This is a genomic window from Erwinia sp. GW821-FHT03D09 (assembly GCF_059420805.1).
The window spans coordinates 1-57,227 of the sequence record NZ_JBWKUK010000023.1; the positions used below are offsets into that span (position 1 = coordinate 1).

Annotated in this window: 50 protein-coding genes, 1 tRNA gene, 3 pseudogenes and 1 other annotated feature (1 of these 55 running past the window's edge); of the genes and pseudogenes, 29 read left to right on the forward strand and 25 right to left on the reverse strand. The window is 56.2% G+C overall.

The genetic code is table 11. The features are described from left to right. Window positions 1-100: 100 nt before the first annotated feature. The 3 genes and pseudogenes from AC07U6_RS19540 to AC07U6_RS19550 all read left to right on the forward strand — a co-directional run bounded on the left by AC07U6_RS19540 (window position 101) and on the right by AC07U6_RS19550 (window position 2,189). Window positions 101-670, forward strand: coding sequence for a hypothetical protein (locus AC07U6_RS19540; protein ID WP_494761838.1), 570 nt, complete (start codon window positions 101-103; stop codon window positions 668-670). A 128-nt stretch (window positions 671-798) separates the two neighbouring features. Continuing rightward, window positions 799-894, forward strand: a pseudogene (locus AC07U6_RS19545) (helix-turn-helix domain-containing protein); the annotation flags it as partial. 131 nt (window positions 895-1,025) lie between these two features. Further along, window positions 1,026-2,189, forward strand: coding sequence for a site-specific integrase (locus tag AC07U6_RS19550; RefSeq protein WP_494761837.1), 1,164 nt, complete (start codon window positions 1,026-1,028; stop codon window positions 2,187-2,189). Window positions 2,190-2,204: 15 nt separating this feature from the next. On the opposite strand, the gene AC07U6_RS19555 is transcribed toward AC07U6_RS19550, so the two are convergent. After that, window positions 2,205-2,281, reverse strand: a tRNA-Arg gene (locus AC07U6_RS19555). Between the two features lie 181 nt (window positions 2,282-2,462). On the opposite strand from AC07U6_RS19555, the gene folD reads away from it, so the two are divergent. The 3 genes from folD (at window position 2,463) to adhP (ending at window position 4,805) form a co-directional block, all read left to right on the forward strand. Next, a complete protein-coding gene (folD, locus tag AC07U6_RS19560; protein WP_494761836.1) occupies window positions 2,463-3,329 on the forward strand; it encodes a bifunctional methylenetetrahydrofolate dehydrogenase/methenyltetrahydrofolate cyclohydrolase FolD in 867 nt (288 codons plus the stop codon). Then, the gene (ybcJ, locus tag AC07U6_RS19565) at window positions 3,329-3,541 is read left to right on the forward strand and encodes a ribosome-associated protein YbcJ (RefSeq protein WP_494761835.1); all 213 of its coding nucleotides are present in this window, start codon (window positions 3,329-3,331) and stop codon (window positions 3,539-3,541) included. The genes folD and ybcJ overlap by 1 nt, the downstream gene beginning before the upstream one ends. 247 nt (window positions 3,542-3,788) lie before the next feature. Beyond that, on the forward strand, window positions 3,789-4,805 hold the full coding sequence (gene adhP, locus AC07U6_RS19570; RefSeq protein ID WP_494761834.1) for an alcohol dehydrogenase AdhP: 1,017 nt from the start codon (window positions 3,789-3,791) through the stop codon (window positions 4,803-4,805). A 38-nt stretch (window positions 4,806-4,843) separates the two neighbouring features. Here adhP and AC07U6_RS19575 read toward each other — a convergent pair whose 3' ends face one another. Beyond that, window positions 4,844-5,500 (reverse strand): helix-turn-helix transcriptional regulator, encoded by a 657-nt coding sequence (locus tag AC07U6_RS19575; RefSeq protein ID WP_494761833.1) that lies wholly within the window; start codon window positions 5,498-5,500, stop codon window positions 4,844-4,846. Window positions 5,501-5,613: 113 nt separating this feature from the next. Between AC07U6_RS19575 and AC07U6_RS19580 the strand changes: the two genes are divergently transcribed. Next, entirely contained in the window at window positions 5,614-7,014 is a 1,401-nt protein-coding gene (locus tag AC07U6_RS19580; protein WP_494761832.1) for an MFS transporter, read from the forward strand. Window positions 7,015-7,029: 15 nt separating this feature from the next. Here the strand turns inward: AC07U6_RS19580 and AC07U6_RS19585 are convergent, their stop codons facing one another. Beyond that, window positions 7,030-8,127, reverse strand: a complete 1,098-nt coding sequence (locus AC07U6_RS19585; RefSeq protein WP_494761831.1) for an AAA family ATPase — start codon at window positions 8,125-8,127, stop codon at window positions 7,030-7,032. 54 nt (window positions 8,128-8,181) lie between these two features. Next, the gene (gene cysS, locus AC07U6_RS19590) at window positions 8,182-9,567 is read right to left on the reverse strand and encodes a cysteine--tRNA ligase (protein ID WP_494761830.1); all 1,386 of its coding nucleotides are present in this window, start codon (window positions 9,565-9,567) and stop codon (window positions 8,182-8,184) included. A gap of 236 nt (window positions 9,568-9,803) precedes the next feature. On the opposite strand from cysS, the gene ppiB reads away from it, so the two are divergent. From ppiB to purK, 4 genes are all read left to right on the forward strand, one after another. Beyond that, complete coding sequence (gene ppiB, locus AC07U6_RS19595) at window positions 9,804-10,298, forward strand: peptidylprolyl isomerase B (RefSeq protein ID WP_105590887.1); 495 nt, start codon at window positions 9,804-9,806, stop codon at window positions 10,296-10,298. Window positions 10,299-10,300: 2 nt separating this feature from the next. Continuing rightward, entirely contained in the window at window positions 10,301-11,017 is a 717-nt protein-coding gene (lpxH, locus tag AC07U6_RS19600; protein ID WP_494761829.1) for a UDP-2,3-diacylglucosamine diphosphatase, read from the forward strand. A gap of 146 nt (window positions 11,018-11,163) precedes the next feature. After that, a complete protein-coding gene (gene purE / locus AC07U6_RS19605) occupies window positions 11,164-11,673 on the forward strand; it encodes a 5-(carboxyamino)imidazole ribonucleotide mutase (RefSeq protein WP_494761828.1) in 510 nt (169 codons plus the stop codon). Next, the gene (gene purK / locus AC07U6_RS19610; protein ID WP_494761827.1) at window positions 11,670-12,737 is read left to right on the forward strand and encodes a 5-(carboxyamino)imidazole ribonucleotide synthase; all 1,068 of its coding nucleotides are present in this window, start codon (window positions 11,670-11,672) and stop codon (window positions 12,735-12,737) included. The genes purE and purK overlap by 4 nt, the downstream gene beginning before the upstream one ends. A gap of 846 nt (window positions 12,738-13,583) precedes the next feature. Here the strand turns inward: purK and ybbP are convergent. Further along, a complete protein-coding gene (gene ybbP, locus AC07U6_RS19615) occupies window positions 13,584-16,001 on the reverse strand; it encodes a putative ABC transporter permease subunit YbbP (RefSeq protein ID WP_494761826.1) in 2,418 nt (805 codons plus the stop codon). After that, complete coding sequence (gene ybbA / locus AC07U6_RS19620; RefSeq protein WP_494761825.1) at window positions 15,998-16,684, reverse strand: putative ABC transporter ATP-binding protein YbbA; 687 nt, start codon at window positions 16,682-16,684, stop codon at window positions 15,998-16,000. Before ybbA ends, ybbP begins: the two co-directional genes overlap by 4 nt. On the opposite strand from ybbA, the gene tesA reads away from it, so the two are divergent. The 3 genes from tesA (at window position 16,655) to AC07U6_RS19635 (ending at window position 19,010) form a co-directional block, all read left to right on the forward strand. Beyond that, window positions 16,655-17,278: a multifunctional acyl-CoA thioesterase I/protease I/lysophospholipase L1 gene (gene tesA / locus AC07U6_RS19625; protein ID WP_494761824.1), complete on the forward strand. Its 624-nt coding sequence runs from the start codon at window positions 16,655-16,657 to the stop codon at window positions 17,276-17,278. The two genes, ybbA and tesA, sit on opposite strands and share 30 nt — an antisense overlap. 31 nt (window positions 17,279-17,309) lie before the next feature. Continuing rightward, a complete protein-coding gene (locus AC07U6_RS19630; protein WP_494761823.1) occupies window positions 17,310-18,083 on the forward strand; it encodes an SDR family oxidoreductase in 774 nt (257 codons plus the stop codon). A 69-nt stretch (window positions 18,084-18,152) separates the two neighbouring features. Next, window positions 18,153-19,010, forward strand: a complete 858-nt coding sequence (locus tag AC07U6_RS19635) for a co-chaperone YbbN (protein ID WP_494761822.1) — start codon at window positions 18,153-18,155, stop codon at window positions 19,008-19,010. 131 nt (window positions 19,011-19,141) lie between these two features. Here AC07U6_RS19635 and AC07U6_RS19640 read toward each other — a convergent pair whose 3' ends face one another. The 5 genes from AC07U6_RS19640 to AC07U6_RS19660 form a co-directional block, all read right to left on the reverse strand. Continuing rightward, a complete protein-coding gene (locus tag AC07U6_RS19640) occupies window positions 19,142-20,359 on the reverse strand; it encodes an MFS transporter (protein WP_494761821.1) in 1,218 nt (405 codons plus the stop codon). Window positions 20,360-20,417: 58 nt separating this feature from the next. Continuing rightward, a complete protein-coding gene (locus AC07U6_RS19645) occupies window positions 20,418-21,320 on the reverse strand; it encodes a carbamate kinase (RefSeq protein WP_494761820.1) in 903 nt (300 codons plus the stop codon). A gap of 78 nt (window positions 21,321-21,398) precedes the next feature. Next, window positions 21,399-22,217: an oxamate carbamoyltransferase subunit AllH family protein gene (locus tag AC07U6_RS19650; RefSeq protein ID WP_494761819.1), complete on the reverse strand. Its 819-nt coding sequence runs from the start codon at window positions 22,215-22,217 to the stop codon at window positions 21,399-21,401. Window positions 22,218-22,250: 33 nt separating this feature from the next. Further along, window positions 22,251-23,516: a YlbE family protein gene (locus AC07U6_RS19655; protein WP_494761818.1), complete on the reverse strand. Its 1,266-nt coding sequence runs from the start codon at window positions 23,514-23,516 to the stop codon at window positions 22,251-22,253. 9 nt (window positions 23,517-23,525) lie between these two features. After that, window positions 23,526-25,193: an acyl-CoA synthetase FdrA gene (locus AC07U6_RS19660; protein WP_494761817.1), complete on the reverse strand. Its 1,668-nt coding sequence runs from the start codon at window positions 25,191-25,193 to the stop codon at window positions 23,526-23,528. Window positions 25,194-25,558: 365 nt separating this feature from the next. On the opposite strand from AC07U6_RS19660, the gene allD reads away from it, so the two are divergent. The 7 genes from allD (at window position 25,559) to AC07U6_RS19695 (ending at window position 32,729) form a co-directional block, all read left to right on the forward strand. Then, entirely contained in the window at window positions 25,559-26,608 is a 1,050-nt protein-coding gene (allD, locus tag AC07U6_RS19665; RefSeq protein ID WP_494761816.1) for an ureidoglycolate dehydrogenase, read from the forward strand. Between the two features lie 156 nt (window positions 26,609-26,764). Continuing rightward, entirely contained in the window at window positions 26,765-28,012 is a 1,248-nt protein-coding gene (allC, locus tag AC07U6_RS19670; RefSeq protein WP_494761815.1) for an allantoate deiminase, read from the forward strand. Then, window positions 28,009-29,289 (forward strand): MFS transporter, encoded by a 1,281-nt coding sequence (locus AC07U6_RS19675; protein ID WP_494761814.1) that lies wholly within the window; start codon window positions 28,009-28,011, stop codon window positions 29,287-29,289. The genes allC and AC07U6_RS19675 overlap by 4 nt, the downstream gene beginning before the upstream one ends. Window positions 29,290-29,342: 53 nt before the next feature. Beyond that, a complete protein-coding gene (allE, locus tag AC07U6_RS19680; protein WP_494761813.1) occupies window positions 29,343-30,128 on the forward strand; it encodes a (S)-ureidoglycine aminohydrolase in 786 nt (261 codons plus the stop codon). A 182-nt stretch (window positions 30,129-30,310) separates the two neighbouring features. After that, window positions 30,311-31,231 (forward strand): HTH-type transcriptional activator AllS, encoded by a 921-nt coding sequence (gene allS / locus AC07U6_RS19685; RefSeq protein WP_494761812.1) that lies wholly within the window; start codon window positions 30,311-30,313, stop codon window positions 31,229-31,231. A 131-nt stretch (window positions 31,232-31,362) separates the two neighbouring features. Next, the gene (locus AC07U6_RS19690) at window positions 31,363-32,277 is read left to right on the forward strand and encodes an SPFH domain-containing protein (RefSeq protein WP_494761811.1); all 915 of its coding nucleotides are present in this window, start codon (window positions 31,363-31,365) and stop codon (window positions 32,275-32,277) included. Continuing rightward, window positions 32,277-32,729, forward strand: a complete 453-nt coding sequence (locus AC07U6_RS19695; RefSeq protein ID WP_494761810.1) for an NfeD family protein — start codon at window positions 32,277-32,279, stop codon at window positions 32,727-32,729. The genes AC07U6_RS19690 and AC07U6_RS19695 overlap by 1 nt, the downstream gene beginning before the upstream one ends. On the opposite strand, the gene cueR is transcribed toward AC07U6_RS19695, so the two are convergent. Continuing rightward, window positions 32,726-33,136 carry a Cu(I)-responsive transcriptional regulator gene (gene cueR, locus AC07U6_RS19700; protein WP_494761809.1) on the reverse strand — a complete coding sequence of 137 codons (411 nt, stop codon included), beginning with the start codon at window positions 33,134-33,136 and terminating at the stop codon, window positions 32,726-32,728. The two genes, AC07U6_RS19695 and cueR, sit on opposite strands and share 4 nt — an antisense overlap. A 94-nt stretch (window positions 33,137-33,230) precedes the next feature. On the opposite strand from cueR, the gene copA reads away from it, so the two are divergent. From copA to ybaK, 3 genes are all read left to right on the forward strand, one after another. Next, the gene (gene copA / locus AC07U6_RS19705; protein WP_494761808.1) at window positions 33,231-35,744 is read left to right on the forward strand and encodes a copper-exporting P-type ATPase CopA; all 2,514 of its coding nucleotides are present in this window, start codon (window positions 33,231-33,233) and stop codon (window positions 35,742-35,744) included. Between the two features lie 98 nt (window positions 35,745-35,842). Beyond that, window positions 35,843-36,643 carry a TraB/GumN family protein gene (locus tag AC07U6_RS19710; RefSeq protein ID WP_494761807.1) on the forward strand — a complete coding sequence of 267 codons (801 nt, stop codon included), beginning with the start codon at window positions 35,843-35,845 and terminating at the stop codon, window positions 36,641-36,643. A 179-nt stretch (window positions 36,644-36,822) separates the two neighbouring features. Next, window positions 36,823-37,302, forward strand: a complete 480-nt coding sequence (gene ybaK, locus AC07U6_RS19715) for a Cys-tRNA(Pro)/Cys-tRNA(Cys) deacylase YbaK (RefSeq protein WP_494761806.1) — start codon at window positions 36,823-36,825, stop codon at window positions 37,300-37,302. Here the strand turns inward: ybaK and AC07U6_RS19720 are convergent. Further along, on the reverse strand, window positions 37,299-38,165 hold the full coding sequence (locus AC07U6_RS19720) for a LysR family transcriptional regulator (RefSeq protein ID WP_494761805.1): 867 nt from the start codon (window positions 38,163-38,165) through the stop codon (window positions 37,299-37,301). The two genes, ybaK and AC07U6_RS19720, sit on opposite strands and share 4 nt — an antisense overlap. A 91-nt stretch (window positions 38,166-38,256) precedes the next feature. Here AC07U6_RS19720 and AC07U6_RS19725 point away from each other — a divergent pair, with 91 nt between their 5' ends. After that, window positions 38,257-38,709: a multidrug/biocide efflux PACE transporter gene (locus AC07U6_RS19725; protein ID WP_494761804.1), complete on the forward strand. Its 453-nt coding sequence runs from the start codon at window positions 38,257-38,259 to the stop codon at window positions 38,707-38,709. A 52-nt stretch (window positions 38,710-38,761) separates the two neighbouring features. On the opposite strand, the gene ushA is transcribed toward AC07U6_RS19725, so the two are convergent. Then, on the reverse strand, window positions 38,762-40,402 hold the full coding sequence (gene ushA, locus AC07U6_RS19730) for a bifunctional UDP-sugar hydrolase/5'-nucleotidase UshA (protein WP_494764445.1): 1,641 nt from the start codon (window positions 40,400-40,402) through the stop codon (window positions 38,762-38,764). A gap of 247 nt (window positions 40,403-40,649) precedes the next feature. On the opposite strand from ushA, the pseudogene AC07U6_RS19735 reads away from it, so the two are divergent. Together AC07U6_RS19735 and ybaL are read left to right on the forward strand one after the other, a co-directional pair. Beyond that, a pseudogene (locus tag AC07U6_RS19735) lies at window positions 40,650-41,742 on the forward strand (MFS transporter). A gap of 334 nt (window positions 41,743-42,076) precedes the next feature. Next, window positions 42,077-43,759: a YbaL family putative K(+) efflux transporter gene (ybaL, locus tag AC07U6_RS19740; protein ID WP_494761803.1), complete on the forward strand. Its 1,683-nt coding sequence runs from the start codon at window positions 42,077-42,079 to the stop codon at window positions 43,757-43,759. 113 nt (window positions 43,760-43,872) lie between these two features. Here ybaL and AC07U6_RS19745 read toward each other — a convergent pair whose 3' ends face one another. The 7 genes from AC07U6_RS19745 to AC07U6_RS19775 all read right to left on the reverse strand — a co-directional run bounded on the left by AC07U6_RS19745 (window position 43,873) and on the right by AC07U6_RS19775 (window position 50,016). Beyond that, a complete protein-coding gene (locus AC07U6_RS19745) occupies window positions 43,873-45,177 on the reverse strand; it encodes an inosine/guanosine kinase (protein ID WP_494761802.1) in 1,305 nt (434 codons plus the stop codon). Window positions 45,178-45,270: 93 nt separating this feature from the next. Beyond that, complete coding sequence (hemH, locus tag AC07U6_RS19750) at window positions 45,271-46,230, reverse strand: ferrochelatase (RefSeq protein ID WP_494761801.1); 960 nt, start codon at window positions 46,228-46,230, stop codon at window positions 45,271-45,273. A gap of 116 nt (window positions 46,231-46,346) precedes the next feature. Next, the gene (gene adk, locus AC07U6_RS19755; RefSeq protein WP_494761800.1) at window positions 46,347-46,991 is read right to left on the reverse strand and encodes an adenylate kinase; all 645 of its coding nucleotides are present in this window, start codon (window positions 46,989-46,991) and stop codon (window positions 46,347-46,349) included. Window positions 46,992-47,085: 94 nt separating this feature from the next. Then, window positions 47,086-47,988 carry a DMT family transporter gene (locus tag AC07U6_RS19760; RefSeq protein ID WP_494761799.1) on the reverse strand — a complete coding sequence of 301 codons (903 nt, stop codon included), beginning with the start codon at window positions 47,986-47,988 and terminating at the stop codon, window positions 47,086-47,088. Next, complete coding sequence (locus AC07U6_RS19765; RefSeq protein WP_494764444.1) at window positions 47,985-48,860, reverse strand: DUF6024 family protein; 876 nt, start codon at window positions 48,858-48,860, stop codon at window positions 47,985-47,987. Before AC07U6_RS19765 ends, AC07U6_RS19760 begins: the two co-directional genes overlap by 4 nt. Further along, a complete protein-coding gene (locus AC07U6_RS19770; RefSeq protein ID WP_494761798.1) occupies window positions 48,860-49,258 on the reverse strand; it encodes an NUDIX hydrolase in 399 nt (132 codons plus the stop codon). The genes AC07U6_RS19765 and AC07U6_RS19770 overlap by 1 nt, the downstream gene beginning before the upstream one ends. Before the next feature lie 53 nt (window positions 49,259-49,311). Further along, on the reverse strand, window positions 49,312-50,016 hold the full coding sequence (locus AC07U6_RS19775; RefSeq protein WP_494761797.1) for a hypothetical protein: 705 nt from the start codon (window positions 50,014-50,016) through the stop codon (window positions 49,312-49,314). A 205-nt stretch (window positions 50,017-50,221) separates the two neighbouring features. Here AC07U6_RS19775 and AC07U6_RS19780 point away from each other — a divergent pair, with 205 nt between their 5' ends. Continuing rightward, window positions 50,222-51,097 carry a LysR substrate-binding domain-containing protein gene (locus tag AC07U6_RS19780; RefSeq protein ID WP_494761796.1) on the forward strand — a complete coding sequence of 292 codons (876 nt, stop codon included), beginning with the start codon at window positions 50,222-50,224 and terminating at the stop codon, window positions 51,095-51,097. A 71-nt stretch (window positions 51,098-51,168) separates the two neighbouring features. Here AC07U6_RS19780 and htpG read toward each other — a convergent pair whose 3' ends face one another. From htpG to dnaX, 4 genes are all read right to left on the reverse strand, one after another. Next, on the reverse strand, window positions 51,169-53,037 hold the full coding sequence (gene htpG / locus AC07U6_RS19785; RefSeq protein ID WP_494761795.1) for a molecular chaperone HtpG: 1,869 nt from the start codon (window positions 53,035-53,037) through the stop codon (window positions 51,169-51,171). Between the two features lie 106 nt (window positions 53,038-53,143). Continuing rightward, on the reverse strand, window positions 53,144-53,749 hold the full coding sequence (gene recR / locus AC07U6_RS19790; protein ID WP_105590836.1) for a recombination mediator RecR: 606 nt from the start codon (window positions 53,747-53,749) through the stop codon (window positions 53,144-53,146). Continuing rightward, window positions 53,749-54,078, reverse strand: coding sequence for a YbaB/EbfC family nucleoid-associated protein (locus AC07U6_RS19795; protein WP_105590835.1), 330 nt, complete (start codon window positions 54,076-54,078; stop codon window positions 53,749-53,751). Before AC07U6_RS19795 ends, recR begins: the two co-directional genes overlap by 1 nt. Before the next feature lie 52 nt (window positions 54,079-54,130). Further along, entirely contained in the window at window positions 54,131-56,071 is a 1,941-nt protein-coding gene (dnaX, locus tag AC07U6_RS19800; protein ID WP_494761794.1) for a DNA polymerase III subunit gamma/tau, read from the reverse strand. Beyond that, window positions 54,734-54,795 (reverse strand) — a sequence feature (DnaX frameshifting element). It overlaps the preceding gene by 62 nt. A 427-nt stretch (window positions 56,072-56,498) precedes the next feature. Here dnaX and bamA point away from each other — a divergent pair. Then, window positions 56,499-57,227: pseudogene (gene bamA / locus AC07U6_RS19805) on the forward strand (outer membrane protein assembly factor BamA); it runs 1,349 nt beyond the window's last position.

The following is a 57,227-nucleotide window of genomic DNA, read 5'->3' on the forward strand; positions in this document are numbered from 1 at the left end:
CATTGTTATGCCCCTGGAGAATTTCCGAAGCGGGTATTCAGGATTGTGAGAAGCAGTTTTCTGAACTGCTCCACCCCAATAAATCCGATGGCCGGAAGGCATGAGCCAGGTGGCGCAGGATTTCAATGGCGAAATCTGTTTTTACTCGCCAGGTAAAATTAGGCTCAATGATCATGGGGTTTGGGTTATCCCCACCGAAAGCGAAGCTCACGTTTGTGAGGTTAGATTTACATCAGAGCTTTCAGGCGATTGGAGAAATGGGCCTTTTTATGTTGTCGAATACGAAGCCGCACTCGCAGCATCGAAGGTGCCAGTGTGGGATGGCGAGGGATTACCTCCGGTTGGTTGTGAATGTGAGCGAGAAGTCCCTGGTGGATGGGCGAAATGCAAAATTAATTATGCCTCAAGCGCGCTAATTGTTTATCAGATGCTTGATTCAGGAAATGAATACGCTTCGACAATTACGGCATTTAAGTTCCGCCCCATCCGCACCGAAGCAGAGCGCAAGCGTGAATTGGTAGTCGATGATTTGGTAGAGACCATTATTTATTTCTATGGCAATCCCAAGGGCGCTGAATCATATAAATCATTGGCTGAGCGTATTTTTGATGCTGTTGCTATCGGAAAAATCCCCGGCATAAGGCTGACCGATGACCCCGGAAGCCAGTAACGCAATAACCAGCACAGCACGTGCAGCACTAACCGAATATCTCAACAAATCAAACACCCTCACCAACATTCTTATCGTAATCGCCGTTGCTCTGATAGTGACAGCGCTGTTTAAACTATGAGGTCAATATGGAAGCGTACTCACTCACGCTGGCTGAGGCCTGCGCGTTCCTCGGAATCTCCCGGCCTACCGCCAGTGAATGGATACGGTCGGGCAGGCTGACAGCAACACGCAAAGACCCACGCAAGACAAAATCCCCCTACCTCGTTACCCGTCAGGCATGTATTGCCGCACTGAATAATCCGTTGCACACTGTCGCCGTGAGCGCGGATGAAGCACATGATAAGGAGAGCACATGTCATTATTCCGCAGAGGTGAAACCTGGTACGCCAGTTACACGACGCCGGGCGGCAAGCGAATTAAAGAGTCTCCTGGGACAAAGGGCAGAAAGCAGGCTCAGGAGCTCCACGACCAGCGAAAGGCTGAATTGTGGAGAATAGAGAAGCTGGGAGATTTTCCGAGTGTGTCTTTTGCTGAGGTCTGCATGCGCTGGCTTGAAGAGAAAGCACATAAGAAATCTCTCGATGCAGACAAAGGCCGGATGGGATTCTGGCTCATTCATTTTGAAGGAGTGTTGCTGAAAGATATTACTGAGGCAAAGATTTACTCAGCGGTAAGCAGGATGAGCAACAGGAAGGCAGAAGAGCGCTGGAAACAGCGTGCAGCAGGAATGCTAAGGAAAGGGATCGACATTGGGCCCTATAAAGCCGAACCAGTTTCGACATCCACAAAGGCTAAGCACCTGGCATTAATGAAGGCAATGATGAGGGCAGCAGAGCGTGACTGGAAGTGGATCGAAAAATCTCCGGTCATAAAAGTGCCGCAGGAAAGGAATCGACGGGTTCGTTGGCTTGAACCCCACGAAGCTCAGCGACTGGTTGAGGAATGCCCGGAACCGCTTCGGTCATCTGTAGAGTTTGCCCTCGCTACCGGCCTTCGCCGGTCGAACATTGTCGATTTAACCTGGCAGCAAATCGACATGCAGAGGAAGGTTGCCTGGATTTATCCGGAGGACAGCAAATCAGGCAGGGCTATTGGCGTAGCTCTGAACGATACAGCTTGCGCTGTCCTGCGCAGACAAATCGGCAACCACCAAATTAATGTTTTTGTTCACACCACCGCTTCAAAGCGAAACGATGGAACCTCAACCGCAGCGGTCAGGAAGATGCGGGTCGATTCTAACACTGCATGGCGAGCAGCGTTAAAAAGAGCCGGCATCGAGAACTTTCGTTTTCATGACCTGCGGCATACATGGGCAAGCTGGCTTGTTCAGGCCGGAGTTCCTTTGTCGGCATTGCAGGAAATGGGTGGATGGGAAAGCATAGAAATGGTACAGCGATATGCACACCTGGCACCGAACCACTTGACCGAGCATGCTCGTCATATTGATGCGATTTTCAGGGTTGATGTCCCAAATTTGTCCCAGTCGGAAAAAATTAAAGCGGGAGAATTGAAGTAAGTCATTGATATTTAATGGCACGCCCTACAGGATTCGAACCTGTGACCTACGGCTTAGAAGGCCGGTGCTCTATCCAGCTGAGCTAAGGGCGCACGGTGAGTGGGTCGGATTATACGGTCCACACCCGCTTAGTCAACGATTTTACCGCCTTTCGCCACCCGATGACGAAGTTATGAACGATATCCTGCCAATCTCCGCCTGACAGCAGCGCCCGCTTCTGACAAAATAGAGCCAATCCCCGATTTAACTCAACACAGATGGATCACCTCTCTGATGGTAGCAAAAATTATTGACGGTAAAACGATTGCGCAGCAGGTGCGGCAAGAGGTTGCGGAAAAAGTACAGCAGCGTCTGGCAGCCGGTAAACGTGCGCCTGGCCTGGCCGTAGTTCTGGTGGGTGAGAACCCGGCGTCGCAAATCTATGTCGGCAGCAAACGTCGTGCCTGTGAAGAGGTGGGTTTCCTGTCTCGCTCTTACGATCTGCCCGCCACCACCAGCGAAGCCGAGCTGCTGGATCTGATTACCGAGCTGAATAACGATCCGGCGATTGACGGTATTCTGGTGCAGCTGCCGCTGCCGGCCGGCATTGACAACGTGAAGGTGCTGGAGCATATCTCTCCGGCAAAAGATGTGGACGGTTTCCACCCTTACAACGTCGGTCGCCTTTGCCAGCGCGCGCCGAAGCTGCGTCCGTGCACACCGCGCGGCATCGTCACGCTGCTGGAGCGTTACAATATCGACACCTTCGGCCTGAACGCCGTGGTGGTCGGTGCCTCAAATATCGTGGGCCGCCCGATGAGCATGGAGCTGCTGCTGGCCGGCTGCACCACCACAGTGACCCACCGCTTCACCAAAAATCTGCGTCACCACGTGGAGCACGCCGACCTGCTGGTGGTTGCGGTGGGCAAACCCGGCTTTATTCCCGGCGAGTGGATTAAGCCAGGCGCGATTGTGATCGATGTCGGCATCAACCGCCTGGAAAGTGGCAAAGTGGTCGGCGACGTGGAGTTTGAAGCGGCGTCCGAGCGCGCTTCCTATATCACCCCGGTTCCGGGCGGTGTGGGTCCGATGACCGTGGCGACCCTGATTCAGAATACCCTGCAGGCCTGTGAAGGCAGCGATGATGGAGCAGCAGAATAATGGCAACTTTTTCCCTTGGCGATCATCCACATGTGGATCTCTGCGACCTGTTGAAGCTGGAAGGCTGGGTTGAAAGCGGCGCAATGGCTAAGTCCCTGATTGCCGACGGTTACGTTACCGTCAACGGCGTGGTGGAAACCCGCAAGCGCTGCAAAATCGTGGCCGGCCAGACCGTCGAATTCGATGGCAATCAGGTTACCGTTACCGCCTGACGTTCAATAAACGGATCAAACCGGCGAGAAGGTCGCCTGTTTAAAACGTTAAGCCGCTGCCCTTTGGGGTAGCGGCTTTTTTATGCCGATGTAAACAGCCACTGCTTTTTTTTACCGCAACCCGTTCAAGATTCCTCCATGCCCCTACCCACAAATGATTACTCCGTTGATAGTTGATTCATATCAATAAATTACCGACAGCAGGCGTTACCCTGCCTTATCCCCTGTTAAACGGAAGAGGTAAAGCATGAAAGCTGCTGTAGTCACTCACGATCACAAAGTGAACGTTGTTGAAAAAACCCTCCGCCCACTCAAGCACGGCGAAGCTCTGTTAAAAATGGATTGCTGTGGCGTGTGCCATACCGATCTGCATGTTAAAAATGGTGATTTCGGTGATAAAACCGGGGTGATTCTTGGCCACGAAGGCGTAGGCGTCGTCAAGGAAATCGGCCCGGGCGTCACCTCCCTGAAGCCGGGCGATCGCGCCAGCGTGGCCTGGTTCTTCAAGGGCTGCGGCCACTGTGAGTACTGCAACAGCGGTAATGAAACCCTGTGCCGTGACGTGGTCAACGCCGGCTACACCGCCGACGGCGGCATGGCGGAAGAGTGCATCGTGGTGGCGGACTACGCGGTTAAAGTGCCGGATGGCCTGGACTCCGCGGCGGCAAGCAGCGTGACCTGCGCCGGGGTCACCACCTATAAAGCAGTGAAAGTCTCCGGTATTGCACCGGGTAAATGGCTGGTGATCTACGGCCTTGGCGGCCTGGGCAACCTGGCGCTGCAGTACGCTAAAAATGTCTTTAACGCGAAGGTGATTGCGGTTGACGTCAACGACTCGCAGCTGCAATTCGCGAAAGAGATGGGCGCAGATATGGTGATCAACTCGCGCAACGAAGACGCAGCAAAACTGATTCAGGAACGTGTTGGCGGTGCTCACGCGGCAGTGGTCACTGCCGTTGCCAAAGCGGCATTCAATTCTGCGGTAGACGCCATGCGCGCCGGTGGCCGCATCGTGGCCGTTGGCCTGCCGCCGGAGTCCATGAGCCTGAATATCCCGCGCCTGGTGCTGGACGGTATTCAGGTGGTGGGATCGCTGGTTGGCACGCGTGAAGACCTCGCCGAAGCCTTCCAGTTTGCTGCCGAAGGCAAAGTTTTACCGAAAGTCACTCGCCGACCGCTGGAAGATATCAACACCATCTTCCATGAAATGGAAAGCGGCACTATCGTTGGCCGTATGGTGATTGATTTTACCGGGGCGAAATAATTCCCCTCCTCTGGCCTGCACTATGCAGGCCAGTTTTCTCAACGCGATTTATTCCAGGACTGTACCCAATAGGCGCAGCGACGCGCCTGGCTGAGAATATGCTCAACGCGTACCACGTCGGCTTCCAGCACCTCGCTGAATATAGTCTGTTCCGCCCGGCAAAACCCCTGACAGACCGTTGCCGCCGCGCAGATGGGGCAATGATTTTCAATCAGCAGCAGGCTGCCATCATCCAGCACCTTATACTCCGCCATGTAGCCCTCGGCGGAACGGATCTCCGCCAGCCGCGCAACGCGCTCGGTTAAACCGCCAAGCGCAGCCAGTTCGTGCCGATAAAACTCGCGGGTTTTCTTCTCGCGCTTTTCAATCAGCAGATCGATTCCCTGCTCGCCAAACGTTTCTCTGACGATCTCCAGCAGCTGGACGGTCAGTTCGGGGTGAGTATCCGGAAACTGCTTCTGCCCTTCCCGCGTCAGCTGCCAGAACTGTGAGGGCCGGCCCACGCCACGCGATTTAGAGAAGGCGGCAACCAGCCCCTCCGCCGCCAGCTTGTTGAACTGCTGGCGCGCGGCTTCTGCGGTCATTCCCAACACCTTTCCCGCCTCCGCAGCCTGCTGTGGACCACGGGTTTTCAGCAGATGAAGTAGCCGCAGTGATGTCGATAAGTGCTCTTCATGTGAAGGTTCCGTTGACAAGATTTTTATCCCCCCACTAATATTCCAAGTGTTTTCTTGTTTTATTAATTTACCTCAGAGCTGTGCGGCCGACAACGTCTGAGCGAATAACCATTATGCCTCACGGAGTCACTATGTCATCGCATGAAGGGAACTGGGGAGATCTGCTCTCCGGTCAGAATGCCGCACGCTCGGCTGCACTTTCCGGCGGCGTTGCGCTGCACGCCATCAATATCTTTATCGCCACCACCGTGCTGCCCTCGGTGGTGCAGGAGATCGGCGGGCTGAATCTGTATGCGTGGAACACCACGCTGTTTGTGGTTGCCTCAATACTCGGTTCAGCACTGACCAGCCGTACGCTAAACCGCACCGGTGCGTGCGGTGCCTACATGATTGCCATCACACTGTTCCTGACCGGCAGCCTGCTGTGCGCCCTGGCTCCCTCGATGCTGCTGATGCTGCTGGGCCGAACCGTGCAGGGGCTGGGCGGCGGTTTCCTGTTCGCGCTGGGCTACGCGATGATCTACGAAGTATTTGAGAAATCGCTTTGGCCGCGCGCCTTTGCCCTGGTGTCGGGCATGTGGGGCGTTGCCACGCTGGTTGGTCCGGCAATTGGCGGTATCTTTGCCGATATCAACGCCTGGCGAATGGCGTTTGGCTTCCTGGTGCCGGTATCGCTGCTGTACGCCTGGCTTATCTGGCGTGCGCTGCCCGCCGACGCTCAGGATCGCGGGCCTGCCGCGCCGCTGCCGGGCATACAGCTGCTGCTATTGACGGCGGCAGTGCTGGCCATCAGCCTCGGCAGTACCGAAGCGGAACTGAGCTATAATCTGCTGGGGGTTGGCGTGGCGGTGATTCTGGTGGCGATACTGGTACGCCGTGAGCTGAAAGGCGACGCTGGCCTGCTGCCGCGTAATGCGCTGCGCCTTCACTCGCCGCTGCTGATGCTGTACCTGACCATTGGCCTGCTGGTGGTCGGCATGACCAGTGAAACCTTCGTGCCCTACTTCCTGCAGCACCTGCACGGCCAGTCTCCACTGATGTCGGGCTACCTTGCGGCGCTGATGGCAGCGGGCTGGACGCTGGCCGAGGTGTGGAGCTCCGGCTGGCAGGGCAAGCGTATTACGCTGGCGATTGTTATCGGCCCGGTGCTGGTGCTGGCCGGGATGGTAATGCTGGCGCTGGCGATTCCGGTACAGAGTGCCGAGGGCATAATGCTGCTGGTGGCGATTTCGCTGGCGCTGCTGCTGGTGGGCTTCGGGGTTGGTATCGGCTGGCCGCACCTGCTGACCCGGGTGCTGGAGGTAACGCCTGCAGAAGATCAGGATGCCGCCGCCACCTCGATTTCTACCGTACAGTTATTCGCTACCGCGCTGGGCGCAGCGCTCTCCGGCATGCTGGCGAATATGGGCGGGCTGAACGTGCCGGGCGGCACCGAGGGGGCAATCAGCGCCTCGCAGGTGCTGTTTGGCGTACTGGCGCTGGCACCGCTGCTGGCGATTTACAGCGCCAGTCGGGCGGCAAAAGCAAAATAACGGGAACGATGCCGCTCAGATAGCGGCATCGCTAATCACCGTTGCGCCATCCACCTGCCCCAGCTGGTAGTGCCGCACCTCGGCGTGTTCGGCAATCCGCTGCGCCAGCAGCGGCGAATGGCTGGTGACCCACAGCTGGCTGTAGCGGCTGGCTTCGGCAATCAGTTCGGCCAGCGCGGGCAGCAGATCGGGATGCAGGCTGTTTTCCGGTTCGTTAAGCGCCATAAATGCGGGCGGACGCGGGCTGAGCAGCGCCACCACCAGACAGAGAAAGCGCAGTGTGCCGTCGGACAGCTCAGCGGACTCCAGCGGCCGCAGAATGCCACGGCGATGCATCAGCATCTGAAAACGCCCGCCCTGCGCGTCCACTTCAAAACGGCTGTCGGGAAACGCCCGCTCCAGGATCGAGAACAGCAGCTCGCTGTGCCCGCGTTCACGAATGGTTTCAAAGGCAGCGGCCAGGTTGCTGCCGTCGTGGGCCAGCACCGGCGAGCGAATGCCCACCTGCGGCGCACGCAGCGCACTACCCGGCCACACGGCAAATTCGTGGTAGAAACGCCAGCCGCGCAGGCTCTCACGCACCTGTGATACTTCCGGGTAAAGATGCGGCTCCGCCAGCTGAGCAAACACCGACTCCTCCGCATGCAGCGCGGCCGGATAAGCCACTCTTTCCCCCTCAATATTCTGCAGAAAAGCAGTCTGGTTATTGCGTTCCAGCAGCTGCGCCGATCGGCGGCGTCGCTGGCCGCTCAGCCACAGCTGCTCTTTTTTAACCAGCGGGTCGAGGTTAAACAGGCTGATCAGCGGCTCAGGAAAGCCGATTTCCAGCTGATAGTCGAAGTCGCTCATTTCAACCGCCAGCACCATCCGCTTCAGCTCGCTGTTACGTTCGCCGGGCCGCTTCCCGCCAGCCCACATCGCCTTCTGGATGCCGCCATCCTGCGCCAGCCCCTGCGACAGGCGTTCGCACGCCGCTTCGTGTAGCAAACGCACCGCTTTATACAGATTGGATTTGCCGCAGCCGTTGGGGCCGCTGATGACATTCAGTTGGCCGAGTTCAAACTCTAAATGGCGGATGGAACGATAGTTAGTGAGGGCAAACTGACGGAGCATATTCACACATCCCTAAATGAAACGGGCCAGCGATTGCCGGCCCGGGGTGAGGGGTTACTTACGGCGCCAGCTGGTACCGGCAGGGCCATCCTCGAGGATAATGCCCAGTTCGTTCAACTTGTCGCGGGCCACATCGGCCTGCGCCCAGTTCTTCTCTTTGCGCGCGTCGTTGCGCATTTTGATTAGCGCTTCGATCTCCGCCACTTTATCATCGCTGCTCTGCGCACCGCTTTGCAGGAACAGTTCCGGGTCCTGCTCCAGCAGGCCAAGCACGCCGGCAAGCTGGCGCAGACGGGCAGCCAGAGCATCGGCGGCGGTTTTATCTTCTGACTTCAGGCGGTTAACTTCACGCGCCAGGTCAAACAGCGCCGAGTAAGCTTCCGGGGTATTGAAGTCGTCATCCATCGCCTCGCGGAAGCGGGCTTCAAACGCTTCACCACCGGCAGGTGCTGCCGAAGCATCGGTATTACGCAGCGCAGTGTAGAGCCGCTCCAGTGCGGCGCGTGCCTGATTCAGGTTATCTTCACCGTAGTTTAGCTGGCTGCGATAGTGGCCGGACATCAGGAAGTAACGCACGGTTTCCGCGTCGTAATGTGCCAGCACGTCGCGCACGGTAAAGAAGTTATTCAGCGATTTTGACATCTTCTCGCGGTCAACCATCACCATGCCGGAGTGCATCCAGTAGTTCACATACGGGCCATCGTGGGCGCAGGTGGACTGGGCGATTTCGTTTTCATGGTGCGGGAACATCAGATCGGAACCGCCGCCGTGAATATCAAAGTGATGGCCAAGCTGTTTGCAGTTCATCGCCGAGCACTCAATGTGCCAGCCCGGGCGGCCGTTGCCCCACGGTGATGCCCAGCCCGGCTCATCGGACTTGGACATTTTCCACAGCACGAAGTCCATCGGGTTGCGTTTTACATCGGCTACTTCCACGCGCGCACCGGCCTGCAGCTGCTCCAGATCCTGGCGCGACAGCGAACCGTAGGTCGGGTCGCTGTCTACGGAGAACATCACGTCGCCGTTGCTGGCAACATAGGCGTGCTCACGAGAAATCAGCGTACTGACCAGCTCAATGATTTCATCAATATGACGGGTCGCACGCGGTTCCTGGTCCGGCGGCAGGATGTTTAGCGCGGCGAAATCGGTGTGCATTTCGGCAATCATGCGGTCGGTCAGTTCACCTATCGTTTCGCCGTTCTCGTTGGCGCGCTTGATAATTTTGTCATCAATGTCGGTGATGTTACGCACGTACTTCAGTGAATAGCCGAGGTAGCGCAGGTAGCGTGCCACCACATCGAACGCCACAAAGGTCCTGCCGTGTCCAATGTGACAGAGGTCATAAACGGTAATGCCGCACACGTACATGCCAACTTGACCGGCATGGATAGGTTTAAATTCCTCTTTTTGACGACTCAGGGTGTTGAAAATTTTTAGCATTGAGACATTCCATTTAGGCGTGTGCGGGGTTAATGATAAAAAAGATAATCTCGTATTCTGACGCATTTTTCATGCCAGCGCTACGCCAGGTATCGCTATAGCGCGGATGATGTTATGCAGCAGGGCTGACTCGCCATCACATTTTGTGATATAAGACCCGTCTGCCGCACGGAGCGGACATTTGTCCATTCCACCGACGCGCATTCTTAATACTCTAACCCTGACAGGATGAAAATATGGTCACTTTCCAGACTAACCACGGCGATATCGTAATCAAAACCTTTGATGACAAAGCGCCGGCAACCGTAAAAAACTTCCTGGAGTACTGCCGTGAAGGCTTCTACGACAACACCATTTTTCACCGTGTAATTAACGGTTTCATGATTCAGGGCGGCGGTTTCGAACCTGGCATGAAGCAGAAAAACACTAAAGACGAGATCCGCAACGAAGCGAACAACGGTCTGAAGAACACCAAAGGCACCCTGGCAATGGCGCGTACTCAGGCTCCTCACTCTGCTACCGCACAGTTCTTTATCAACGTTGCCGACAACGACTTCCTGAACTTCCGTGACGAAAGCCTGCAGGGCTGGGGTTACTGCGTGTTCGCTGAAGTGGTTGAAGGTATGGACGTGGTTGAGAAAATCAAAGCCGTTTCTACCGGCCGCAGCGGTATGCACCAGGACGTGCCAAAAGACGACGTGATTATCCAGAAAGTTACCGTCAGCGAGTAATAATGTCGCACACGCTGTTTATCGCAGATATTCATCTGTGTGTTGAGGAACCGGCAATTACTGCCGGTTTTCTTCATTTTTTACGCCGGGAAGCGCAGCATGCTGACGCCCTCTATATTCTTGGCGACCTGTTTGAGGCCTGGATCGGCGACGACGATCCGAATCCGCTACACGTCGAAGTCGCTCAGGCCCTGAGCCAGCTCAACATCCCCTGCTTCTTTATTCACGGCAACCGCGATTTCCTGGTCGGCAAACGCTTCGCCCGCACCGCAGGCATGACCCTGCTGCCGGAAGAACAGCTGCTGGAGCTGTACGGTAAGCGCGTGCTGATTATGCACGGCGACACGCTTTGTACCGATGACGTGGGCTATCTGCGTTTCCGTGCCAAAGTGCATCAGCCGTGGCTGCAAAAACTGTTCCTGGCCCTGCCGCTATTTATCCGCCAGCGTATTGCGGTGAAAATGCGTGCCGGAAGTAAGCACGCGAACAGCAGTAAAGATATGGCCATTATGGATGTGAACCCACAGGCCGTTGTTGCGGCAATGCATCGACATCATGCGCCAATCCTGATCCACGGCCACACCCATCGCCCGGCGGTCCATCAGCTGATGGTTGACGGCAATCCGGCCGAAAGAATCGTTCTGGGTGCCTGGCACGAGCAGGGATCGATGATCCGAGTCAGTGCAGAAGAGACGGCGCTGATTTCCTTCCCGTTCTGAATCAAAATTTTGCCCTGAGATGGCGTGATAATCCGCTACGCAACCGTTTTCCTTGCCGCTGACTCATGCTATTCTCTCAGCCCTTCCCATCGGGTAGCCCCAGGGTTACTACGGTGACGTTTTAAAATCACAGGAGTCAGCCCCGCATGTCATCTAACGCCGCACCGGCCCGCATTGCTATTGTTATGGGTTCCAAAAGTGACTGGGCAACCATGCAGTTTGCAGCGGAAATCCTCACCAGCCTGGACGTTCCCTTCCACTGTGAAGTGGTTTCTGCCCACCGTACCCCGGACAAGCTGTTCAGCTTTGCCGAACAGGCTGCGGATAACGGTTATCAGGTGATCATTGCTGGCGCAGGCGGCGCGGCTCACCTGCCGGGCATGCTGGCGGCCAAAACGCTGGTTCCGGTGCTGGGCGTGCCGGTACAAAGCGCGGCATTGAGCGGCGTAGACAGCCTTTACTCTATCGTGCAGATGCCGCGCGGTATTCCGGTTGGCACGCTGGCGATTGGTAAAGCCGGCGCAGCGAACTCGGCGCTGCTGGCGGCACAGATTGTTGCCCTGCACGATGCCGAACTGGCATCACGCCTGGCGGCATGGCGCCAGTCCCAGACCGATGAAGTGCTGAACAACCCGGACCCACGGGGTGAGGCATGAAACCGGTTTGCGTATTAGGCAACGGACAGCTTGGCCGCATGCTGCGCCAGGCGGGGGAACCGCTGGGGATCGCCGTTTATCCGGTCGGTCTGGATGCGGAACCGGAAGCGCTGCCGATTGCCGCCAGCGTGATTACCGCTGAAATTGAACGCTGGCCGGAAACCGCGCTGACTCGCGAACTGGCAGGTCATAACGCCTTTGTTAATCGCGATATTTTCCCGCAGCTGGCCGACCGTCTGACGCAAAAACAGCTGCTTGATCGGCTGGGCCTGGCGACCACGCCGTGGCAGCTACTTTCCTCCGCCGACCAGTGGCCGCAGGTGTTTACCACCCTCGGTGAACTGGCGATCGTTAAGCGCCGCACCGGTGGCTACGACGGACGCGGACAGTGGCGCCTGCGCGCGAACGAAACCGGCTCACTGCCGGAAGAGTGCTACGGAGAATGCATCGTTGAGCGCGGCATTAACTTCTCCGGCGAAGTGTCGCTGGTGGGCGCGCGCGGTCACGATGGGCGCACGGTATTCTATCCGCTGACTCATAACCTGCATCAGGACGGCATTCTGCGCACCAGCGTGATGCTACCCGTGGTCAACGCTGCCCACCAGCAGCAGGCCGAGCAGATGCTGTCAGCGATTATGAACGAGCTGAACTACGTCGGCGTGATGGCGATGGAGTGCTTCGTGGTACCGGAAGGCCTGCTGATTAACGAGCTGGCCCCGCGCGTCCACAACAGCGGCCACTGGACGCAGAACGGCGCTTCAATCAGCCAGTTTGAACTGCATCTGCGAGCGATCCTCGATCTGCCGCTGCCGAAGCCGGTCGTCAGCAGTCCGGCGGTCATGGTGAATCTGATCGGTACCGACGTGAATCTGGACTGGCTGCACCAGCCGCTGGTGCATCTGCACTGGTACGATAAGGAAGTGCGTCCGGGCCGTAAGGTCGGCCACCTGAATCTGTCTGACGTTAGCACCGCAGCATTATGCGACGCGCTGAATGCGCTGGTGCCGATGCTGCCGAAAGAGTACGCCAGCGGGATTGCCTGGGCGGTTGAAAAGCTGGGCTGATTGCTTTTTGCTGAGGTTTGCTGGTTAAGAAAAACGGATCTTTTCAGGTCCGTTTTTTTATGGCTGTTCCCCCTGAATCCGGCTAATCGGTGTCGGGTTTGTGTCGCGGGAAGATCGTCGTCAGGCGTATCGGTGTCGGGCGGGTTCGCGGACTCGGCGTGAACACGTCCGTGTGGCCTCGATTCGCGCGTCCCTGCGCTCAACGGTCCGCGAACCCGCCCGACCCCGATTGCCCACCAGCCAGGATTTCGCTGTGATTAAAACTGAGCGTGGTTTGCTGAATTTAACTGGGGTTCTGCATGATTTGAGTCTGTCTGTAAGTGCCGAGGCTATACCGTTAAATGTTATATGCCCGGTTTATCGATCTAGCCCGGGACTAATAGCGTTGCTGGTCGCTACTACTGACGTTAACCATTACAGCCTGAACATCCAAGACCCGCCCACAATGAGCAAGACCCCTCTGTCTTTTCATTCAGACGACACCGCGTTCCGGGAGCCGACCGGTGGGTGCCCTGGCCGCAGCATCCACAGCGCTGAACGAAGTGAGGAAGACAGGATTCGGCCGCATGGACGCGGCCGAAAAGCGTAGCCGCGCAGGACGCGCGTCTACGCTGGTCCGACAGGCTGACGAAAGAAGTGAAGGGACCGCAACGCGGCGCGAGGACCCGCCAGGCCAGGGCACCCACCGGTCGGCGTAAATACCAGCCCGGCAGTGATAACCTCACTGGTCGGCGCGAACACCATGCCCGGCAGAAACAACCCCACAAGCAGGTCCGAACACCACGCGTGGCAGTTACAGCCTACCGGCAGGTATGAACCCCACACCTGCCGGTTACTGGCATAATCTCAACCAGCCTCATATCCCCGGAACAGCGCCCTGCCCTTCAGCAACCGCACGCCCAGCCAGCCGCCGCAGAGTGAAAGCAGCAGCGCGCCGGTCAGCGGCAGCACCAGCCACAGCACGAAATCCGGCTGCCACGGGAAGTCGAAGACTTTTCGCTGTAGTCCCCATAACGCCGCCTCCGCACCAATTACTGCCGCCGCGCCGGACACCACGCCCAGCAGCGCGAATTCGCACCACAGCGTACCGCGCAGCAGCTTTTTACCCGCGCCCAGCGTGCGGTAAACCACCAGTTCCTGCCGGCGCTGGCGCATCCCCACCTGGATCTGCGCCATTAGCAGCAGCACGCCACAGGCGGTCACCAGCACCACCATAATTTCCAGCGCCTGGCTCACCTGCGCGAGCACCTGCCCTATCTGCCGCAAAATACTGCCGATATCCAACAGGCTCAGCGTAGGAAACTCGCGGTTTAGCTGCACCAGCAGCGCGTTGTTATTGTCCAGACGGAAGCTGGTCAGCCAGGTCTGCGGCTGCGCGTCCAGCGCGCCCGGCGGGAAGATAAAGAAGAAGTTTGGCTTCAGGCTTTCCCAGTCCACTTTACGCAGGCTGGTAATTTTTGCCGTAAAGTCCTGGGTATCGCCGGTAAAAGTCAGCGTGTCGCCCAGCTTTACGCCGAGCCTTCCCGCCAGTTCCTCCTCCATCGATGTTTCCCCGGCTTTTGGAGGCCAGGTACCGGCGGTGAGCGGATTGTGATCGGGAAGATCGCGCTGCCACGTCAGGTTCAGCTCGCGGTTCAGCGATTCGTCCAGCTTCGGATCGACCGGCTGCTGATTGATGCCGGTCAGCCGCACGCGAGCCACCGGATAGAAGGTTTCTGGCTTCACCTGATGCTGTTCAAGGAAGGTTTTCACCTGTGGTACCTGCTGCTCGGTCAGATTCAGCAGGAAATAGTTCGGACTACCCGGTGGTAATTGTTGCTGCCAGCGATCCAGCAGATCGCCACGCATCACCAGCAACAGCGCCAGCAGCATAAACGACAGCGAAAATGCCGCCAGCTGGCTCAGCGTAGTCCACGGCTGCCGCAGCAGGCGATTTACCGCAAGGCGAAACGCCAGATTACGCAGGGTCAGGCGCTTGAGCAACAGCAGTCCGCCCCAGCCCATCGCGCCCAATAGCAGCGACAGCAGCACAATTCCCGCGACCAGCGCCCACAGCAGTGTGCTGCCGCCAACCAGCAGCGCCAGCAGCCCCACCACCACCATCGCCATCAGCGGCAGATAGATTTTAAAGGGCCAGATATTGGCTACCGCGTCGCGCCGCAGCACGCGCAGTGGCTGGGTCGCCAGCAACAGGCGATACGGCCGCAGGCCGACCAGCAGCGAAATAACAAACAGCGATCCCACCGCCCACAGCCACGGCCAGCCGCTGGCAGCCGGAAGTTCACCGGGCAGCACCGGGCGCAGCAGACGCAGCAGCAGCGCCTCGAACCCCATGCCGATCGCCCCACCGCACACCGCCGCTAAAAACAGCACCGCCAGCCACTGCCCAACGATCAGCTTACGCAGCGCTTTACGGTTAGCCCCGAGGGTTTTCAGTACCGCCACCAGATCGTAGCGGCTGCGGCAGTAATGGCTCATCGCCACCGCTACGGCTGCAATCGCCAACATCAGCGTCAGCAGCGCCGACAGCAGGAGGAACTGCTGGGCACGCTGCATGGATTTACCCAGCGCATCATCCGAATTTTCCACGCTGATCCAGCGCTGGTCAGGCGTCAGGCGCGAGGCTATCCAGCCATCAAAGCGCGCCAGCTGCTGCGGATTGCCGGCAAATTTATAGTGCCAGCTCAGGCGGCTGCCCGGCTGCACCGCACCGGTTTTTTCCACGTCGGCCAGATTCATTAACAGGCGCGGAGCGGTCTGGAAAGGATTGAATCCCGCATCCGGTTCCTGAATCACCTCGCCCGCAATACGCAGCGTGGTATCGCCAACGTCAAGATTGTCGCCGCTTTTACGATCGAGCAGCGCCAGCAGCCGGGGCGCGGCCAGTACGGTTCCCGCCGCCGGTTTTAACCCGGCCGGCTCGGTGGCCAGCTGGCCGAACATCGGGTAGGCATCGTCCACCGCCTTCACCGAGGCCAGCTGCGGCGTATCGCCGGCGAACGTCATGGTCATAAAAGTCAGCTGGCGCGCAACCTGAAGCCCGTCGCTGCGTGCCTGCTCCAGCCATTCAGCGGGCACCTCGCGCGAGCTGCGCAGCGTGCGGTCACCCGCCATAAAATCACGGCTTTGCTGAGTTAAGCCTTTTTCCATGCGGTCGCTGAGCGAGCCAAGCGCCAGCACGCAGGCCACCGCCAGGGTCAGCGCCAGCCAGACAATCAGCAGCGAGGGGGATTTCCACTCGCGCCAGAACCAGCGCCAGATCATGATTCCTCCCACAGTTTGCCGTCGCGCAGCCGCAGCCGGCGATCGCAGCGCGCCGCCAGCTGCTCATCGTGCGTGACCAGAATCAGCGTAGTGCCCAATTCGCGGTTCATGGAAAACAGCAGATCGGCAATGCGGTCGCCGGTTTTGCGGTCAAGGTTGCCGGTTGGCTCATCGGCAAACAGCAACGCAGGGCGGCCATTGAACGCGCGGGCCAGCGCCACGCGCTGCTGCTCCCCGCCGGAAAGCTGGGCCGGCAGATGACTCAACCGCTCACCAAGCCCGAGCTGGGCGAGCAGCTGCGCCGCCTGTTCCCGGCTCTGGCGGTCAGTCTCACCGCGCAGCAGCGCCGGAAGCTGTACGTTTTCCACTGCGTTCAGCGTGGGCACCAGCATAAACGCCTGAAAAACGAAGCCAACATTTTTTGCCCGCAGCTCCGCCCGCTGCTCTTCATCCATTTTATGCAGCGGCTGGCCGAGCATCATCACTTCCCCTTCGCTGCCGTCGTCCAGACCGGCAAGAATGCCGAGCAACGTGGATTTCCCTGAACCCGATTCGCCGATCAGGGCGATAGTTTCAGCCGGTTTGACAACCAGCTCAACTCCGGTGAGGATGGAAAGCTGATGCTCACCCTGACCGACGGACTTACTAAGACAATGAACTTCAAGAATGTTTTCCGCTGGCATTACCCTTTCCTGTTGCTGTTGGCTTTGATGACGCTGCGCGCGACGGCGGCAGATACGCTGTTGGTACTGGGCGACAGCCTCAGCGCCGGTTACCGCATGTCCGCCAGTGCCGCATGGCCTGCGTTACTCAATGATAAATGGCAAAAATCACCCGCTATCGTTAACGGTAGCATAAGCGGCGATACGGCGGCGCAGGGCGTAGCGCGCCTGCCCGCCCTGCTGAAACAGCATCAGCCGCGCTGGGTGCTGATTGAACTGGGCGGTAACGACGGCCTGCGCGGCTTTCCGCCTGAGCAGCTGGAGCAGGAACTGGACAGCGCGATTAAGCAGGTTAAAGCCGCCGGCGCGCAGCCGCTGCTGATGCAGGTTCGCCTGCCCGCTAACTATGGTCGCCGCTATACTGAATCCTTTGCCGCTATCTATCCGCAGCTGGCGGAGCGCAATAACATTCCGCTGGTGCCGTTTTTTATGGAGCAGGTGTATCTGAAACCAGAGTGGATGCAAGATGACGGTATTCATCCGGCCCCTGCCGCTCAGTCGTTTATCGCCGGCCTGATGGCGAAACAGCTGGCTCCATTAGTTAACCATGAGTAACCCGGCCACAAACGCGGTAACAGGTAAAGTTATGAAAAAATCTATCGTAATAACCGGCAGTTCCAGCGGTATCGGGCTGGTGGCCGCCAGCGATTTGCTGCGGCGTGGCTACCACGTGATTGCCGCCTGCCGCAAACCGCAGGACGTTGAGCGGATGAATGCCCTGGGATTCAGCGGCGTGCTGCTCGATCTGGATGATGCCGAAAGCGTGGAGCACGGCGCGGCAGAGATCCTCGCGCTGTGTGAAGGCAGACTGTTCGGGCTATTTAACAACGGCGGCTTCGGCCAGTACGGTCCGCTGCAGTCCGTAACCCGTGAACAGCTGGAACGGCAGTTCTCGACCAACCTGTTCGGCACCCACCAGCTGACGATACTGCTGCTGCCCGCGCTGATCGCCAGCGGTGGCGGGCGAATTATCAATACCAGTTCGGTGCTGGGGCTGATCTCCACACCGGGACGCGGTGCCTATGCCGCCAGTAAATATGCGTTGGAAGCCTGGTCCGATGCGCTGCGCATGGAGCTTCACACCAGCGGCGTGCGCGTCAGCCTGATCGAACCGGGGCCAATCAGTACGCGGTTTACCGATAACGTCAGTCAGGCGCAGCAGGATAAGCCGGTGAAAAACCCCGGTATTGCCGCCCGATTTACCCTGCCGCCGGAGGCGATTTTACCGAAGCTGCATCACGCGCTGGAAAGCAAACATCCGCGCCTGCGTTATCCGGTAACGCTGGTGACCTGGACCATGACGCTACTGCGGCGCCTGTTGCCGGGCCGTGTACTGGACTGGTTTTTACGGCAGAATTAGCCCGCAGGGCTTGAAGCCCGCACGTCTGCCCCAATACAGTAAGAAACTCACGTGAAAAGAGACGAATTCATGGCACCACACGCTGCGATTGTTGAAATTAATGAAACCAACCTGCACCAGACGCTGGAACAGTCAATGCAGGTTCCCGTACTGTTTTATTTCTGGTCCGGGCGCAGCCAGCACTGTCTGCAGCTGACGCCGCTGCTGGAACGCCTGGCGCAGGAGTATGCCGGTCAGTTTATTCTGGCAACGCTGGACTGTGATGCAGAGCCTGCCGTGGCGCAGCAGTTTGGCCTGCGCTCAATCCCGACCGTGTATCTGTTCCAGAACGGTCAGCCGGTTGACGGCTTCCAGGGACCGCAGCCGGAAGAAGCCGTGCGCGCGCTGCTGGAAAAAGTGCTGCCGAAGGAAGAAGAGCTGAAGGCGCAGCAGGCGATGCAGTTAATGGACGAAGGCAAAATGCTGGATGCCCTGCCGCTGCTGAAGGATGCCTGGCAGCTGAGCAGTCAGCGTAGCGATATCGGCTTCCTGCTGGCTGAAGTGCTGATTGAACTGAACCGCAGCGATGAAGCAGAAGCAGTGCTGAAAGCGGTGCCGTTGCAGGATCAGGATAGCCGCTACCAGGGGCTGATTGCGCAGATCGATCTGCTGAAACAGGCCGCAGATACCCCGGAAATCCAGCAGTTGCAGCAGCAGATCGCCGAAAAACCGGAAGACGCTTCGCTGGCAACCCAACTGGCGATCCAGCTGCACCAGGTTGGCCGCAACGAAGAAGCGCTGGAGCTGCTGTTCGTTCACCTGAAGAAAGATCTCGGCGCGGCGGACGGTCAGGCGCGTAAAATCCTGCAGGAAATCCTTGCGGCGTTGGGCACCGGCGATGCGCTGGCCAGTAAGTACCGCCGTCAGCTTTATTCCCTGCTTTACTGATGTCAGGCGATAGTTTCGTGTATCGCCAGTCGGGGAAATCGAAGAAAAAAGTGTAGTTAACGGTGGGTGGTGATCGTTCAGCGCCACCTGCACTAAGAGGCTCATCCGGCGATGAGCCTCTCCACAACGGGCTAAACCCGCTTACCTTCCTTCACAAACAGCATTGCCACAAATCCCACCACGGTGATCAACGCGGCAAAGTAGAAGCCCGCGTTCAGCGAACCGGTACTGTCGGCGATAAATCCGGTCACGTATGGGGCAAAAATTGATGCCGCCATGCCGAAGAAGTTGTACAGGCCGAAAGCGGTACTCAGCGCGGCGCGCGGCGCGTTATCCGCCACCAGCGCAATCAGCACCGGATTGAGGCTGATTTTGCCAATAAAACCGTACAGCACCAAAACACCGATCAGCGCCGCTTCGCTTGAGGAGTAAACGATGCCGAAAATTGCCAGCAGCGAGAACGGCAGCATGCACAGCACCACGGGTTTCCGGCGGCCCAGCTTGTCCGAAATATAGCTGCAAATCAGCGTACCCAGCACCGAGATCCACGGCACGATCGAGGCGATGCCCGCCGCGTGCACAATATCCATCCCGCGCTCTTTTTGCAGGTAGTAAGGCAGCCAGGTGATGATCACAAAGAAGCCGTAAATCGAGCAGAAGATGGTGATATAGGCCATCAGCAGGTTGCGGTTTTTAAACAGATCGCCAAATTTGAAGTCGCCTTTGGTTTCGGCACCGGCAGCAGGGCTGGCATCCGTAGACGGTGCTTTTTCACGGATAAACACCAGCATCAGCAGCGCCACGATTAATACCGGCAGCGCCATCGCCAGGAACGGCATCTTCCACGTCGTGTGGTAGTGCTCAATCATAAAGCTGGAGAGGTAATAACCCAGCGCGATACCAAACGACATGCCGCTGCCGATTACCGCGCTGCCGAGGGTGATCCACTTTTTCGGAATGGCTTCTGAAGAGAGCGCGTACTGCGGGCCGTAATATACGCCCTGCGATGCACCGGTCAGCATCCACAACAGCATAAAAATCAGGAAGGTAGGTGAAATGCTGATGGCGGCCATAAACAGCGTAAAGAGCATAAAGCCGCTGACCAGAATGCGCTTTCTACCTAAGCGGTCGCCGAGCAGTCCGGCGGGAACCTGCAGCAGGGTATAGGCCAGAAAGAACAGGCTGCTGATCAAACCCAGCTGACTTTTAGACAGGCCGAATTCGGTTTCGATCTGCGGCATTACCGGGCTGAGCACCGAACGCGCGGCGTAAATCACCACCCAGCCGAGGAAAAAGATAATAACGGTTTTAATCCAGTACGGGACCCGTTCATTTTTTGTTGTTTGCATAAAGCTATACTCCCTGGTATGTCGGGCGCGAAGGCCCATCGTGATTCCTGATACTTCTTTACGGTGTCACTAGTGTTCCCGCCGTACCGGCCAGCACGGCGTCAATGTCCTTCAGTGCACCGATATGTGCGACTTTGCCACTGCGCTGTACAAAACGGCTGACCGCCATGATTTTTGGCCCCATCGCGCCGTCGTTGACCGCCAGCGGCGCGAGTTCGCCCGTGGTCGCAGAACGAATAGCGCGCTGCTTCGGCGTTCCCCAGTGTTCATAGACCGCATCCGCGTCGGTGAGGATCACCAGATGATCGGCATCCAGCGCTTCCGCCAGCAGCGCCGAGGCCAGATCTTTATCGATCACCGCTTCGCTTCCTACCAGACTGTCGCCCTCAGCGACCATAGGTACCCCGCCACCGCCGTTGCAGATGACGATATGATTTTTCGCCATCAGTAAGTTAATCGCTTCAATATCAATGATTTTCTTTGGTTCCGGTGAAGGAACGACGCGGCGCAGATAGCTGCCGTCCAGCTTCATATTCCAGCCGTATTTCTGTTCCAGTTCCTGCTGCTGCGAAGGCTGATAAACCGGGCCAATATATTTACTCGGCTGCTGATAGGCCGGATCGTTGCTGTCCACCAGTACGCGAGTCAGCAGCGTTGAAACCGGCTGTGACGGATGATACGCCGACAGCTGCTGCGCCAGCATGTAGCCGATCATTCCCTGACTTTCCGCCACCAGAATATCCAGTGGATAAGGCGGTACGTCGCGGTAGGCCAGGTTCTGCAAGGCCAGCAGCCCGACCTGTGGACCGTTGCCGTGCACGATAGCGATACGATACTTTTTCGCCAGCTTGCCAACCGCATCAGCGATAAGAGCAATACTGCGGTACTGGTTCTCAGCAGACAGTACTTCACCACGCTGTAACAGGGCGTTGCCCCCCAGAGCAATAACTAACGTTTCCATTCGAACCTCTGTTTTCTCTGACTTCAGGTAACAGGAAACCCTGCCGGAGCGGGTCCGGCAGCGATTTTTCCTGTAAATTTAATAAAGACTGTTGATCACTCTGGCCCCGGACCAGATGCCCAGCAGCGTATCCACGCCGGAGGAGTGCCCGATTTCAAGCAGCTCGCCAACGGCGGCGGGCAGCGAACGGTCACCGGACAGCGCCGATGCAAACTGCTGCAGCGGCGAGGAAAAGATCCCCTGCGCGGCAAACCGTAGATAGTTGACGCTGATCAGCGTGGTCAGCTCATCCAGCGGGCGGCTGGCGGCAAAGAACGCAGGTAGCCGGGGAACATCAATACGCCGGTCAAACCAGGCACAAAACAGCATCCCCAGCACCGTGTCATCGTTGCCCGGCGTCAGCCCCGGACCTTTGCCCAGCAGGCTGTTCCAGTCCACGATTTCGCCCTGCAGCCAGGTGCGGAACTGCTGCTGCATCAGCAGGATTTCCGCGTTTAAAGGCTGGCTGATAATACGATCAAGGCGGCCGAACAGCCCGGTTTCTGCCGTGGTGGCGGCCAGCACCGCCTCCAGCGGATCGACGGCGATCTGCCCGGTTCGCGACAGATGTAAATCGGTACGATGTCCCGGCAGGCAGAGGAAGATATCCGCCAGTACGATCCCCTCAGGTAGCAGTTCGCACGCCGGGGACCCGACCAGTTCGTCGGAGAAATCGTCAAAGTCTTCATCGGCAATTTCCCAACCCATAGGGCTTAGCCCGCGCCCTTCCCGATGCAGCGTCAGCAAATGCTGGCCCGGGGTGAGGAGATTGATCGCGTTGCGAAAATGCCCGACGCAGCGCAGCGGACCGAAATCCCGGGTGCTGTGACGGCTGACGGCCAGCGCAATACTTTCCATCTCTCCTCCCCCGGACTACCCGGTAGTACTAACTTAAGCGGTGATACCCAGCTCTTCGGCCAGCGCTTCAATCGCCTTTTCAAAGCAGCCCAGCGGTGCACGCACGGTACCCGCACCGATCTGACCGACGCCCGCTTCGCGGTGGGCGATACCGGTGTTGATCAATGGGGTGATGCCCGTTTCCACCACGCGGCGCGCGTCAAGGCCCAGGCAGGCTCCCTGGAAATCCCAGGTTGGGATTTGCAGCATCATGTTGCGCTCAAGGAAGATTTCCGCCATCTCTTCGGAGATTTCAGTGGCGGCCGTCATGCCGCCTGCCGCACCGACAAAGCGAGTCACGCCAGGTGCCGCGACCATCGCCGCGCCGCCAATACCGAAGGTTTCGGTGATGGCGCTGTCGCCGATATCGGGGTTCGCATCGGCCTGGCTGTAGCCGGAGAAGAACAGACCTTCCGGGGTATTCACCGGCGCGGTGAACCAGCGATCGCCCATACCACTGATTTTAATGCCGAAGTTTTTACCGTTACGGGTCATCACTGTCACGATCGTGCCCTGTTTGATCTCCGCACCAGCGTCCATTGCCGCCTTGCAGTAGGCCATCGCCAGGTTGAGGAAGAACTGATCGGTGATGCTGAGGAAGTGCATCGCGCGGCCAAGCTCGGCCTTATCACGATCCAGCAGGGTGATTTTTGGTGCCAGCTGGCGCATCAGCAACGCGGAGGCGGCGATATTACGCTGGTGGAATTCGTCACCCATGGTAATGGCCTGCGCCATCAGCGCGGTCAGGTCGATACCGTCAGCAAAGGTTGCCAGCACGTCTTTCAGAATCGGGGTCAGCGAATCACGCATCCAGCGATGGCGCTCCTGCACGTCCGGTCCGTAGGCACCGAAACGCATCACTTTACCGATGCCTTCGTTCAGGTTGCAGTAGGCAAAGTTACCGTGGGTGTGGTTTTTCACTACCACCATCGGCATGTGGGCGGAGGTGATGCCGCCCATCGGACCCACGGCACTGACGTTATGGCAGGGGATAAACTCGATTTCACCTTTTTCCAGCAGCGACAGCGCCTGTTGTTCATCGCTGGCCCACTCTTCAAACAGGCAGGCGCCGATGCAGGCACCGCGAACCGGACCGCTCATTTCCTGCCAGGTCACCGGAGGACCGGCATGCAGTAATTTTCTGCCCTGATTGAGTTCAGGAACCAGTTTTTTCGCTAAATCGACGTCAATCCAGTGTGGACGGGCTTCACGAATACGAGCGATAACCGCGGCGTTGGCTTGTTCAATAGAATCGTACATATCAATCCCTTACTTTAATTTTTTCAGTATGTTAGCTAAACGTTGGTTGCCGCCGGCAACCGGAGCCCACTGGTAGTGAACCACTGAAATTTCGTTGGCTTGCAGATCCTCGGCAAAGCTGCGCAGGCCTGCATTAATGACCGACACACCGTTCAGCAGCGCCGAAACCGGTTCGGTTGACTGAACAGGTTGCGGATCGGTCAGATAGCCGGCCAGCGCGACCGCTTCCGGCAGCGAATTCATCACCGCGATACCCGCATCGTTTAAGATGGCGATCTGCGCTGAGCGCTGCTGCGGGTCCTGCTCGGTACCGGTGACGGTGGCGATCACTGCCAGCGGATGGGCCGTACCGCGTTTTTCACGCACGCGTTTAACTTCGGTCGCCAGCGAGGTTGCCGGGTCCTCCTGCGCGCCATAGCCGATGACCACATCCAACAGCAGTACGCCGACCTGCGTCTGCTGGCTCAGCCGGGCAATTTCCTGATTGCGGGTTGACGGGTCAATCATCGGGTGCGGTTTACCCTGGGTGTAGAAATCGTCACCCATATCAATGATGCGATGACCGGCGGCGTTCAGCATTGAGCCGTGGTGGTGACTGCTGTCGGCATCAACGCCAAGGCGATCCGCCAGCAGCATCGCGCACTCTGCGGCCAGCGTGCCGCCTGCGTACAGACCGGAGATTTTGCCACCGCAGACAGCAGGCTGCTGTTCGGCCATCTGCTGCACGTGCCCCAGCATCGCGGCAAGGCGCGCGGCCTCATCCAGCGTGGCGGCGAAAGTAATATTGCCATCCTGCTTCTGGGCAGCTTTCGCGCCGAGGAACAGCGCCACTACCGGCTTGCCGAGGGTTTTCATTTCGGCGATAACCCGGGCACGTACCGCTTCAGCAGGGGGTTTGGAAACGAACGTCAGCACTTTGCTCTGTGGGTCGGCGGCCAGCATATGCAGCGCGCTGAGGGCGCTGATGCCGCCCACGTCGGCGGTTAAGTCACGGCCGCCCAGGCCGATAGCATGAGAAACACCCTGCCCTGCGAGGGTAATTTGCGAGGTCAGTTCCTGAATACCGGTGCCCGATGCGCCGATAATACCGATGCAGCCTTTCGGGGCCACGTTGGCAAAGGCCAGCGGTGCACCGGCGATATTGGCGGTGCCGCAGTCCGGCCCCATCACGATCAGTCCTTTTTCGCTGGCTTTGGTTTTCAGTGCGCGTTCCTGCTCCACGCTGACGTTGTCGGAAAACATCATCACGTTGCAGCCGTCGTCCAGCGCCTGATCGGCCAGCTGCCCGGCATATTCGCCGGCGATCGAAATGAGTACCAGATTGGCATCCGGCAGTTTCTGCCGTGCAGTACGCCAGCTGCGGGCCTTAAGCAGGCGTTTGCCGCCCTGCTGGCCCTGGGCAATCGCCTTCAATGCCGCATCGAGTTCGTCGGCAATTTCTGATGTAATGGATCCATCGGCGGATTCGGCTTTGATCGCCACGCAGATATCGTTAGGCGTTGCCTCATTAAATTCCGGGTGCCAGAAGCCGGTGGCCTCCAGCAGGGATTTATTCGCGGGTGTCCCCATCATCACCGATATTTCATCAACGCGTGGGGAATCGCTGAGCTTGCGGGAAATTAGCATCAGGCTGACTGAGTCCTGAAAACTCCCTTTTTTAAGAAAAGCATGGACCATAGTAATATCCTTAAACATCTTGTGAACATCACAATCATTAACGGCGGCTAAATATTTTCATAACCTGTATATTTCCGAGCCATTATTGCTGCCTGGAAAACTACAAATAAAAAGGGTTGATAAAGGTGAGTGCTATCACACTTTATCCATTGTTAGAAAAAATCGTCGAATACCCGCCTGATTAATAAATTCACTAAAAAAAGAAGGGATTATTTGTTAGAAATATTCTAACAATCACCGGTGCATTCAAAGAAAATTTGAGCCAATGGAATAATGCCTGCCTGGATCACATTATTTAACTCCCAGCTTTATACATTAGGCCGCAGAGGTGGATTAATTAAATCGCAGTAACCAAAGGACTATTTATGAAAGTCTCTAAGCAAGAATTATATCAACTTATTCGGAATAAAATTCATTCCGCCGGACTAAGCCAGGAACATGCCGGTATCGTCGCGGATGTTCTGGTACATGCTGATGCACGCGGCATCCATTCTCACGGAGCGGTAAGGGTAGAATATTACTCAGAGCGCATCAGCAAGGGAGGCACCAACAATCAGCCCCACTTCACCTTTGAAAAAACAGGTCCCTGCAGCGCGATTTTTGACGGCGACAACGGTGCCGGGCACGTAGCCGCGAAGCTGGCCATGGATCGCGCCATCGAAATGGCGAAAGAAAACGGCGTGGCGGTGGTCGGCGTTCGCCGCATCGGCCACAGCGGTGCACTTTCCTACTTTGTCCAGCAGGCGTCAAAAGCCGGTATGATTGGGATTTCCGTCTGTCAGTCCGATCCGATGGTCGTCCCCTACGGCGGCGCAGACGTTTATTACGGCACCAACCCGATCGCTTTCTCCGCACCGGCGGAAGGCGACGAGAATATTACCTTTGATATGGCCACCACCGTGCAGGCGTGGGGCAAAGTGCTGGACGCCCGTTCACGCAACGTGCCGATCCCGGATACCTGGGCCGTTGATGCCGAAGGCAAAAACACCACCGATCCTTTCGCCGTCAGCGGACTGCTGCCGATCGCCGGGCCTAAAGGCTACGGACTGATGATGATGGTTGATATCCTTTCCGGCATTCTGCTGGGCCTGCCTTTCGGTAAACATGTCAGTTCGATGTATCACGATCTCAGCGCAGGTCGCGAACTGGGGCAGCTGCATATTGTGCTAAATCCGAGCTATTTCACCAATGAAAGTAGTTTCCGTAAAAATATTAGCCAGGTCATGAAAGAGCTGAATGAAGTTAAACCGGCACCGGGCGTGGAAAAAGTGCTTTATCCTGGCCAGGGTAGCCATCTTCGTGAAATTGAAAGCGATCGTGACGGCATCGACATTGTAGACGAAATATATCAGTACCTGATTTCTGACGATATTTATCAAAAATCGTACGATCATAAAGATCCGTTTGCCAGCTAACGTCGTGGCAATAAATCACCGCGGCGCTGGCATCGTTTAAATAAATGCCACCGCCGTAACGTCTTATAAATAATCCGGGCAAAGCAGGGCTGCTGATTAAATGTACGTTTAACGCACTTTACTTTACCCAGGGAATTGCATAGCGGGAAGATAAAGATGAAAGATTTCCGACAAGACATTACCGATATTTCCGGAAAAATATCTAAAATCGGCGCCGATCCAACCGGCGGCATGACGCGCCTGCTGTACACCAAAGAGTGGGTAGAGGCGCAGAAAGCCCTGAAGCAGATTTTCGAAACCGCCGGATTTTCCGCCTCGCACGATGCCACCGGTAACCTGTCAGCCCGGTTGACCGGATCGAAATATCCCGAACAGACCATTCTTACCGGCTCTCATATTGATACCGTGGTCAACGGCGGTAATCTCGACGGCCAGTTCGGTATTGAAGCCTCTTTTCTCGCCGCAAACTTTCTGAAAGACACCTACGGCCCCCCGCTGCGTTCACTGGAAGTAATTGCGCTGGCCGAAGAGGAAGGCAGCCGCTTCCCATACGTCTTCTGGGGCAGTAAAAACATTTTTGGCCAGGCGCGACGCCAGGATGTGGAAAATATTGCTGATGCCAAAGGCGTCAACTTTGTCGATGCGATGCACAGCGCAGGCTTCGATTTCCGTCCCGAAGGGCAGCCTGTACGCAAAGATATCGCCGCCTTCGTTGAAATTCATATTGAGCAGGGCAAAGTGCTGGAAACCGAAGGAAAAACCATCGGTGTGGTGACCAGCATCGTTGGCCAGCGCCGCTACGACATCCGCCTGAAAGGTGAATCAAATCACGCCGGTACCACGCCGATGGGCTATCGCCGCGATACGGTCTATGCCTTCAGCCGCATCTGTACCGAATCTATTGCCAAAGCCCGTGCGGAAGGCGATCCGCTGGTGCTGACCTTCGGTAAGGTGGAACCGAAGCCCAATACGGTCAACGTGGTTCCCGGCTTTACGCATTTCACCATGGACTGCCGCCATACCGATGCGGCCGCGCTGGATCGATTCACGCTGGAAATTGAAGCGGATATGCGCCGTATCTGCGACGAAATGGGTATTGAAATTGAGATCGACCGCTGGATGGACGAGAAGCCCATTCCAATGGATAAGCAGCTGGTTGAGTGCGTCAGCCATCTGTGTGAAAAACACAAAGTCAATTACCGCCTGATCCATAGCGGCGCAGGCCACGATTCGCAAATTTTCTCTCCGCACGTACCAACGGTGATGATCTTCGTGCCAAGCATCGATGGCATCAGTCACAACCCGGCGGAAAAAACCCATCTTTATGACCTGGCGGAAGGGGTGAAAGTGCTGGCCCATACCCTTTATCAACTCGCCTGGACCGAAGAGGGAGGCAGCCTGTGAGTAATGGTAAAGTGGCACCCAGTAGCGGGTTCGATCCGCTGTACTGGAAGAAAATCGTCGTTGTCCTCTGTCTTGGTTGGGCGGTGATCTGGATTTATCGCACCATTCTGACACCTATCTTCCCTGAAATTCAGGCCACCATTGGCTCGCATTCCAACGCGGAAATGGGGCTGATCGCCAGCTTCTATTTCTTTGCCTACACCGGTATGCAGATCCCATCCGGGATTCTGGTCGATAAGTTCGGCAAAAAGGTCGTGCTGATACCGGGCTTCTGCCTGTTTATTATCGCCACGCTGCTGATTGGTAACGCTACCAGCCTGACCATGGTTTATGTAGGCAGCCTGCTTGCCGGTATGGGCTGTGGCTCTTATTACGGCTCTGCCTATTCGCTGTCGTCAGAAAATATTCCGCTGGAGCGTCGTGGTCTTGCTACGGCAATTATCAACAGCGGTTCAGCACTGGGGATGGCCATCGGTCTGATCGCCTCCAGCCTGCTGGTGAAAAGTATGGGGATGGACTGGCAGCTGACAATTTTTATGATCACCGCCCTGCTGGTGATCATGACCCTCGTCTTTGCCGTGGTGATTAAAGGCGGTTCTTTCAGTAGCCATCTGGCCAGCCAGCCGGCCAGCACCACTGCAGCCGCCGCACAGGAAGAAACGAACGAAGCTAGCGGACTGTTCAGCATACGCATGATTTCAGCGTATCTGATGTATTTCGCTACCTGTTACGGCTACTACATGATCGTCACCTGGCTGCCGTCGTTCCTGCAGCAGGAGCGTGGATTTGAAGGCGTAGCGATCGGCTTCTCCTCCGCGCTGGTGGCCTTTGCTTCCGTTCCGGGTGCGCTGTTCTTCAGCCGCATGTCGGATCGTTTCCGTAACAAAAAAGTCCAGTTGATCATCTTCCTTGAGCTGTGTGCGGCGGTGATGCTGGTCTGTACGGTGATTTCACCGGACTCCACCACGCTGCTGATCAGCCTGATCCTTTACGGACTGCTGGGCAAGCTGGCAGTTGACCCGATCATGATTTCATTCGTTGCCGATAACGCACCGAAGAAAGGCTACGGCACCAGCTTCGGCGTCTTTAATTTCTTCGGCATGTCCTCTTCGGTGATCGCCCCCTTCCTGACCGGGGTGATTTCCGACAACACCGGTTCCAAGGTGATGGGCTTCTATATTTCAGCCGGCATTCTGGTCTTGGGTACGCTGATCTTCTTCATCGTGAACGTACTGATGAAGCAGAAAAGTAAACGTCAGACTGCGGCACAGGCATAACGCTGTATCCGGCCACCAGCCAGGTGGCCGCTAAATTTTTAAGGAGAATTATTATGGGATACTTTACGAATCAGATTGGCTATCCAAAAGATCTTCTGGCATCGCGCTCAATTATTAAACGTAAAAACTATGCGCTGATCCCACCGGAAGGCCTGGTTAGAAACGTCATTCCCGGTTTTGAAAACTGCGACGTTACTATTCTGGCCACGCCAAAGCTCGGTGCCACTTTCGTGGATTATCTGGTCACCCTGCACGATGGGGGGCGCAACCAGCAAGGATTTGGCGGAGAAAACGTTGAAACCTTCGTCTATGTGATTGACGGTAAGGTTACCGCCTCTGCCGACAGCACCCACTATCCCCTGACCAGCGGTGGCTATCTGTATTGTCCCGCGGGCGTGACGTTGTGCCTGGAAAATACCAACGACGGCCAGCCAAGCCAGCTGTTCCTGTATAAGCGAACCTACCAGCGCATCAAAGGCTACGAGGCCCACGTAGTCAGCGACAACGTGAAAAACCTCGAGAAAATTCACTATGAGGGAATGAGCGACGTCACCCTGCAGGACCTGCTGCCGAAAGAGCTGGGTTTTGATATGAACATGCATATTCTCTCCTTCAAGCCCGGTGCCAGCCACGGTTACGTGGAAACCCACGTGCAGGAGCACGGAGCCTATGTGCTGACCGGCGCAGGCGTGTACAACCTTGATAACGAATGGATACCGGTGAAAAAAGGCGACTACATCTTTATGGGCGCCTATGTACCGCAGGCGGGATACGCGGTAGGTAAAGAGGAGTTCAGCTACATCTACTCAAAAGACTGCAATCGCGATGTAGACTGCTGATGTAAACCGGACGGACCATGCCATTTACGGCATGGTCTGTAGTAACTGTTAGTCCCTTTCAACTTTCTGCAACATTCATCAACTCTTTTCTGGCTCTGCATCATCATTCGTCAGCTATTATCCTGTTAGGCTTAGCGTTTGCCGTCCGGTTATTGGGCGTGTTTATCAGGAGCCTATTCTCTGTGCTTGACCAGGAAACTATCCGTACCTTTATCCACGTGGCGGAAAGCCACAGCTTTTCTAAAACGGCCGAAGCGCTGTTCAAAACCCCTGCGGCCATCAGCTACCGGATAAAAATGCTGGAGGAGGATGTCGGTACCCAGCTGTTTATGCGAACCACCCGCATCGTGCAGCTGACGCCAGCGGGCGATCACCTGCTGGAACGCTGCCGGCAGTGGCTGGCGTGGCTGGATGCCATGCCGGGTGAACTGCAACAAATTAATCACGGTGTTGAGCGCCAGGTGAACATCGTGATTAATAATCTGCTCTACTCACCGCAGGCCGTGGCCCGACTGCTGGCGCACCTGCATCAAAAATTCCCGCTGACTCAGTTTCTGATCTCCCGCCAGGTGTATATGGGCGTGTGGGATTCCCTGCTGCATGACGACTTCCAACTGGCAATTGGCGTGACCGGTTCGGAAGCACTGGCTAACAACGTCAGTATGCTGGAACTGGGTGGCGTCAGCTGGCTGTTTGTGGTGGCATCGGATCATCCTCTCGCCGATTGCGAGGAGCCGCTGCATGAGGACAAACTGCGTGCATGGCCGGCGATCAATATCGAAGACACCTCACGCAACCTGACCAAACGGGTGGCCTGGCTGCTACCGGGGCAAAAAGAAATTATCGTTCCCGATCTGAGCAGCAAGCTGGAGTGCCATTTGCAGGGATTAGGCGTTGGCTTCCTGCCTGCGGAACTCTGCCAGCGTTATATCAACAGCGGCCAGCTGGTCAGCTGCGAGGTCGCTAATCAGCGGCAACCTTCACCGCTTTCTCTTGCCTGGAAAAATGAAGCGGGAAAAGCCGTGGAAGAAATTGTAGCTCTCTTCCAGCAGCGGGACAAAGCTATCGGTGGTTTTCTGCAAAATATCGACCATTCTGCGTAACGTCGCGCAAATTAGCGCTGGATGGGCAAAAAAAAAACTGTGCGGCTATGCTAGCGCGCATAAATACAGCAAACTGATAGCTGCAGGGCAGAAGCGAATCGGCCCTGATAATAACAATCCGGAGGTTATTAATGCTTGCTGTCATTCCCGTCATTATCATTCTGGCTCTGATCATTGTCTGGTCCGGTATCAAAATTGTCCCGCAGGGTTATCAGTGGACCGTCGAACGCTTTGGCCGCTATACCAACACGCTACAGCCCGGTTTAAATCTGGTGATCCCTTTTATGGATCGCATTGGCCGAAAAATTAATATGATGGAACAGGTGGTGGATATTCCTTCTCAGGAGATTATTTCGAAGGATAACGCCAGCGTGACTATTGATGCAGTCTGCTTTATTCAGGTGGTCGATCCGGCGCGCGCAGCCTATGAGGTCAGTAATCTTGAGCTGGCGATCATCAACCTTACCATGACCAATATGCGTACGGTGCTCGGCTCAATGGAGCTGGATGAGATGCTCTCGCAAAGAGACAATATCAACACCCGCCTGCTGCAAATCGTTGATGAAGCCACCAACCCGTGGGGGGTGAAAATCACCCGCATTGAGATCCGCGACGTGCGGCCACCGGCGGAGCTGATCGCCTCGATGAACGCTCAGATGAAAGCCGAACGTACCAAGCGAGCCGATATTCTTGAAGCTGAAGGCGTTCGCCAGGCAGCGATCCTGCGTGCGGAAGGGGAAAAGCAGTCGCAGATCCTGAAAGCAGAAGGTGAACGCCAGTCCGCATTCCTTGCAGCTGAAGCGCGTGAACGTGGTGCCGAAGCCGAAGCGCGAGCCACTAAGATGGTATCTGAAGCGATTGCCGCCGGGGATATTCAGGCGATTAACTACTTCGTGGCACAAAAATATACCGATGCGTTACAAAATATCGGGGCCGCAAACAACAGTAAGGTGGTGATGATGCCGCTGGATGCCAGCAGCCTGCTGAGCTCTATTGCCGGTATCAGCGAACTGCTCGGTGAGCGTAAACCTGGGCGGAATCGCTGATGATTGTTGAACTGCTGGCAAATCCCTGGTGGCTGTGGCTGACGCTGGGTGGGCTGCTGCTGGCTGCCGAGATGCTGGGCACCAGCGGATATCTGCTGTGGAGCGGCATTGCTGCCGTACTGCTTGCTCTGCTGGTGTGGCTGGTGCCGATGCCATGGGAATGGCAGGGGATAAGTTTTGCAGTGCTGACCGTACTTGCCGCGCTGTGGTGGCATCGCTGGCTACAGCGCCGCAATCGTCGCCTGCCGCCCTCCTCACTTAATCAGCGCGGTCAGCAGCTTATTGGCCGCCGTTTGACGCTGGACAGTGCCCTCGTCAACGGTTTTGGCCACGTGAAAATTGGTGACGGAAACTGGCGCGTGCAGGCAGCGGAAGACCTGCCCGCGGGCTGCGACATTGTCGTGATCGCCGTTGAGGGTATTACCCTGCAGGTTGCGCGCCAGGAGAATTAAGCCGGTTTTTTCGTTGAACAACAGCCTGCCAGGTGATTGATAATCGGGCAGTCCGCGCTGTCATCGCCGGGACAGCTGGCTGCCATCTCGAGCAGCCGCAGGCGCATCTGCGCCAGCTGTTCGATATGATCCTCAATCTCCTTCACTTTTTCCAGCGTGCGCGCTTTGACATCGGCGCTGTGCCGCTGCGGGTCGTTGAGCAGGCTGACCATTTCCCGGCACTCATCAAGATTAAACCCGACCTGCCGCGCCTGGCGCAGCAGCGTCAGCTCTTCCAGCTGCTTAGCCGAGTAAGTGCGATAGCCGTTATCGCTACGCAGCGGCGGTGTGACCAGCCCTTTTTCTTCATAGAAGCGAATTGCTTTATTGGTCAGACCGGTTTTTCTGGCGACCTCACTGATATTCATACTTGCTCCTTGACCTTCACCTTGATGGAAGGTTTAACCTTCATAACTACTGTAAATTACGCACCGGGTCAAACCGGGCAACAAGGAGTTTTCTATGTCACATACCACACTACTGGCACTGGATGGCCTGACCTGTGGCCACTGCGTTAAACGGGTTCAGGAAACGCTGGTCAAACTCGATAATGTTGAACAGGCCGACGTTACGGTAAGTGAAGCACGCGTCACCGGTACCGCCAGCGCAGAAGTGCTGATTGCCGCCGTGGAAGGCGCAGGCTATCACGCCACCCTGTCAGCGGACGACAGCTACCCAAAGTCTGATCCGCTGACAGAATCAGAACCTCAGCCGGAAGCGCTGACAGCGGCCGTTTCCCAGCTTCCGGCATCCGACGCTGGCGACAGCTATCAGTTGTTGATTGACGGCATGAGCTGCGCCAGCTGCGTCGGACGAGTACAGAATGCCTTACAAAACGTGCCAGGCGTCAGCCAGGCACGGGTTAACCTCGCTGAGCGCAGTGCGCTGGTGCTCGGCACCGCCTCGCCGCAAACGCTGATCGATGCGGTCAGCAACGCGGGATACGCTGCCGAAATTATCGAAGATGAAACCGAACGCCGCGAAAAGCAGCAGCAGAGTGCGCAAAGCGCCACGCGCCGCTTCCGCTGGCAGGCCGCGCTGGCTCTAGCCCTCGGTGTTCCGCTTATGGGCTGGGGGATGATCGGTGACAATATGATGCTCACCGCAGAGAACCGCAGCGGCTGGCTGGTCGTTGGCGTACTCACCCTGCTGGTGATGATCGTCGCCGGGGGGCATTTCTACCGCAGCGCCTGGCGCAGCCTGATGAATCGCACCGCCACCATGGATACCCTGGTGGCCCTCGGCACTGGTGCGGCCTGGCTCTTCTCCATCAGCGTCAATCTGTGGCCTGAATGGTTCCCGATGGAAGCCCGCCACCTCTATTACGAAGCCAGCGCGATGATTATCGGCCTGATTAACCTCGGCCATATGCTGGAACAGCGCGCCCGCCAGCGTTCCTCGCAGGCGTTGGAAAAGCTGCTGGATTTGACTCCCCCAACCGCTCGCGTTGTCACCGATTCCGGCGAGAAAGTGCTGCCGCTGAGCGAAGTTCAGCTGGGTATGACGCTACGCGTGACTACCGGCGATCGCGTGCCGGTCGATGGCACCATTGTGCAGGGCGAAGCCTGGCTGGATGAGGCGATGCTGACCGGCGAGGCCATCCCGCAGCAAAAATCACTGGGCGATACCGTTCACGCGGGAACGGTCCTTCAGGACGGCAGCGTGCTGTTCAGCGCGCAGGCGATCGGTAAAAACACCACGCTTTCGCGAATTATTCAGCTGGTGCGCCAGGCACAGAGCAGCAAGCCCGAAATCGGTCAGCTGGCTGATAAAATTTCTGCGGTTTTTGTTCCCGTAGTGGTGTTGATTGCCCTGCTGAGCGCGGCGATCTGGTATTTTGTCGGCCCCGCGCCGCAGATCGTCTATACGCTGGTGATTGCCACCACCGTACTGATCATTGCCTGCCCCTGCGCTCTGGGGCTGGCAACGCCGATGTCGATTATCTCCGGCGTAGGTCGCGCGGCTGAATTTGGCGTGCTGGTGCGTGATGCCGATGCACTTCAGCGTGCCAGCACGCTGACCACACTGGTGTTTGATAAAACCGGTACGCTGACCGAAGGCGCACCGCGCGTGGTAGAAGTTGTACTATTTAATGGCGCGACGGCAGCGAACGTTGAGCGCCAGTCTGCGGCCCTCGAGCAGGGCTCCAGCCATCCGCTGGCGCGAGCGATTATCGACCACGCGGCGATAGCGTTGCTGCCGGAAGTTGCGCAATTTCGTACAATACCGGGCCTGGGGGTTAGCGGCATACTTGACGGCAAACCGCTGCTGCTGGGTAATCTGGCGCTGATGGAGCAGCAAAAGATCGATACCAGCGAGATTACGGGAACGCTGGCTAAGCATGCCGCCAATGGCTCCACGCCGGTGCTGCTGGCGGCTGAGGGAAAAATCGTTGCGCTATTTGCCATACGCGATCCGCTGCGTCAGGAAAGCGTCAGTGCATTGCAGCGCCTGCATCGCCGCGGCTATCAGCTGGTGATGCTGACCGGCGATAATGAGATCACTGCCAACGCCATCGCCCGGGAAGCAGGTATCGATCGAGTAATAGCGGGAGTACTGCCTGAAGGCAAAGCTCAGGCGATTAGCCAGCTTCAGCAGCAGGGCCAGCAGGTAGCGATGATCGGTGACGGTATTAATGATGCCCCGGCGCTGGCGCAGGCCGATGTCGGCATTGCGATGGGCGGCGGCAGCGATGTTGCCATTGAAACAGCAGCGATTACCTTAATGCGTCAGGATCTGAACGCCGTGGCGGACGCACTGGCGATTGCTAAAGCCACCCTGCGCAATATGAAACAGAACCTGCTGGGCGCGTTTATTTACAACGCCTGCGGCATCCCGATTGCGGCTGGAATACTCTATCCGCTGACCGGTACGTTGCTGAATCCGGTCGTGGCCGGCGCGGCGATGGCGCTCTCTTCAATCACCGTGGTGAGTAATGCAAACCGCCTGATTCGCTACCGTCCGCCGCAGGATTAACGTTTCAGAGCACGGACTGTAGTGCTGCGTTTTGCCCTGTCGCTTAGCGACTTATCGCGTTAGCATGAGGACTATAAACGCGATCCGCCGGGGGAACAATGGGGAAGGTCATTCACGCACTGCGGCAGCTGTCACGCAAGTTCTGGCCGGTAGAGTATCGTTATCCGGCTCTGGATATTTCCCTGGGCCAGAGGCACCTGCATCTGGTGGGCAGTATCCATATGGGCACGCGCAATATGTCTCCGCTGCCGGGGCAGTTGCTCAATCAGCTGCAGTATGCTGATGCCCTGATTGTAGAAGCAGATATCACTACCGGCGGCTCCCCCTTCAGCGATAGTGAGATCTGCCCCCCACTGGCAGAGCGGTTGTCTGCCGAACGATTTCAGCTGCTGGAAAAGCTGTGCAGTGAACTGAATATCGATTTGCCGCGTATCGATACCCTGCCAGCCTGGCAAGTGGCGCTGATGCTCCAGGCGCAGCAGGCGCAGCGGCTCGGGCTACGCGCCGACTGCGGCATTGATTACCAGCTGTTGCAGACGGCGAAAGAACGGCAGATTAAAATCATTGAGCTGGAAGGGCCGGAAACCCAGCTGGCGCTGCTTAAATCTCTGCCGGATCAAGGCATGATGCTACTGGAAGATACGTTGCAGCACTGGCACGTTAATGCCCGGCTGCTGCAAACGATGGTCAGCTGGTGGCTGGAGGCCCCGCCGGGCAGCAGTGGAAAAACGGTACTGCCGGATACCTTCAGCAGCAGCCTGAGCGATTTACTGATGCATCAGCGTAATGAGCGATGGTGCCAGCAGCTGCACGCACTGCCAGCGGGGCGTTATATTTTAGCGGTTGGCGCACTGCATCTTTACGGTGAGGGAAATCTCCCGGATCTGCTGGGGCGCTAAAAAAAATGGCCGATATCTCTATCGGCCAGTCAATAATGAAGTTTTTATGATTTTGGTTATCTATCAGCACGGGTGCTGACGCGGGGCAGATTGTCGCTCAATGCGCACTTTTTCTCCAGTACTTTTATTCACCAATTTTAAGCGGCGTGCGCGCGGAATGAACAGGAAGGATTAAAGCGATGACTCCGGCGGTAAAAATATTAGAAAAACAAAAAGTAAACTTTACGCTGCATCCTTACGAGCACGATAGCAACGAAACCAACTTCGGTGATGAGGCAGTGCGTAAGCTCAATCTTGACGCCGAGCGAGTGTATAAAACGCTGCTGGTGGCGATCAACGGCGATAATAAAACCCTCGCAGTTGCCGTCACTCCGGTTGCCGGCCAGCTGGATCTGAAGAAAGTGGCGAAAGCGCTGGGAGCCAAAAAAGTCGAGATGGCCGATCCGCAGTTCGCCCAGCGCAGCACCGGCTATCTTCTGGGCGGCATCAGCCCGCTGGGGCAAAAAAAGCGCCTGCCGACGGTCATTGACCATCTGGCACAGCACTTTGAAACGATCTATGTTTCCGGCGGCAAGCGCGGGCTGGATCTCGAACTGGCTCCGGGTGACCTGGAAAAACTGCTTAACGCCGGTTTTGCCGATATCGCCAAGCGCGATTAATCCGGTCGCTGGCTGACCAACTGATCAATCATCCAGCGCCCAGCCGGGCCGGGCGGTGAGAGCCGCGACCAGGCAACATCCACCCGAATGTTTTGCGGCCAGCCCGTCACCGGCAATTCACGCAGCAGCCGATGGCCAAACTGTTCGGTCAGCCAGCGCGGCAGCACACTCCAGCCAAATCCCTGCTCCGCCATCTCCAGCAGCAGCAGATACGACGGTGCCAGCCAGATTTTACCTCCCGGCATCGGTTCCTGTTCAGCCCAGGTATTCAGCCGCAGCTGGCGGATACCCTGCAGTTCGACCTCCGTTACGCTATCCTGCTGCGCCAGAGGATGATCCTTATGCAGGTAAATCGCCATTTTGGCTTCCACCTGCAGACGTCGCAGGCTGATATTTGCCGGATAGCGGTCCTGCACGCGGATCACGCCGACATGCGCCCTGCCGCTTTGCAGCAGATCGATAACATCGCCATCTTCGGCAATCATGCATTCAAACTCAATATCCGGATAACGACTGGCAAAGCGTTTAAGCAGATGTTCGTGATGATCGGCCTGCCAGAAATCGGAGATCGCCAGCCGTAAACAGGGCTCGACGTCGCCCGCCAGGCGCATCGCCAGTTCATCCAGCTGTGCTGCGGCATTGAGAATAACGTTAACCTGCGTCAGCACCCGCTGGCCGTCTTCAGTCAGCACCGGGGTACGAGCTTCGCGGTTAAACAGTATCAGCCCGAGGTCGCTTTCCAGATTGGCCACGGCCGTGCTGACCGTTGACTGGCTTTTACGCAGCGCCCGCGCGGCGGCAGAAAATGAGCCGCTTTCTACGGTTTGTACAAACGCTTCCAGAGATTCCGGTGAATAACGCATCGCTGATGTATCGCTTTTTTCGATGGATAATCATTTTATCTTAGCAGCAAAAGGATAGAAAATACGCTTCCTAAATCACACAGGAGGACATATGTCCACTCGTACGCTGAAAGAACGTTTTTATCATGCTGCAGGCTACGAACTGGTGGCCATCGCGATCATTTCCCCAGTTGCCGCATGGCTTATGAACAAACCGCTTTTTCAGATGGGTGCACTGGCCATTATGCTTTCCACCGTGGCGATGCTCTGGAACATGATTTATAACGCCGGGTTCGATAGGCTGTTCCCGCGCGAACGCATACAGCGTGGACTGGTGCTGCGCGTGATGCATGCTCTGGGCTTCGAAGGCGGATTTATTCTGATTGGTCTGCCGCTGGCAGCCTGGATGCTGGGTGTGACGCTGTGGCAGGCATTTCTGGTTGAGCTGGGGTTTTTCCTGTTCTTCCTGCCCTACACGATGGTGTACAACTGGGTCTACGATATGCTTCGTGACCGCCTGATTCGTTCACGCGAGCAGCGTAGCCAGGCACACACCTCATCCTGAATGTACGGATACGGAGCGCCAATGTGCTCCGTATCCGGCGTTCACGCCTGCTTTACTCTGCTTTTTTGTACACAATTTCATCGGCAGGCTGGTACTTCGCCGCATCTAGCGGGGAGTGGCCCTGAATGTACTGCTTCAGCACTTCCGCATCGACAAAGCCGGTATTAACATAGCTGGCCTGCTTATCCACTTCCGGGTAGCCGTCGCCGCCAGTGGCGTTGAAGCTCAGGGTAGCCATACGGTAAATCTTATCGTCCTGCAGCGATTCACCGTTAATCTTCACGTCGCTGACCCCGCTGCCGTCGGCAATCAGGCTGACGCGGGCAAACTGCGCATAGGCACCAGAATCGACCTGCTTGTTAGCTACTACCGCCAGATAATCACGCACTTCGCTGCCTTTCATATCGACATAAACCAGTGTATTACCGAACGGCTGCACCTTAAGCACGTCTTTATAGGTGATATCTCCGGCCTCAATAGAGTCGCGCACGCCGCCGCCGCTCATCACCGCAAAGTCGGCTTTGGTCCGTTCAATCTGCCCTTCAAGGATCAATCGCGCCATATTGGTCTGCACGAAGCGAACCTTGCTGCGATCGCCTTCAAGATGGCCATTAACGCTGCCAATTTTCACCCCAAGCTGTGCCTCGCCCTTCTTCTGGAACGGTGTCAGCAGTTTCATCATCGCCGGATTTTTATCGATTTCCGCGGTGTAATTCACCCAACTGGTGCCGCCGTCGGCGTTAGTGACTTTATGTTTCAGATTGATCGGTACCAGTTCGTAATGTTCCAGCTTCAGCTTGCCGTTGCGGAAAGTGAAATCGGCGCGGCCAATATATTTTCCCCACTCATGGGCCTGCACGATCCAGGTGCCGTTCTGGCGATCCGGCGTACAAGGAGTGCCCGGAACGTAGTCTGCCTGTTTGACGTTTTCCTGCGCCATACACACCGGGTCCTGTGAATGGCCACCCACGATCATATCCAGGTAGCCTGCGGGCAATTCACGGGCCATTTCTACATCGCCCGGCGCATTCGAACCATGATTACCGTTGTCATAATGCCCCATATGGGTAGCGGCAATAATCACATCCGGTTTTTCTTTTGCGCGCAGCTCTTCCACCACCGCTTTCGCTTCGGTTGCCGGTTTGTGAAACACGATATCGGTAAAGTTTTCCGGGTTGCCAATCCTAGCCGTGTCGTCGGTGGTCAGGCCGATCACGGCGATCTTCAGTCCCTTACGGTTAAACAACGCGTACGGCTGGAACAGGCGCTTGCCGGTACTTTTTTGATAGATATTGGCGGAAAGCAGCGGGAACTTCGCCCACTTTTGCTGCTGGCGAAGCACCGACAGCGGGTTATCAAATTCGTGGTTACCAATCGCCATGGCATCGTAGCCGATCAGATTCATCCCGCGGAAATCAGGCTCGGCATCCTGTAAGTCGGATTCCGGTACGCCGGTATTGATGTCACCGCCGGAGAGGATTAGCACTGCCCCGCCGTGCGACTGCACGTCCAGACGGATCTTATCCATCATGGTTTTCTGTGCCGCCAGCCCGTATTCACCGCGTTCATTGTTCCAGAACCGCCCGTGGTGATCGTTGGTATGCAGCACGGTGAATTTATAGGTACGGTCTTTTACCCATGCCTGTGCCACCAGCGGCGCGCTAAGCAGCCCGACGGCCAGCACACTCAGGATACGTTTATTGAATACCAGCACTGCGCTTCTCCTTGTTTCATCAACCGCAAACAAACCCGCACAAATGCGGCTTTGGCAAAATAATCAGCAAAAGTATTCACTTTTTGTGACAGCCCCGCAACCACAGCGCTGAAATAGCTCTAAATGGTAATTACTCGCGCGAAGGTTGTTAGTTATAAAAGAGGGCTTTGCAGCGAATTTGCTTCTCTGCTCTCATAAAAACATAAATTGATGACAGGTTAACTTAATGGCAAGTGAATCCCCGCTCTCTTCTCGCTCATCGCCCGCTCGGCGCACCGCTTTTAGTATCCTCGTCGCTATCAGCATTGCCCATCTGCTTAAAGATATGATCCAGTCGCTGATTGGGCACTACACCGATAAGCATCCCCAGCTGTGGCCATTGCCCGTCGGATGGGCTTCACGCTTTCCGGCCTGATTCTGCTGGCGCTGACCGGAAACTTTACTACCGTCCTGCTGGCCGCCGCGCTGGTGGGTACCGGTTCCCTCGGTATTCCACTCGGAATCCTCGTGCGTGGCGCGGATGGCTTCAGGTGGGCGCCACGGCCTGGCGCAGTCGCTATTCCAAGGTCGGCGGTAACTTTGGTCGCTCGCCTGGCCCACTGCTGGCCGCGCTGGTGATTGCTCCCTACGGCCGCGGTAATGTTGTGTGGTTCTCGCTGGCGGCACAGCTGGCGATTGTGGTGGTGCTGCAAAACAGCCGCTGGTATCAGACGCAAAACCGAATGGCAAAGAAAAGCGCGGTGTCCGCCGTCAGCCCGCTGCCGCGCCGTCAGGTCGTCTTTGCGATCGGCATTCTGCTGATGCTGATTTTCTCTAAGTATTTTTATCTCACCAGCCTGAGCAGTTACTACACCTTCTATCTTATGCAGAAATTCGGCCTGTCGGTACAGGACGCCCAGCTGCATCTGTTTATTTTCCTGTTCGCCGTCGCGGCGGGGACGGTCATTAGCGGCCCCATCGGCGATAAGATTGGTCGTAAGCGGGTGATTTGGGCGTCTATTCTCGGCGTTGTTCCCTTTACGCTGCTGCTGCCGCATATGAACTTATTGTGGACAGGGGTGCTGTCGGTGATTATTGGCTTCGTGCTGGCCTTAGCGTTTTCCGCCATTCTGATCTATGCCCAGGAGCTGATGCCGGGTCGTATCAGTATGGTTTCCGGGCTGTTTTTAGGTTTTTCCTTCGGCATCGGTGGGCTGGGTGCCGCCCTGTTAGGACTGCTGGCCGACCATACCAGCATTGAACTGGTCTACCAAATCTGCGCTTACCTGCCGCTTCTCGGTATTCTCACGGCTTTCCTGCCTGATAACCGGCGTAAATAGTCCCTTACCGGTGCAATTGTCTGATTTTTGCACCGGTTAACGCTCCGGCAACACCAGCACTGTAATCTGATAAGTGTCTAAAATCGCAATTACTGACACATTTCACCGTATGGCTCATATTTTTTTCGATTAGTCTTAATAAACACAAGCGTCACGGCGGATTATGCCATACACTGAAAACTTACAACTGGACACATTTATACTCTAATTAATTCGAGTTGCAGTACAGCGGGAGGCCCCCAGCCCGGCGCACAGATCGCACAGTGGCCAGGGCAAAAAAACAGGGCATCCGCCACTTGAAGTATGACGAGCAGGCGTACATAAGGAGACAGGCATGCACCACACCACACCGCTTATCACCACCATTGTAGGAGGCCTGGTTCTCGCCTTCCTCCTTGGTATGCTGGCTAACCGCCTGCGCATATCTCCCCTTGTAGGTTACCTGCTGGCTGGCGTTCTTGCTGGTCCTTTCACTCCTGGTTTTGTCGCTGATACCAATCTTGCTCCCGAACTGGCTGAACTTGGCGTAATCCTGCTGATGTTCGGCGTGGGTCTGCACTTCTCGCTAAAAGACCTGATGGCGGTAAAGTCGATCGCCATTCCCGGCGCTATCGCACAGATAGCCGTGGCGACACTGCTGGGAATGGGGCTTTCATGGGCGATGGGCTGGTCAATGCTCACCGGATTCGTGTTCGGGCTGTGCCTTTCCACGGCGAGTACGGTGGTGTTGCTCCGTGCGCTGGAAGAGCGTCAGCTGATTGACAGCCAGCGCGGGCAAATTGCGATTGGCTGGCTGATTGTGGAAGACCTGGTAATGGTGCTGGCGCTGGTGTTGCTGCCTGCCATTGCCGGCATGTTTGAAGAAGGTAATGCCAGCATCAGCCTGCTGCTGTTCGATCTGGTGCTGACCATCGGTAAAGTGGTGGCCTTTATGGTACTGATGGTGGTGGTTGGCCGCCGCGTAGTACCGTGGATACTCGCCCGTAGCGCCGCCACCGGCTCGCGCGAGCTGTTTACGCTGGCGGTGCTGGCGCTGGCGCTGGGTATTGCTTTTGGCGCAGTAGAGTTCTTTGATGTCTCCTTTGCCCTGGGTGCTTTCTTTGCCGGTATGGTGCTTAACGAGTCCGAGCTGAGCCACCGTGCCGCCCACGATACGCTGCCGCTGCGCGACGCTTTTGCGGTCCTGTTCTTTGTCTCTGTCGGTATGCTGTTCGACCCGATGATCCTGATACAGCAGCCGCTGGCGGTACTGGGCGCGCTGGCGATTATCGTCTTCGGTAAATCCCTTGCCGCACTGTTCCTCGTCCGACTGTTCGGCCACTCCAAACGTACGGCGTTGACCATTTCAGTCAGCCTGGCGCAGATCGGTGAGTTTGCCTTTATCCTGGCCGGACTGGGCGTCACCCTGAATCTGCTGCCGGAAACCGGTCGCAATCTGGTCCTGGCCAGCGCCATTCTGTCGATTATGCTGAACCCAATTCTGTTTGCCCTGCTGGAACGCTATCTGCAAAAAACCGAAACCATCGAAGAACAAACCATGGAAGAAGCGATAGAGGAAGAGAAGCAGATCCCAGTGGACCTGTGTAATCACGCGGTAGTGGTCGGTTTTGGTCGCGTTGGCAGCCTGCTCGGCAGCCGCCTGATGGAAGCGGGTATTCCGATTGTGGTCGTTGAGAACAGCCGCCCACGCGTTGAAGCGCTGCGCGAGCAGGGAATTAAAGCCGTATTAGGCAACGCCGCCCGGGGCGATATTATGGACCTGGCGCGCCTCGACTGCGCGCGCTGGATGCTGCTGACCATCCCGAACGGCTATGAGGCCGGAGAGATCGTTACCGCCACTCGCGAGAAGTGCCCGAGCATTGAGATTATCGCCCGCGCCCACTACGACGACGAAGTGGATTACATTATGGAGCGCGGTGCCGACCGCGTGGTGATGGGCGAGCGTGAAATTGCTAACAGCATGCTCAATCTGATCCTGCTCAACCCGGTTGAAGCGCCGGCAGAGTGCCCGATCTGACGATAAAATTAAGGGACGGCTTCACGTCGTCCCTTTTTTAACTCATAGACTCACCGCCAGAGATAACAGACCGGCGGATTTAATCTGCCCCGCCGGCCTTACCTCTCCCAGCATCAGCGTTCCCAGTAAGACTCTTCCAGGCTATCTTCCCGCTCAGGCAGGCCGCGCGACAGGCGCGGTGAGTGCTGATTCAGCACCTGATAACTCACGCGGTTGGCGTATTTACACACCTGCGCCAGCGAGGAGTAGGTCAGATAGCTGCGCGCGTGCTTACTGGAGTTGGGGACGTTGCTGCGGTGGAAATTATTGGCGGTAATATCGTGCAGCAGCGCCGCCAGCGCGCCGTCACCGGCACCGTTGGTATTCATGATTTTCTCCGGGCCGCCCATATAGGGTGCGATATGGGAAAAAATTCGCAGCGGTACAGTACAGTCCTGATGGCGCATCGCGCGACTGAATTCGTACTGGTTAAATTCCGGGATCGCCCCTGGCAACAGTGGATGCCGGGTGGCGCGCTTGCTCTCTTCTTCCGTAAATCCCGCCATATACAGACCGTTCGGCCCGGCGGTGCAGAGCACCAGGTCCACCCAGTCGAGGGCGATATTCGATGCCTGTAGCGGGTCGCTTTCTCCTGTCAGCTCAAAGGCTTCGTCTTCATTCATCGCCACGATCGATACGTGGTCACGCATAAAGTCGCGCCAGAACTGCGGATTATCGGCGATCACGTATTTGGTACCCAGCGTCAGCACCACCGGCACGTTATGCTTTTTGGCATAGTGGATGGCCTGCATGGTCGCTTCCGGCATCGGTTCGCCCGGCTTGCAGCGTACCAGATAGGAGGTCAGCACCAGCGCCGACGCCCCGGCGATAACCTCTTCCGGCACGCTTTCAGCCCGTAGCTGGTTCATCAAGCCGGGACTGATCGCAAAGGTGCGCTCGCCGTTGTCACCCACTAGTGTAAAACAGCGGCCAATTGCGCCGTCAATGCCCTGCAGATAGTTAAGATCGGTGCGGCTTGAGGTATGACACAGATAGCGGTAGGCGTAGCTGCCGATTTGTATGTTATTACACATCACCCCCAGCAGCACCGAGCGATCGTCGGCCAGCACCGAATAATTGTGCAGCGTGTTGCCGATAGTGCCACCAGCAAACTGATGGGTGATCAGATTCTCAGCCATCAGCTCTTCATACAGCGCCTGCGCCACGTTATCTTCAATCACCAGCGAATGGCCTACGCTGAGCCCATAGCGGCGCACAAAGTCATCATCCACTTTAGCTTCAATATCAACAAGGATCTGGTCGATACCCACAATCCAGCTATTCGCCGCCTCGTTTTCCGGCTGAGCGACCTGTAACAGCGGATCGCGCGCGCTGACGGGGAAATAGTGTTTGGATTTACGTTTACCGGGGAATTTCATAATTGCAGGACCAGAAGGGGAAGCAGGCTGCAATCATAGCATATTTGCGCAACGAGGCGATCGGCGGTGATCAACAGCCGATCGCGGCGTCAGTTAGCGATACTGATTGACCAGTTCCAGCATCATGTTGATATGCGCTTCATCGTCGTTCAGCGCAGGAATGTATTCAAACCGGGTGCCGCCCGCGTGCAGGAAGAACTCACGGTTCTGCTCGTTAATTTCTTCCAGCGTTTCCAGGCAGTCTGACGCGAAGCCCGGGCTTATCACCTGCACATGCTTCACGCCCTTGGCGGGCAGGCCCTGCATGGTTTCATCGGTGTACGGTGTCAGCCAGGGCTCACGTCCAAAACGTGACTGGAAGGTCAGCATCGCTTCGCTGTCACTCAGGCCCAGCGCGATTTTTAGCGCATCAAAGGTGTCATGGCAGCGTTGTGGGTAATCGTCGCCCTCATTGGCAAAGCGCTGAGGAATACCGTGGAACGAGGCCAGCAGCAGATCCGGCTTACCGTGCTGCGCAAAAGAGTGCTCCACCGACACCTTCAGCGCGGCGATATAGGCCGGATGATCGGCATAGTCGCGGATGAAATGCACCGTTGGCAGGCTGCGGTAGCCAGCAAATACGCTGCTGATACCATCCCATACCGATGCCACGGTTGAGCAGGAGAACTGCGGATACAGCGGCAGGACGATCAGCCTGTTAACACCCTGAGCCATCAGATCATCGATGGCGCTTTTCAGGCTGGGATTGCCGTAGCTCATACCCAGCGCGACCGGGATATCCAGCTTAGCCGCCAGCGCATCGCGCTGACGCTTGCTGAACACCAGCAGCGGCGACCCTTCATCGGTCCAGACGGAAGCATAGAGCTTTGCCACTCGCGGTGAACGGATCGGCAGGATGCCAAGATTCAGAATGGGCCACCACAGCCAGCGCGGCGTATCCACCACACGTTTATCACTGAGGAACTGCTTAAGATATCGTTTGACTGCGGAGGTGGTCGGAGCATCTGGTGTGCCTAAGTTGACCAGCAGTACGCCTGGCTTATCTTGCCTCATTGTTATTCCTTTTGATGGCATCGGCGGAGATGAAAACGAGACACATTCTAGCGGAAAATTGCGGAGGAAAAACCAATTGCTGTAAAAGGGACCGGATTTATCCGGCCCTCTTCAACTTAACCGAGGATTTTTGCCAGCTCAGCGCTGACTTCGGCCACTTTACGTGTGCCGTCGATCTTGTGGTATGCAGTATTGCCCGCTTCGGCTTCTTTGCTGTAGTAAGCAATCAGCGGCGCGGTCATCTGATGGTACTCTACCAGACGTTTACGCACGGTCTCTTCCTGATCATCTTTACGCGTTATCAGCTCTTCGCCAGTCACGTCATCTTTGCCTTCCACCTTCGGTGGATTGAAAGTTACGTGGTAAACGCGGCCGGATGGTGCATGAACGCGACGACCGATAATACGTTCAACGATCAGTTCGTCTGGAACAGCGAACTCCAGCACGTTATCGACTTTAATGCCCGCTTCCTTCATGGCATCAGCCTGAGGGATAGTGCGCGGGAAACCGTCAAGCAGGAAACCGTTACGGCAGTCTTCCTGAGCGATACGCTCTTTGACCAGCGCGATAACCAGTTCGTCGGTGACCAGTTTACCAGCATCCATAATCTTTTTGGCTTTCAGACCTAACTCCGTTCCCGCTTTAACCGCGGCGCGCAGCATGTCACCCGTGGAGATTTGCGGAATACCGTATTTCTCCATAATAAACTGAGCCTGAGTCCCCTTACCTGCACCCGGAGCCCCGAGCAGAATAATACGCATTGCGTAAATCCCCTTGCGAATTGCTTATATGTGTACTTTATCCAAGTGCATGAACATAACATTAATGGCCCGCTCACCACAAGGAAGCGCGCGGCTATCCTGCATCCGCGCAGCGCGGTACGCCAACCCTGCGCCGCGCATAAACGGTCTGGGACACCACCGCGAGAATAATGATCGCCCCGCCAATAACTGCATGAATCGTAGGGATTTCATCCATAAAGAGATACATCCATAGCGGCGCCAGCGCCGTCTCAAGTAGCAAAAACAGACCGGCATTGGCCGGAGAAACAAAACGAGTCGATAAGGTGATCAATCCCATCGCCAGCGGCATAATCAGCGCACCTTCCGCGATCGACCAGCCATACTGAGCCGGCGTCAGCATTTTCAGACTTTCGAGGAGATCGCTGCCGGACCACAGCACAATCACCACCGAAGCCAGTATTGCCCCCAGCGAAGGCAGACCGGCCGTCCCGCCGCTGACGCGGGATGTGAAGATAAAGGCCAGAGCCATGGAGAACGCCGTACCCAATGCATAGAGGTTGGCAATACCGCTGTGGCCCACGTCGCGACCGGACATCACTACTGCTACGCCGACTATTCCCGCCAGCGATGCCAGCAGCACGCTGCGGTCAATGCTCATCTTAAAGAACAGCCGCGAAATCAGCGCCGAAATAAACGGCGTTGAGGAGATAATCACCAGCACGGTCGCCACACTACCGCGATTCAGCGCATTAACGAAGCAGGCTGATGAAATGCAGAAAAACAGCGTCGAAAGCGCATTTTCCTGGGTCAGCCAGGGCGTGCCTAACGTTGAACGACTCTTCCGCCACAGCAGCCAGACCAGCAGGCACATGCCCCACATAAAGATGCCGCGCAACGCAACGATCAGCCACGAATTCTCGATTCCCATCATGCGGATAAACACCGAATCGGTACTGAGAATAATCCCCCCCATAATGCCAATCAGGTTGCCATTTACCGGTAATGCGTTTTTCATCTCCCCTCCCACAGGGCTTGTAGCTGTTGTTTTATTTCTGCCGTCATATCGATCTGCTGACTACCGTCTCCACGAACCCAGCAGGAAAGCCGTAGCGTTCCGGTTTGTTCGAAATAGCTTGCCCCGGCCGCCTTCACCTTCTTCTTTAATGCTTCGCTGAGCGGCGGCACGCTAAAGCAGGCAAATGGTCCGCCCGCGTTACCAAGCGAATCAAAATCCATGCCGCCCGCATCTTTCAAACTGATAGTTCCCACGCTTGCCATATTGAACGGCTGCCAGTCGGGGCTGCGGAGATTGTTCAGCGCCTCAATCAGCGGCTTATCGGATGCGGTAGACTCCTCAAAAAGCAGCAGCTCGCTGCGCATCAGGGTGCTGAAGTCTTCCGGGCGCAGTGCAATGACCGCCAGCCCGATAGTCAGCGATGCATGTTTGTGCAGCGGAGCAACAAAGACGGAACTGTCAGCAATCATTTCGTCGTGACGGCAGGTTGCGAAACTGTGCGAAGCATCAACGACCCCTTTGCCTTTCATGCCTTTCAGACTGTTGACTTCAGCCGTGTAGGGATTGACGTGAGTGATAATCGGTAAGGTTCCCGGCCCGGTACAGTGGGTATTGGGAAAATTAAACAGCTCGCTAACCGGTTGATAGTGGGCATGCCTGGCAAGGCAAAGTGTCGTTTCCTGCTTATGAAGCAGATGGGAAAGAATGACCAATCCTACCCGTACCGACTGAACCAGGAACAGCTCATACTTTTCCAGACGGTAGACACGGGTCAGTTCTTCACGGAGTTCATCTCTCAGCATACGCGCTCGCTTATAAAACTGGTCACCGTGGACCTGCTGTAACTGAAGGGAGAGTGAGGAGGTATCCATCAATTTATTAACTCTTGCTGGAAAAGAAGCGGCATCACGTTATCGCGGAATATCGACCCCACGGCGATCTCGCAGGGAGGCAGGCGATAATTCACCCAGGCAATTTCTTCTATCTCAGATCCCGCACGCGGCTGGCCGCTGATTTCTACGTGATAGACGTGATTTTCAATCGCCGTTTGTTCAAATTCAGCCCAGCCGTGGAACAGGCCAAATGGACGAAAGGTTTTGACCTGTACGCCCAGCTCTTCCTGAAGTTCTCTTTTCAGACAGCTGAGGTGATCTTCACCAGCCAGCGGCTTTCCTCCGGGGGAAATAAAGATGCTGGTGCCGCGTTTACGCGTCAGCAGTAGTGAACGTTGGTTGATAATAATGGCTGCGCATTTAACGATAACTTTCATAGCAAACTCCGCGTAGCGTAACCCGATGGTTACGCCACGATTAGCGGTTTGAGTCAGGCAACAGTGCTGGCTTTCAGCACCGGGGTCAGCAGGGTTTCTCCGGACAGGAAACGCACGATGTTCTGCGCCAGCGGGGCTTTTTCACGCAGATAGGCGAGGATCACGTCGTCCGAAGGCGTGGAGAAGCTGTCGGCGAAAATACTGATCCCTTCCAGAGACTTAGTGGAAATCCCCAATTGCAGCAGGCGGTATTTCACGTCGTCCGCCGACTGGGCGAATTCATAGATGGGTGACTGATAGTTGATGTCGTACTGAGCCATCATCTCCACCAGAAATGCCTTCGCCACCTGACGCTGCTCCGGGAACTCCATCTGGTAATGGGTGATGCCGTCGTTAATGGTGTTAATTCCGTTGCGATGGCAGAAATCGACGAGATGTGCATGAATAGCCAACTTTTCGCCTAAAAGAACCAGATTTTTTCGATACTTAAGAATGTCACTTTCCAGATTTTCAATAGCGATTGAACGAAACGCTCCGCTGATATCAGCAACGGTATGTTCGACGACCAAATCACCGAAACGACCTCTTAATTCATCAACGCGATGCGCTAAAATGCCACGATGCAGTGAACATCCGCTGTTTCCTGACCAGAGGTGTACAGGAATACCCTGTAACATCAGATAACACGCTGCCAGCGTACTATCGCGACCACCGGTGAACATGACGAGCTGTGGTTTTACGGAATACTGATTTGTCATTTTCCTTTCCTTCACATAGCTGTTGTGCGTAATCGTCGGCTGACAAGAAAAAATATCGCTGTATGTATATGGAGTTATAAGAAAAAGTATTCTTTCTCAGGCAATTGGGCTGCTCATAACTCCGGGGTCAGAGTAGGTAAAATCGGCTGGACTTTAAAATGATATAAACAGACACTGGGTGTGAGATTTTCTAACGGATAGGGCTATGTCCGGACTTCCTTCGCTGCGCGCTCTGCGCTATTTTCATCAGGCTGCACTGCATCAAAGCTTTAGTCTTGCTGCACAATCACTGCACGTAACACATAGTGCAGTCAGCCATCAAATCAAACTGCTGGAAGAGTGGTTAGATAAACCGTTGTTTCTGCGGGTAGGTGGCCGGGTTCAGCTGACCTCGGACGGCGAGCGGCTGAAGGTTTGCTGTATACAAACCTTTGGCGAAATTGAAGCGACATGCGAAAAGATCCGCGCGCGTAACCTGCACAGTCTGACCATCTCCTGCGCCCCCAGCTTTCTTGCCCAGTGGCTGATCCCACGGATCAGTCGCTTCACCAGCCGCCACGCGGAGATCGCCCTGACGTTTCAAACTCATGTCGATATTGAACGCGTACGTAACGAGTATTGCGATGTGCTGATCGTCAGTCATGAGCAATCTGTCGGAGAGGATATCGCGGCCACGCTAATCACCGTCGATTATATTGGACCTGTCTGTTCGCCGGAGTTCGCTAATCGTTTTACCTATGAAACCGATTTCGCTACCCTTCCGCTTCTGCATGCCGATACCAAGCTGCACGCCTGGGCTGAATGGGCAAAAAAAACCGGAGCACGGGGCGATTTCTGGGCCGGACGCCACTTCGATAATCTGACGCTGGCTATTCAGGCCGCGCGCAGCGGCATGGGCATTATTATGACGCCGCAGATTCTGGTGAAAAAAGAGATCCAGGAGGGATCGCTGATCGCCCCTCTGGGCTTCGCCGAAGTGGATCGTGCAACGTGGATGATGGTGAAAGAAACCCGGCGTGAAGAACGGGAGATCGCCCTGTTCCGCCGCTGGCTGCTGGAAGAGGCATCCGGCGGAGTCTAAACAGGCCAGTGTAGGTTGATAAAAAAGGGCTGGATGATAATCCAGCCCTTTTCAGTTCATCTGCTCGATGATTAGCCCAGCAGCAGCTGGTTCATGCGGCGAATAAACTGGTTTGGATCGTCCAGCGAGCCCTTCTCGGCCAGCAGTGCCTGATCCAGCAGCAGCTCGATCCACTCGGCGAAGCGCGCTTCATCTTGAGTATCGGCAGCGCGTTTAACCAGCGCGTGATCCGGATTCAGCTCGAACAGATACTTCACGTCCGGCACGTCCTGGCCCGCAGCGGCAAACAGCTTGGCCATCTGAGTGCTCATTTCGTTAGCGTCGGTGGTGACGATGGCCGGCGTATCGGTCAGACGGTGAGTCAGACGCACCTCTTTCACACGCCCGCCCAGCAGCGTTTTCACGCGCTCAACGAACGGCTCCAGCGCCTTCTCGGCTTCCTTCTGCTCTTCGGTTTCTTCGTCGGCCAGCTTGCTCAGCGCATCGTCGGCTTTGCTGACGGACTGGAACGGCTTGCCGTCAAACTCGGTCAGGTAGCTCATCATCCATTCGTCGATGCGATCGGAGAGCAGCAGAACTTCGATGCCTTTTTTGCGGAACAGCTCCAGGTGCGGGCTGCTCTTAGCCGCGGCATAGCTATCGGCGGTAATGAAGTAAATCTTCTCCTGACCTTCCACCATGCGGCTGATATAGTCTTCCAGCGATACGGTCTGCGCCGGGCCTTCACTGCTGGTTGAGGCAAAGCGCAGCAGTTTCGCGATGGTTTCGATGTTGGCGCTGTCTTCCGCCGGGCCTTCTTTCAGCGCCAGACCGAACTGCTGCCAGAATTTCTGATATTTATCTTCATCATCCTTCGCGACCTTCTCCAGCATCTGCAGAGAACGTTTGGTCAGCGCACTGCGCAGAGTCTGAGTGATGCGGCTGTCCTGCAGGATCTCACGGGAGACGTTCAGCGGCAGATCGTTCGAGTCGATCAGCCCCTTCACGAAGCGCAGATAGTTCGGCATAAACTGCTCGGCGTCATCCATGATGAAGACGCGCTGCACATACAGCTTCAGCCCGTGTTTGTGATCGCGGTTCCACATATCCCACGGCGCCTGAGCCGGAATATACAGCAGACTGGTGTACTCCTGCTTACCTTCCACGCGGTTGTGGCTCCAGGTCAGCGGGTCAGTGAAGTCATGAGCAACGTGCTTATAAAACTCTTTGTATTCGTCTTCGCTGATTTCAGACTTGCTGCGGGTCCACAGCGCCTGGGCTTTGTTGATTTTTTCCCAGCTGGTGGTGTCGTCTTCTTCGTTGCGGGATTCAATCTCAACCGGCAGCGCAATATGATCGGAATACTTGCTGATAATGCTGCGCACTCGCCATACGTCGAGGAATTCGTCTTCGCCCTCACGCAGATGCAGCGTAATTTCGGTACCGCGATCTTCTTTGGTGATATCCGCGATGGTGTATTCACCTTCGCCTGCGGATTCCCAGAATACGCCCTCATCAGCGGCAGCGCCGGCAGCACGGGTGCGCACGGAGACTTTATCCGCAACGATAAACGCCGAGTAGAAGCCCACGCCGAACTGGCCAATCAGCTGGCTGTCTTTTGCCTGATCGGAACCTAAGGATTCCAGGAAGGATTTTGTGCCGGATTTGGCAATAGTGCCCAGGTTTTCAATGACTTCATCACGACGCATACCGATACCGTTATCGCTCAGCGTCAGAGTACGGTTTTCCTTATCGACAGAAACACGTACGCGCAGCTCGCCGTCACCCTCGTAAAGATCGGGGGTGGATAATGCGCGGAAGCGCAGTTTATCGGCGGCGTCCGAGGCGTTGGAGATCAGTTCACGCAGGAAGATTTCTTTGTTTGAATAGAGTGAGTGGATCATCAGGTGCAGAAGCTGTTTCACCTCTGACTGGAAGCCACGCGTCTCTTGTCCTTTCATGGTCATTGCTACCTCAACTAAAACAGGTTGATGAACGTTGAGGGTAGAGATGGGGGAGAGGCGCTGGATTTTCAAGGCGGCACGAAAACTCGTGCCGTTTGAATGGTCAGAATTTAATCTTGTGGCGCCCGGCCAGTGAATGGGACAGCGTCGTGCCATCGACCATTTCAAGCTCGCCGCCGACCGGCACGCCGTGCGCGATGCGGCTGGCTTCCACGCCATACTGTTCGCACAGGCTGGCGATGTAGTTAGCGGTTGCCTCACCTTCTACCGTCGGGTTGGTGGCGAGGATCACTTCCTGAATGGTTTCTTTTTCCAGCCGCTGCTCCAGACGATCCAGGCCGATATCTCCCGGTCCGATACCGTCCAGCGGTGAAAGGTGGCCCATCAGCACAAAGTAACGGCCGGAAAACTGCCCGGTCTGTTCAATGGCATGAATATCCGCCGGGCTTTCCACTACGCAGATTTGACCGTTCTGCTGGCGACGCGGGTTCGCGCAGATGGTACAAATCTCCTGCTCGGTAAAGGTCCGGCAGTCTGCGCAGTGCCCAATCTCAGACATCGCACGAGTCAGAGCCTGCGCCAGGCGCATACCACCGCTGCGATCGCGTTGCAGCAGTTGAAAAGCCATGCGCTGGGCCGATTTTGGCCCAACGCCCGGCAGGCAACGCAGCGACTCCATTAGTGCTTCAAGGAGCGGGCTGGTCTGCATCAGAACGGCATCTTGAAGCCAGGTGGCAACTGCATACCGGAAGACACGGCGGCCATTTTCTCTTTCTGCGCTTCAGCAACGCGGCGAGCCGCATCGTTAAATGCCGCAGCAACCAGATCTTCCAGCATGTCTTTGTCATCTTCCAGCAGGCTTGGGTCCACTTCTACACGACGGCAGTTATGCGCGCCGTTGATAGTCACTTTCACCAGGCCGGCACCGGACTCACCGGTCACTTCCATTTTGGCGATCTCTTCCTGAACCTGCGCCATTTTGTCCTGCATTTGCTGGGCCTGCTTCATCAGGTTACCCAATCCGGCTTTACCAAACATAAGTTTTCTCTCTTTCGCTCAGGCCACACCAACAAAACGGTGATGCGGCGGGTTACACAGGGCGGATACTCTCTTCATCAACATCTGCGTCAAAAAAGCGTCGCAGCGTCTGAATATTATTATCCGCGATAATCGACTGGCGCGCCTGCGCCAGTTTCTCTTCATAAATTTTTTGCCGCCACTCCAGCGGCGTCAACACCGCCGGATTATCATCTTCCACCACGGTTAATTCAATGGGATGACCGGCGGCGTTGTTCAGTGCATCATTCAACGCCTTCTGCGCCGACGGGGAATTCAGATGCCGCTGGCTGGAACGCAGATGCAGACAAACGCCACTGTCCGTCACCTCTTTCCACGCATTCAGCGCCAGCTGCTGCACCAGCCGTGACATGGTCAGGGTGGCAATTTCTGCCGCCCAGGCATCACGTTCCAGCGATTCCGCCGTCAGTTTGACGATCAGCTCCGGCGTTTTTTCATGTTCCAGCGCGCTGCGCAGCGCTTTCGGCGTGGCTACCGGCTCCGCTTTCACCTCTTCCTTCGGCGTCTGCGCCTTCCAGCGGTACGCTTCCTCTTTTACCGGTGCAGCGGGTGCAGCATCCTGTCGCGGGCGCTTCTGCCCACGTTCGGTTGCGGCTGCCAGACGCTCCAGTGCAGAGCTGGCCGGCCGCGCACCCTGCGCCGCCGGCTCACTCTTTTTTGGTTTGGTTGCTCCCTGCTGGCGCATCAGTTGAGTGCGCGCCTGCAGCAGCTGGCTGGTGGTATCAGGCAATCCCTGAGGCGGCGGCGCATCTGGAATAGTATGCGCGGCTGCTGGCTGAGATGGCGGTGCCAGCGGAACCTGAGGGACAGGTTGAGGTACAGACTGAGCGATAATAGCCGGCCGGGCAACGGGTTCAGCAATCACCGCTTTAGGATGAAAGGCCAGCGCACGCAGCAGCGTCATCTCAACACCCATGCGGCGATCCGGAGCCAGCGGCAGCTCCTTGCGCCCCATAAGCAACGTCTGGTAGTAGAGCTGCACGTCAGCGGGTGGCAACACTCTCGCCAGCTCGCGCAGGCGCTGTTCAATCGTGGCCATATCCTCGCCAAGCGCCGAGGGCAGCAGCTGCACCATAGCAATCCGGTGCAGCAGGGTCAGCATTTCAACCAGCAGCGCTTCCCACTCCACACCGCGCGAGGCCGCCTGGTTGAGCAGCGCCATCACCTGCGCGCCGTCTGCATCGACCAGCGCTTCAATCAGCGCCAGCGGCTGCTCGTCATCCAGCGTGCCGAGCATATCGTTCACCGTCACCGTTGTGACCGCACCCTGCCCCATGGCGATAGCCTGGTCGGTCAGGCTGAGCGCATCACGCATACTGCCGTCGGCGGCGCGCGCCAGCAGCTGCAGTGCCCGCGTTTCAGCGGAAATCTGCTCAACCTGCAGGATATGCTCAAGCTGGCCCCGGATCTGATCCTGATCTAACGCTTTCAGATGGAATTGCAGGCAGCGCGACAGGATGGTCACCGGCAGCTTCTGCGGATCGGTTGTGGCTAACAGGAATTTGACGTGCTCGGGCGGCTCTTCCAGCGTCTTCAACAGCGCGTTGAAACTGTGGCGCGAGAGCATGTGAACTTCGTCGATAAGATAGACTTTAAAGCGCCCGCGCGCCGGAGCGTACTGCACATTATCCAGCAGGTCACGGGTATCTTCGACTTTGGTACGCGATGCGGCATCGATCTCAATCAGATCAACAAAGCGACCCTGTTCGATTTCACGGCAGTTATCACACTGGCCGCAAGGCGTGGCGGTAATGCCGGTTTCGCAGTTCAGCCCCTTGGCCAGCAGACGGGCAATCGTCGTCTTCCCAACGCCGCGGGTGCCGGAAAACAGATAAGCGTGATGGATACGGCCCAGCGAAAGACCGTTAGCCAGCGCGGTCAGGACATGCTCCTGACCAACGACTTCAGTAAACGCTTGTGGACGCCACTTACGGGCCAGTACCTGATAGCTCATTCGGACTTCATCATTGTTCTGAATCAAAAGAAGATACTATAACAGAATCCTCTCCTGCCCGTCGCGGTTCCTGTCGGATAGTTCCCGATGCGGGGTGCGCTGACAAAACCGGATGAATCCGCCAACGCCAATAGATGTTCTTTTATTCAAAATAAATCAGGCAGTTTATTTACGCTTTAATGATGAAAAACTCACAGAGTTAATTTTCCGAAAAATAAAGATCAAAAAAACGCCGCTCTCCACTCTGTAAAAAAAGCCTCGTCAGAATGTAATTTTTTTGAAAACAGCCAAACATAAGGGAATCAAAAAAATAAAATACAGTCAGTTATCAACAGAGTCGGCATGGCAAACGCAACGGCCACTTACTGACACGATTTAATTCTATTGTGTTCCCCTTATTTCAATACAGGTTCCTGACAGAAACCCGATGAAAAAGAATTTTCCTGGATTGCTCTTATTAAGTAGCCTGGCTGCCTACGGTACAGATGACTTTACGGTAAAAATATTACCTTCAGCGGGCTGCAGCGCGTGACACCCGGTGCCGTCTTGGTAAATATGCCGGTGCGGACGGACGATACGGTTTCTCCGCAGGATCTCAGCGAAACGGTGCGCGCCCTGTTTGCCAGCGGCAATTTTGAGGATGTGCAGGTACTTCGCGATGGCACGGCGTTAATCGTGCAGGTCAAAGAGCGGCCTACCATCGCCATTATCACCTTCGCCGGGAATAAAGCGATTAAAGATGACATGCTGACGCAAAACCTGGAGGTATCCGGTGTGCGCGTGGGGGAAGCACTGGATCGCACGACGATAACCTCGATTGAAAAAGGGCTTGAGGATTTTTACTTCAGCGTGGGCAAATACAGCGCCAATGTTAAAGCGGTTGTTACACCGCTGCCGCGCAACCGCGTCGTTTGAAGCTCGTGTTCACTGAAGGCGTTTCCGCTAAAATTCAGCAAATCAACCTGATCGGTAACCAGGCCTTCAGCACCGACGCGCTGCTTTCACACTTCCAGTTGCACGACGAGGTGCCCTGGTGGAACCTGGTCGGCGATCGGAAATATCAAAAGCAAAAGCTGGCAGGCGATATCGAAACGCTGCGCAGCTTCTACCTCGATCGCGGCTACGCCCGTTTTTCCGTCGATTCCACGCAAATCAG

Excerpts from the sequence above, each read along its gene's own strand:
- AC07U6_RS19540 (WP_494761838.1), top strand. The coding sequence starts at position 101 with ATGAGCCAGGTGGCGCAGGATTTCAATGGCGAAATCTGTTTTTACTCG.
- AC07U6_RS19550 (WP_494761837.1), top strand. The coding sequence starts at position 1,026 with ATGTCATTATTCCGCAGAGGTGAAACCTGGTACGCCAGTTACACGACG.
- folD (WP_494761836.1), top strand. The coding sequence starts at position 2,463 with ATGGTAGCAAAAATTATTGACGGTAAAACGATTGCGCAGCAGGTGCGG.
- ybcJ (WP_494761835.1), top strand. The coding sequence starts at position 3,329 with ATGGCAACTTTTTCCCTTGGCGATCATCCACATGTGGATCTCTGCGAC.
- adhP (WP_494761834.1), top strand. The coding sequence starts at position 3,789 with ATGAAAGCTGCTGTAGTCACTCACGATCACAAAGTGAACGTTGTTGAA.
- AC07U6_RS19580 (WP_494761832.1), top strand. The coding sequence starts at position 5,614 with ATGTCATCGCATGAAGGGAACTGGGGAGATCTGCTCTCCGGTCAGAAT.
- AC07U6_RS19585 (WP_494761831.1), bottom strand. The coding sequence starts at position 8,127 with ATGCTCCGTCAGTTTGCCCTCACTAACTATCGTTCCATCCGCCATTTA.
- cysS (WP_494761830.1), bottom strand. The coding sequence starts at position 9,567 with ATGCTAAAAATTTTCAACACCCTGAGTCGTCAAAAAGAGGAATTTAAA.
- ppiB (WP_105590887.1), top strand. The coding sequence starts at position 9,804 with ATGGTCACTTTCCAGACTAACCACGGCGATATCGTAATCAAAACCTTT.
- lpxH (WP_494761829.1), top strand. The coding sequence starts at position 10,301 with ATGTCGCACACGCTGTTTATCGCAGATATTCATCTGTGTGTTGAGGAA.
- purE (WP_494761828.1), top strand. The coding sequence starts at position 11,164 with ATGTCATCTAACGCCGCACCGGCCCGCATTGCTATTGTTATGGGTTCC.
- purK (WP_494761827.1), top strand. The coding sequence starts at position 11,670 with ATGAAACCGGTTTGCGTATTAGGCAACGGACAGCTTGGCCGCATGCTG.
- ybbP (WP_494761826.1), bottom strand. The coding sequence starts at position 16,001 with ATGATCTGGCGCTGGTTCTGGCGCGAGTGGAAATCCCCCTCGCTGCTG.
- tesA (WP_494761824.1), top strand. The coding sequence starts at position 16,655 with ATGAACTTCAAGAATGTTTTCCGCTGGCATTACCCTTTCCTGTTGCTG.
- ybbA (WP_494761825.1), bottom strand. The coding sequence starts at position 16,684 with ATGCCAGCGGAAAACATTCTTGAAGTTCATTGTCTTAGTAAGTCCGTC.
- AC07U6_RS19630 (WP_494761823.1), top strand. The coding sequence starts at position 17,310 with ATGAAAAAATCTATCGTAATAACCGGCAGTTCCAGCGGTATCGGGCTG.
- AC07U6_RS19635 (WP_494761822.1), top strand. The coding sequence starts at position 18,153 with ATGGCACCACACGCTGCGATTGTTGAAATTAATGAAACCAACCTGCAC.
- AC07U6_RS19640 (WP_494761821.1), bottom strand. The coding sequence starts at position 20,359 with ATGCAAACAACAAAAAATGAACGGGTCCCGTACTGGATTAAAACCGTT.
- AC07U6_RS19645 (WP_494761820.1), bottom strand. The coding sequence starts at position 21,320 with ATGGAAACGTTAGTTATTGCTCTGGGGGGCAACGCCCTGTTACAGCGT.
- AC07U6_RS19650 (WP_494761819.1), bottom strand. The coding sequence starts at position 22,217 with ATGGAAAGTATTGCGCTGGCCGTCAGCCGTCACAGCACCCGGGATTTC.
- AC07U6_RS19655 (WP_494761818.1), bottom strand. The coding sequence starts at position 23,516 with ATGTACGATTCTATTGAACAAGCCAACGCCGCGGTTATCGCTCGTATT.
- AC07U6_RS19660 (WP_494761817.1), bottom strand. The coding sequence starts at position 25,193 with ATGGTCCATGCTTTTCTTAAAAAAGGGAGTTTTCAGGACTCAGTCAGC.
- allD (WP_494761816.1), top strand. The coding sequence starts at position 25,559 with ATGAAAGTCTCTAAGCAAGAATTATATCAACTTATTCGGAATAAAATT.
- allC (WP_494761815.1), top strand. The coding sequence starts at position 26,765 with ATGAAAGATTTCCGACAAGACATTACCGATATTTCCGGAAAAATATCT.
- allE (WP_494761813.1), top strand. The coding sequence starts at position 29,343 with ATGGGATACTTTACGAATCAGATTGGCTATCCAAAAGATCTTCTGGCA.
- AC07U6_RS19690 (WP_494761811.1), top strand. The coding sequence starts at position 31,363 with ATGCTTGCTGTCATTCCCGTCATTATCATTCTGGCTCTGATCATTGTC.
- AC07U6_RS19695 (WP_494761810.1), top strand. The coding sequence starts at position 32,277 with ATGATTGTTGAACTGCTGGCAAATCCCTGGTGGCTGTGGCTGACGCTG.
- cueR (WP_494761809.1), bottom strand. The coding sequence starts at position 33,136 with ATGAATATCAGTGAGGTCGCCAGAAAAACCGGTCTGACCAATAAAGCA.
- copA (WP_494761808.1), top strand. The coding sequence starts at position 33,231 with ATGTCACATACCACACTACTGGCACTGGATGGCCTGACCTGTGGCCAC.
- AC07U6_RS19710 (WP_494761807.1), top strand. The coding sequence starts at position 35,843 with ATGGGGAAGGTCATTCACGCACTGCGGCAGCTGTCACGCAAGTTCTGG.
- ybaK (WP_494761806.1), top strand. The coding sequence starts at position 36,823 with ATGACTCCGGCGGTAAAAATATTAGAAAAACAAAAAGTAAACTTTACG.
- AC07U6_RS19720 (WP_494761805.1), bottom strand. The coding sequence starts at position 38,165 with ATGCGTTATTCACCGGAATCTCTGGAAGCGTTTGTACAAACCGTAGAA.
- AC07U6_RS19725 (WP_494761804.1), top strand. The coding sequence starts at position 38,257 with ATGTCCACTCGTACGCTGAAAGAACGTTTTTATCATGCTGCAGGCTAC.
- ybaL (WP_494761803.1), top strand. The coding sequence starts at position 42,077 with ATGCACCACACCACACCGCTTATCACCACCATTGTAGGAGGCCTGGTT.
- AC07U6_RS19745 (WP_494761802.1), bottom strand. The coding sequence starts at position 45,177 with ATGAAATTCCCCGGTAAACGTAAATCCAAACACTATTTCCCCGTCAGC.
- hemH (WP_494761801.1), bottom strand. The coding sequence starts at position 46,230 with ATGAGGCAAGATAAGCCAGGCGTACTGCTGGTCAACTTAGGCACACCA.
- adk (WP_494761800.1), bottom strand. The coding sequence starts at position 46,991 with ATGCGTATTATTCTGCTCGGGGCTCCGGGTGCAGGTAAGGGGACTCAG.
- AC07U6_RS19760 (WP_494761799.1), bottom strand. The coding sequence starts at position 47,988 with ATGAAAAACGCATTACCGGTAAATGGCAACCTGATTGGCATTATGGGG.
- AC07U6_RS19765 (WP_494764444.1), bottom strand. The coding sequence starts at position 48,860 with ATGGATACCTCCTCACTCTCCCTTCAGTTACAGCAGGTCCACGGTGAC.
- AC07U6_RS19770 (WP_494761798.1), bottom strand. The coding sequence starts at position 49,258 with ATGAAAGTTATCGTTAAATGCGCAGCCATTATTATCAACCAACGTTCA.
- AC07U6_RS19775 (WP_494761797.1), bottom strand. The coding sequence starts at position 50,016 with ATGACAAATCAGTATTCCGTAAAACCACAGCTCGTCATGTTCACCGGT.
- AC07U6_RS19780 (WP_494761796.1), top strand. The coding sequence starts at position 50,222 with ATGTCCGGACTTCCTTCGCTGCGCGCTCTGCGCTATTTTCATCAGGCT.
- htpG (WP_494761795.1), bottom strand. The coding sequence starts at position 53,037 with ATGAAAGGACAAGAGACGCGTGGCTTCCAGTCAGAGGTGAAACAGCTT.
- recR (WP_105590836.1), bottom strand. The coding sequence starts at position 53,749 with ATGCAGACCAGCCCGCTCCTTGAAGCACTAATGGAGTCGCTGCGTTGC.
- AC07U6_RS19795 (WP_105590835.1), bottom strand. The coding sequence starts at position 54,078 with ATGTTTGGTAAAGCCGGATTGGGTAACCTGATGAAGCAGGCCCAGCAA.
- dnaX (WP_494761794.1), bottom strand. The coding sequence starts at position 56,071 with ATGAGCTATCAGGTACTGGCCCGTAAGTGGCGTCCACAAGCGTTTACT.